The organism is Pseudoclavibacter helvolus (assembly GCF_049707175.1).
Classification (GTDB): Bacteria; Actinomycetota; Actinomycetes; order Actinomycetales; family Microbacteriaceae; genus Pseudoclavibacter; species Pseudoclavibacter helvolus_A.
Map to the genome: position 1 here is coordinate 1 of NZ_JBNAFM010000002.1, position 56,896 is coordinate 56,896.

The window sequence follows — 56,896 nt, forward strand, 5'->3', positions numbered from 1 at the left end:
TGTTAAGCACGCCGCCAGCGTTCGTCCTGAGCCAGGATCAAACTCTCCGTAAATGAATAACAACCAAACACACCCAAGGGCATGCCGGTAAACATCACGCCACCACACAAAATGCGATGACAAGTTTGAAACTGACAAAAAACAAAACAACACCAAACCCCGAAAGGCTCAGTACTGACTTGTATTGTCCAAATATGTTTCCAAAAGGAATCCTTACCCCCTCTGAAAGAAGAGGCACGGGATCAAATTGGCATTTGACATAGTGCACGCTGTTGAGTTCTCAAGAATCGAGCGCTTCCCTCTTCAGACCTCACGGTCATCTCTAAGGAGCCATCGTTTGCACTGCAACCACTGGACAAGACACGCAGCTCGTGAGCATGAAGCCCATCCCCCGCACACCCAACTAGAAGAACTAGCAGGTGACGATCTTGCACCCCAGTGAGGCAGGAGTTCCGAGTGTAGATCATGTTGCTCCAACTTGCAAGAACAAGTGGCAGATGCTGATCTTTCGTTCGGATGCCTGGCCCGTGCGACCCGCTCTCGCGTTTCGCTCCGTCGGCCTGACGAGGGATTACATTACGCAGGCCCCCAGCGAGACACAACTCGTGCAGCATCCCGGGCGTGTCGCCTGCAGGAACTGCCCCGCACTACGCTGCTGTGCGAGGTGGTCACCCGGCGTAGACACGCTGTGCGCCGCCGTCGAATCGCTCAAGCGCGCCGGTCTCGCCGGCCCGAACGGCTCGGCCACCGAGCCAGAGCGCGTACGCCAGATACAGCGCGAGTGCTGCTGCTCCGATGCCGATCTTCACCGGCCATGGCCACTCCTGCCGCGTGACGAACCCCTCGATCAGTCCCGAAAGGAACAGGAAGATGGTCGTGCCGATGGCGACGACGATCAGGGCGCGTCCGTCGTCGGCAAGCGACTGCATCCTCGTCTTCGCTCCCGGCGCCACCCAGGCCCAGAAAATGCGGAGCCCCGCGCCGGCCGCAACGAACACCATCGTCAGCTCCAGGAGCCCGTGCGGGGCGATCCAGAGGAAGAAGACATCGAGATGCCCGTGCGCACCGAGCACCGCCGCGCTCTGCCCGAGCCCGATCGCGTTCTGGATGAGCACGGCCGGCACCCAAAGGCCGGTAATGCCGAAGGCGATGCACTGGGCTGCGATCCACGCGTTGTTCGTGAACACCCGTGCGGCGAAGCTCGATTCCGAAAACTCGGAGTAGTAGCCGATGAAGTCCTCTTCGGCGTAGCGCTCGAGCGCGGCCTCCGACCCGAGGAAGCCAAGGATCTCGGGATTCGCGACGATCCACCAATAGCTGAGCGCCGCGGCTGCGATCGTGAAGAGCGCCGCGCCGAGGGTCCACCACCGCACCCGGTACAACGCGGCGGGCAGCGACAGCGTGAAGAACGTCGCCAGAACCAGCAGAATGTTTCGCCCGGCTCCGGTGAATCGTCCTCGTGCCCGCGACAGCTGCACCGAGAGGTACTCCCCCTCACGGGTGTCACCGTAGGTCGTGCGAAGCGCAGACAGCTCCGTTGACGAATCCTGGTATCGCGAGATGAGCTCATCGATCTCGGCCCCGGTGAGATTCCGGCGCCTCGCCAGCGCACCCAGGCGCTGCCAGTCCGCCGAACGGGCGGTTGTGAGAGCTTCAAGATCCATCTGTTTCAATACTGCCATGGCCACTCAGACGCGACCCAGGGAACGCCTGAACGTCGCGGACGAGATGCTCGTCGTCGGTGAGGGAGTCCACCTCGACGTGCGTCCCGCAGGGTTCGCCCTTCGAGCCGCCTCGGCCGCGCTCGACGCGCTCGTGTATATCGCGGGCTATGTCGGCCTGCTCATCCTCACGATGACCGTGCTCGCGAGCGACGACGTTCCCTTCGCCATCGACGACGCACTCCTGGGTGCGATCGCGACGACGCTGCTCGTCGTCTGCCTCGTCATCGCCCCTTGCGTCGTCGAGACACTCACGCACGGTCGATCGGTCGGCAAGCTCGCGACAGGATTGCGCATCGTCCGCGACGACGGCGGCGCTTCGGGCTTCCGCCAGGCACTCATCCGCTCGCTGCTCGGCTTCATCGAGCTCTACGGATCGGCCGGCGGCATCGCCATCATCACGGGTCTCGTGAACTCCCGAGCCAAGCGCCTGGGCGACATCCTTGCTGGAACGACCTGTCAGCGCGAGCGCGCCCCGAAGCTCCGCCGGCACCTCGGTCCCATGCCGCCACAGCTCCTCGGCTGGGCGGCCATCGCCGATGCCGGCAGACTTCCCGACCGCACCTCGCGCCGCATCCTGGACTACCTCGATCAAGCAGCCCAGCTCACACCCTCGCACCGGGACCGGGCGGCGGGCGAGATCGCCCGCGAAACGCTCCCACACGTGCACCCGATCCCCGACGTTGACGCCGACACCTACCTTCGCGGCCTCGCGGTGCTGCGAAGAGATCGCGAGCTCGCCGCGCTCACCTCGATCGCCCACCGTGAGGCCATGCTGGCGCCCACCCTCACCGGCATGCCGCACGCCTTCCCCGACCGGGGGTGACCTCCGGCAGGGGGTGACCACCCCGGGCAGCGCCTCGGCCACGCCAGCCGCACGCATCGGTCATATTGCCCCGCTGCACATAGTGAAGGCTCCCCGGACGAGGTCCGACGAGCCTTCACGATGTGGCTGGGGGTGCGATTCAGTAGCGGTAGTGGGCTACCTTGTACGGCCCGTCGACCTCCACGCCGATGTAGTCGGCCTGCTCTTGCGTGAGCTCGGTGAGCTGCACTCCAAGCGCGTCGAGGTGCAGACGCGCGACCTGCTCATCAAGGTGCTTCGGCAGCACATGCACGCCGAGCGGATACGCGTCGAGCCGCTGCCAGAGCTCGAGCTGCGCGAGCACCTGGTTGGTGAACGAGCTGCTCATGACGAAGGAGGGATGCCCGGTCGCGTTGCCGAGGTTCAGCAGGCGCCCCTCGGAGAGCACGAGCAGCGAGCGGGAGTTCGGCAGTCGCCACTCGTGCACCTGCGGCTTGATCTCGACGCGCGTCGCGCCGTCGAGCCCCTCGAGCGCGGCCATATCGATCTCGTTGTCGAAATGGCCGACGTTGCCGACGATCGCCATGTGCTTCATGCCGAGCAGATGCTCGAGCGTGAGCACGCTCTTGTTGCCGGTGCACGTGATCCAGATGTCAACCTGATCGAGCACGTCCTCGACCCGCGCGACTTGGAAACCGTCCATCGCGGCCTGCCAGGCGCAGATCGGGTCGACTTCGCTGACGATGACGCGTGCGCCCTGCCCTCGAAGCGCCTCGGCCGCTCCCTTGCCGACGTCCCCGTACCCGACAACAAACGCCGTCTTGCCGCCGATCAGCAGATCCGTCGCCCGGTTCAACCCGTCAGGCAGCGAGTGGCGGATGCCGTAGGTGTTGTCGAACTTCGACTTCGTCACCGAGTCGTTGACGTTGATCGCCGTGAACTGCAGCTCGCCGCGCTCCGCGAGCTCATAGAGTCGGTGCACGCCTGTGGTCGTCTCCTCGGTGACGCCGCGCACCTCCTCGGCTATGCGGGTGAAGTGTCCGGTGTCGATGGCCAGCGACGCACGGATGGTGTCGAGCACGACCCGCATCTCAGTGCTGTCTTCGTCGCTCGCGTCGCGGACGGCGCCGGCCAGCTCGGCCTCGCGGCCGAGGTGCACCAGCATGGTGGCGTCGCCGCCGTCATCCAGGATCAGGTTCGGGCCGACGGCGCCCTCAGCGCTCCAGTCGAAGATGCGCGAGGTGCACCACCAGTACTCCTCGAGCGTCTCGCCCTTCCAGGCGAAGACGGGAACGCCCTTGGGCTCGTCGACCGTGCCCTCCGGCCCGACCGCGACGGCCGCCGCAGCCTCGTCCTGCGTCGAGAAAATGTTGCAGCTCGCCCAGCGCACCTCAGCGCCCAGCGCGGTGAGGGTCTCGATGAGCACCGCCGTCTGCACCGTCATGTGCAGGGAGCCGGCGATGCGGGCACCCGCGAGCGGGTTCTGTCCCGCGTACTGCTGCCTGAGCGCCATGAGTCCCGGCATCTCGATCTCGGCGAGGCGGATCTGGTGCCGCCCAGCGGGGGCCAGCGCCACGTCTGCGACGACGAACGGACGCTCGGTGGAGAGCTCGATACCTGACGTGGGTGCCATGACTGCTGCTTCCTTGCTCGGGGGTGAGGGATGCTGATCTCGCGGCCCGCGCGTCGGCGCGGGCCGCGAGCGGGCTAGTTCGCGCGGATGAGGGCGAGCACCTGGTCGCGGAGCGACTCCAGGCGGCCCTCGTCCTTGGCTTCTGCGTTCAGGCGCAGCAACGGCTCGGTGTTGGAGGCTCGGACGTTGAACCACCAGAACCCGGTCTCGTCCGCGCCGCGCACCGTCAGGCCGTCGAACTCCTCGAACTCGGCGATGCCGCTGAAGGCATCGACGATGCGCGCGAGCGCCGCGGGCACGTCGGCGACCGTCGAGTTGATCTCGCCCGAGGCGAAGTAGGGGTTCTCGAGGGCGCCGATCTCGGAGAGCGGCCTGCCGGATTCACCGACGGCTGCCAGCACGTGCATCGCCGCGAGCATGCCGTTGTCGGCGCTCCAGAAGTCTCGGAAGTAGTAGTGCGCGGAGTGCTCGCCGCCGAAGACGGCGTTGGTCGCGGCCATCTGCGCCTTGATCAGGGAGTGGCCGACCTTGGTCTGCACCGCCTTGGCGCCCTCCTGCTCGATGGCCTCTGGGACATGGCGGGAGACGATGAGGTTGTGGAGGATCGTCGGCTCGGTCTCACCGGCGGCGCGCACGCGAGCGATCTCGCGGCGAGCCACGATCGCCGTGACCGCGCTCGGCGAGACTGGTTCGCCTCGCTCATCGATGAGGAAGCACCGATCGGCATCGCCGTCGAACGCGAGCCCCAGGTCGGCGCCGTGCTCGACGACGGCCGCCTGCAGGTCGACGAGGTTCTTCGGGTCGAGCGGGTTGGCCTCGTGGTTCGGGAACGTGCCATCGAGCTCGAAGTACATGGGCACGATCTCGAGTGGCAGGGCGCCGAGACCAGCGGCATCGCCGAGCACCGCGGGGACCGTGAGCCCGCCCATCCCGTTGCCGGCGTCGACAACGACTTTCAGCGGACGGATGCTCGAGAGGTCGACGAGCTGACGGAGGTAAGCCGCGTAGTCGGCGAGGACATCGATGCGCTGCTCGGCCCCCGGCTGCTCGACGGCGACGATGCCATCGTCGAGGTACGCGGCCGCGCGATCGCGGATCGCGGAGAGACCGGTGTCGAAGCTCAGAGCCTTTGCGCCGGCGAGCGACAGCTTGATGCCGTTGTAGGCGGCGGGGTTGTGGCTCGCGGTGAACATCGCGGCCGCGGCGTCGTAGCGTCCGGACGCGAAGTAGTCCTCGTCGGTCGAGCAGAGCCCGATGTGCGTGACGTTCGCGCCGCGCGCCGTCGCGCCGCGGGCGAACGCCGCGGCGAAGCCGGGCGAGGAGTCGCGCATGTCATGGCCGACGACGACCGCCTGGCCGGCGAGCGCGAACTCGTCGACGAAGCCGGCGCCGAGGGCGGTCACGAGCGTCTCGGTGAGCTCACTGCCGACGAGCCCCCGAACGTCGTAGCTCTTCACGACACCAGAGAGAGAACCCCGCTCGTCCGGAGACGCGGGTGCGATAGCCACAGAAGTCATGAACCCAAAACTACCGGACGCATCATGCTCCACCCCTGCGGTGGCGTCGAGCGCTCAGCGTGGCGCGCGCACAGGTCGTAGCTGTGCGGCTCGGCCGCGATGGCAAGCGGGCCGATCACGGCGAGCTTGTCTTCGTAGTCGAACGTCAGCGTGTACTCCGCCTTGCGGGTGCACGCGACTCGTGAGCATGGTCGGTTGGGCATCGGCGCAAGTCTACGCCGGGCGTAAACTCGCAGGCATGCCACGTCGCCGCCGGGAGAAGAAGTCCGAGAACGCCCGGAGGCAGGCGCGCCCTGAGCGAGGCCTGGCCCGCGGCCGGCACGGCAGGGGCATCCGCTCGAGCGTCGCGGGGCCGTACCTGCCGATGCTCACCGGCCGGGTCGTCAGGTTCGAGAACCATGTCGCCGATGCCATGAACTACCTGCGCGCCGCGAACCCGGAGCGGCTCGCGAACGTGCAGGTCGACATCGCGAATGTGCCCAAGACGCTGCAGCACTCCGACGGCATGGATCGCTGGCACGTCGAGGCGCCGAATCGGATCATCCTCTATCGGGTCGCCATCGACCGCCTCGCCCGCCTGCACTGCGAGGACCCGGTGCACTACCGGATGCTCGTCGAACGGTGCGTGCTGCAGGCGGTCGCCGAGCTGCTGGGCTCGGACCCGTGGGACATCGCACCGGAGCGCTTCGGCGACGAATAATGTCGCCCGCGCGGGCGCGCTGCCTCAGCGATAGACCGTGATCACCTCGGCGAGCGGGTTGCCCGCGTAGCTCGGAACGGCGGCGAGCTGTCCGTCGCCGGCGTAGGCGAGCTGGACGGAGACGCGGTCGAGTCCCTCGAGCCGGTACCCTCGCGACGCCTCGACGTCGACGGTGGCCGTGCCGTGCGCCGGGATCGAGATATCGGTCTCGGTTCCGTCTTCCGCGACGAGCGTCGCGGTTTTCGCGACGCCGTCGGCGTCGGCGAGCTGCAGCTTCGGCGACGGGCCGCTCGGCACGGCGACGACCTGGCTTCCGCTCAACGGCGGCACGGGCAGGTACCACGCCAGGTCGGAGGTCGTCGCGGTCGCCGTCGTTTGCACAGCGGCGACGACGGGGCTGCTTGCCTCGATCTCGAACGTGTACTGGCCGATCGGGTAGCCGGTGAGCGGAACCTCGGTGGTCTTGCCACCCTCGATCGTCAGCGAGATCGGCTCGAGCGGCGTGCCCGCCGCGTCGCGCACGTCGATCGTGAGTTCGGTTTCCTCGCCGCCCGGCGCGAAGACACGGAGCATGGCACCTCGGTCGAGCACGAGGGTGCCGTCCGCCTCGGAGGCCGTGCTCGTCGACGGCACGCCGACGATCGACAGCGAGGTGCTCGGAGCGTCCTGGGCCCCGATGATCTCGATCCCACTCGGCGTCGCACCCGACGTGCGCGTCTGATGCAGCGTCGAGATGACGCTGCCGGAGACGGCCTCGACCTGGACCACGAGGTCTGCTCGTCCTGGGGCGACGCCCTCGAGGCTCACCACCTCGCGACTGCTCGCGGGGACCGTGATCTCGCGGAGCGTCGGTGCCTGCACCGTGCCGTCCGCGGTCGACACGGTGACCCGCACGTCGGCGGACCGCTCGGCCGGGTTGACGATGACGAGCTGCGTGCTGCTCCCCTCGGCCGTGCTCCCGCCGACGAGCCACTGCTCGGCGGAGGGCATGCGGCACGCCGTTGCCGCGAACCCCGCCGCGGAGGGCTGCGTGAGCTCGAGGGTCTGCGTCGCGGCGAACGCGGTTGGCTCGCCGTTCGCGTCGAGGCCCGGGACGGTGAAACGGACGGGGGCGAGCGCCTGCTGGTCGTCCGCCGCCGGGGTCGACTGAACGACCGGCGCGATATCGAGGTCGTCCTGATCTCCGGCGAGGCGGATGCTCGTGGTGCCGAGCGTCGCCGGCAGCGTCGGGTCGTCGGTGGCGAGGCCCAGCAGCGTGAGCGGTCCGGGGCAGACCCGGTCCTGCGCGCTGGCGACCGGGCTTACGAGCACGGAGTTCGGGGCGGCGGACAGCCCGCCCTCCGGCGCGAGCTGTGCGGCGGCGACGACGCCGCCGACGGCCAAGATCGCGGCTCCGACGCTCAGCCCGCGCCAGAGCGGACGCCTGCCGGGGCGCTTCCCCGGGGTTCCCCTGGCTGCATCGTCCGCCGCGCGAGCCTCGGCGATCACCTTCGACTCATCGAGCTTCATGGTCGCCTCCTCGAGTTCCGGTGCCCAGCACATCGTCGTCGTCTTCGGCGAAGTCATCGACGGTGAGCGAGGTCACGTCCCGTCGCAGCCTCCGCGCATCGCCCACCGCGTTGCTACCGTCGAGGTCGTACCACGGTGGCGCGGTCGTCGTCTCGCGGCGTCGCAGATCGGCTGCCCTGGCGCCGAGTCCCCCGGTCGGGAGCGCGGTCAGTAGCGTCAGCGCGAGCAGCACGCCCTGCACGATCAGCATCGAGCGGCCAAGCGCCGTGCCCGTGTTCGCCGTGTCGAGCGGACCGGCGACGTTCGGGTCGGTGGGTTCGAGCGTCGGCCCAACGACCTGCCAGAGCGAGCCGAACTCGGTCGCCCCTGCCGGTCGCAGCCCTGGGTTGGCGTCGAGCGACGAGACGAGGCGCCCCTGCATTGTCGCGGCGTCGCTCGCCCCCTCCGGCACGAGCAGATACGAGATGCCCAGCGCGTGGAGCTCCTCGGTGGGGCGGAACAGCGAGTCCGAGGCGAAGTTCACCGCGAGCTCGGCGAGTCGCTGGTCGCCGGCAGAGAAGCCCACGCTGGTCGTGCGCAGCGTCGACTGCGAATCGAGGCTGTCGCCGGTGCCGCGTTCGAGCCGCACCTCGACCGCGCCAGAAGCGAGCGGCACGATGACGAGAGTGCCGACCTCGTCGGATGCCCGGCCCTGGGCGTCGACGATGGCTGGCAGGGAGCGACCGTCGCCCGCCCCGATGAGCGAGTCGCCGCGGAGCACGGCCGTCGCCGGAAGCGCAGCGATGAGGATGACGCCAGCCAGCGCGATGCCGGCGAGCACGTGCGCCGACCGCCGTCGGAGCGCCCCAAGCATGGCGACCGCTGCGATCAGGACACCGAGCCACATGAGCGACTGCGCGCTCCCCGGCCACAGGGTGATGCTCTCGACGCCGACGTGGGCGAAGCCGAACCGGATCGCGGCCGCGGCCGTCGCGAAGCCGAGCACCACGAGCTGCAGCCCAAAAAGGGCCGCGCGCCAGGTGCGACTGCCTGGAGCAAGCAACGCCAGCAGGAAGAGGGGTGCGAGGAGGACGGCGGCGACGATGGGCGAGGCGGGGAAGGAGTCGAGCAGGCCGCCTGCCCAGCTCGGATCGTGGACGAGCGAGCTGGGGAATCCCAGGAGCAACTGCCACGCCTCCGGCGCGGTGCTGGCCAGCGGGACGCCGGGGTCGGCGAACAGCGCGAGCGGCCGGCCCCGGTTCCACTGCGCGACCGCCAACGGCGCGAACAGAACCAGCGTCGGCACGGCCGTCAGGAGACGCTGCAGGACACCGCGGCCCCCGGTGACGGTCCAGATCAGCCACACGACCGCGAGGGGCACGGCGAGGAGCGGAGCGGATGCGATCGCGACGGCGGCGAGGAGTCCCGTGGCCGCCGCACGGGACCAGTTCCTGGATGCGCTCAAAGCCGAGAAGATCAGCCATGGCAGGACCAGGTGCGCGATGACCGCGGCGACCCGACCCTCGGCGAGCGCGACGAGCAGCGGCGGCGCGAGCATCCACCCGAAGGCGGCGAAGGCGCGCAATCCCGGTCGGGTGGTGAGTCGGGCCACGAGCATCCACGCGCCCATCGCGGCGAGCGGCAGCGCGAACAGCCAGAGCAGCACGATGCTGAGGCTCGGATACCAGAAGGTGACAGTGCCGAGCACGGCGAGCACGTAGGTGAAGGGGTCGGCGACGCCGAACGCCCCGTCGCCGACGTCGCGGACCCCGTAACCCGTGCGTCCCCAGAGCGTGCCGACGGAGTCGGCGAGCGGCAGCAGCCCGCCACCCGAGAGCGTCGACTGTCCGAGCAATGGAAGGGAGAGGGCGACACCGAGGAGCGTCGAGACCAGCAGCACCCACAGCCCACCTGATCCCACGAGGGAGTACCGCTCGCGCTCCTCGTGCGTCAGCGCCCTGAGCTGCTCACGCTGCAGCCCCAGCGTCTTCTGGTTCTCCTCGGCGCTCACGAGCAGGGGCTCGATGACCGTCCACGGTTCCGTTCGCGTCTTTGCGAACTGCGCCCTCGACCGGGCTGCGCCCGTCGCGCCGAACGTCACCCGCCCTGCGGAGCGCAGCTCCGCGATGACTCGCCGCGGACGCTTCCTCACGAGGTGCCAGATGCCCTTGAGGAGCGCGATGGGGATGAGGAGCACGCGCAGGATCGCAAACGCCGCGACCGGGGTCTTCGTCAGGCTGCGGTGCACCCGTGCCGTGTCGCGCGCAGCCTCGACCGCGGAAGCGCTCATGCCCGGGTTCATCGCCGCGGTGCCAGGAGCCCCAGGGTCGCACGCGACCCGGGCGGACGGCGTCAGCAGCACACGGCCCCCAGCGAGCCACACGCGCGTGCAGAAGTCGAGCGCGTCATCCACCGCCGGTAGCCCCGGGTCGAAGCCGTCCAGCGCCAGCCACGGCTCTCGGCGCACCAGCATGCCGCCGGCGGCCACGCCGAGCACGTCGGACTCCTCGTCGAACTGCCCCTGGTCGAGCTCGTCTTCGCGCAGGCGAAGGCTCTCGCCGTTCTGGAGCATCGACTGGCCGAATTCCACCAGCGTCGCTGCGTCGTCGCTGCGCACCAGCTTCGGCCCGGTCACCTCGAGCGATGGGTTGCGCTCGGCCGTCGCGAGCAGCTGCTCGAGCGCGTCGTGCTCCGGGGCGTTGTCTGCCGAGAGCAGCCAGAGCCAGTCGCCCTCCGACTGGAGCTCCTGCTCCTCCAGGACGGCCACCGCTTCTGCGACCGCGGCACCGAACGTGGTGTCCGTCTCGAGCGTCAGCAGGATGTCGGGCTCGGCCTCCCGCATGACCTCCAGCGTCGAGTCCTTCGACGCGAGGTTCACCATCACGACCCGGTCAGGGATGCGCGTGGAGCCTTCGAGCGCGGCGATCGTGCGCTCGAGCGAGCGCGACGCATCTCGCGCGACAAGGATTGCGGTGACTCCGGGACGCATTGAACGAATGGTATTCGGCCCACCCGAGCGTTGCCACATTGCGGGCGGCAAGCCGCGAACGCGAGGAACCGCATCTGCCTTCCTCCGCCGCACATGCGAAAGGCCCCGCCCGACCGAAGTCGATGCGGGGCCTTTCTGCGTGCCGTGCTCCGGCGCTCGAACCCGAAATCGGTGCTCCAGCCTCGGGCGGTGAGACGACGTTTATGCCTGCTTGCGCAGCTTGCGCCGCTCGCGCTCGCTCAGCCCGCCCCAGATTCCGAAGCGCTCGTCGTTGGAGAGCGCGTACTCGAGGCAGTCGCTCCGAACCTCGCACGAGTCGCAGATGCGCTTCGCGTCGCGAGTCGACCCGCCCTTCTCTGGGAAGAAGGCCTCTGGATCGACCTGCGCGCAGAGCGCGTCAGCCTGCCACGCGAGCGGGTTGTCGTCGCCGACATTCCTGCGAACTCCTGGGACGCCGAGGTTGACCGGGTCGACATACCAGTCTTCCGGAACCGAGGGGTTCCTCCCTGGAATTGCCATATCACGTTCTCCCCACGTTGCTTGCGGGCACCTGCCCGCGCGTCGGAATCATTACATCGTTGTAATTCACCCCGCGTCAAGTCGGAAGCCCTCAACACTAAGCCCGGTCTTGAGACTTTTCGCAGAAGCCGCGCGCGATTCGCCTCGGCGTGTCGTCGAGAAACCCTCGCGGGGCCGGGGTTCGACCCCCGCGGCCCCGCACGCTGGAGATTCCCAGCTAGTCGGCGTGTCGCATCGGCACCGTGTCGCGCCGGTCGAGCCCTGGGCCGGCGGCGAACAGGTCGACCGAGCCGAGCACCCGAACCGGGAGCTCATCAGCGGTCACGAAGAAGGACTGCCCAGCGCTGATCGTGCTCGCCGACTTCGCACCCTCGAGGCGGGCTTCGCCGTCGAGGCACAGCAGGATCGTCGGGCCGTCGAGGTGGATGGTGCGTGCCGTCTCCTCGTGTCCTGGAACGACGCGCACGAGGCGGAAGTCGGGAATCTCGGGACGGTACTCCTCGACGCCGTCCTGGATGCGCGTGGCCGCGATGTAGGGCGGCGGCACCGGCGCGAAGTCGAGGCGCGCGAGCAGCTCCGGGATGTCGATGTGCTTGGGGGTGAGCCCGCCTCGCAGGACGTTGTCGGACGCGGCCATGATCTCGATGCCGAGGCCTCGCACGTAGGCGTGCATGTTGCCGGCCGGCAGGAAGATCGCCTCGCCGCGCCTGATCGTGATGTGGTTGAGCAGCAGTGCGAGCGCGACGCCCGGATCTCCCGGGTACATGCGAGCGAGCGTCGCGATGATGCTCCGCTCCCGCGCGAAGCGCTCCCCCTGGGCGCCAGCTTCGTCCCCCGCGAGCGCGACGCGTGACACTGCGGCCACCAGCTGCTCGACGACCTCGCCACCCTCGAGGAGCGCCGTCACCAGCTCGCGCAAGCTGTCACTGGTCGACAGGGACGCGACGCGGGCAGCGAAGTCGGCGAGCGCAGCGCGCTCGGTCGCAGCGAGCGCGGGGTCCCCCGCCGCGCGTGCCTCGAAGTCGGCGACCAGCTCCGCGACCTCCGCGAAGTCCCGGAAGCCGGCGAGCGCATCCATCGTGTCGCTGAGCGCGAGCAGCATCTCCGGCTTGTGGAGCGGGTCCTTGTAGTTGCGCTCCGGCGCGTCGAGGGGCACGCCGGCAGCGTTCTCCCGCTCGAAGCCGCGTCGCGCATCCGCCAGAGTGGGATGCACCTGCAGCGAGAGCGGGGCTGCGGCGGAGAGCACCTTCAAGAGGTAGGGCAGTCCCGGGCCGTCGCCCTCACGGAGGCCCATCGCGTAGCGACCGAGCGCCGCCACCGGTTCCTGCGCGATCCACGCGTCGAGCGTCGCGGCACCGCCGACGGACTCGGGGTCGACGATGCGGCTCGGCGCGCCGGGGTGGGTGCCGAGCCAGAGCTCGGCCTGCGGCACACCGTCCCAATCGGCATCGTCGAGGGTGCAGGCGCCGGAGGTGCCGAGCAGCTGCGAGATCGAGCCGGGGGCACCCCAGGCGTAGTCACGGGGCGCATTCTTCAGTGGCAGAAACATCACGCGAAGGCTACCGAATCTCAGTGCACCTGTGGGTGCGTCCGCCGGAACTGCAGGGCTGGCACAACCGCCCGGTGCACCCCGACACTCGAATTGACGGATTCCGCCAAGACGCTGGCGCCCGCCGCGCGGGCTTCATAGGCTCGCGGAGCGCTCGCGTCGTCGCAGCACGCACTGCAGCCAGCTGGCACGACCACGGAGCGCGACTCACCAGCGCCACTCGAGACAGGACGGTCATGGACGACACCGAGCTTCAGCTTCTGCCAGGCGACTTCACGGGACTCGAGGCCGAGCTCTCCCCGGAAGAGAAGGGCCTGATCGCCAACCTCCGTGGCTACCTCGAGCGCGATGTGCGTCCGGTGATCGACGCCCACTGGGAGGCGGCGACCTTCCCGCGCGAGATCGTCGGCGGGCTCGCCGCAGCCAGAGTCGTCGGCCTCGCCTTCGAAGAGACCAGGCCATTCCCGAATTCTGCGGTCTTCCGAGGGTGGACAGCCCTCGAGCTCGCCCGCGTCGACGCGAGCGTGGCCACCTACGTCGGCGTGCAGAACGGACTCGCCCTCGGCGCGGTCGGACTGTGCGGTTCGGCCGCACAGCGCGAGCGGTGGTTGCCGGCGCTCGCCTCCGGCGAGATCGTAGGCGCCTTCGGTCTGACGGAGCCCGGATCCGGCAGCGACTCGGCGCGAGGGCTCACGACCACCGCGGAGCGAGTGGGCGACGAGTGGGTGCTGAACGGGGCGAAGCGATGGATTGGGAACGCCACGTTCGCGGACATCGTCGTCATCTGGGCGAAGGACGTGGCGGACGGCCAGGTGAAAGGCTTTGTCGTCGACACCTCGCTGCCGGGCTTCACCGCCACGAAGATCGAGCGCAAGGTCTCGCTCCGCATCGTGCAGAACGCCGACATCACGCTCGACGCCGTCCGTGTGCCCGCCGACGCCAAGCTCGAGCACGCGAACTCCTTCAAGGACACCGCGCGCGTGCTGCGGAAGACCCGAGCCGAGGTCGCCTGGCTGGCCACGGGCATCGCGGTCGGCGCCTACGAGGCGGCCCTCGCCTACGCACAGGAACGCATCCAGTTCGGAGCCCCCATCGCGGCGCGGCAACTCATCCAGGAGCGCCTCGTCGATGCGCTCGGACTCATCACCTCGAGCATCGCGCTCTGCGTTCGCGTCTCCCAGCTCGACGATGCTGACGCCCAGAAGGACGAGCATTCGGCCCTCGCGAAGGCCGTCACAACGAGCAACATGCGACAGGTGGTCGCGCTCGCCCGTGAGGTGTGCGGAGGCAACGGCATCGTCGCCGACTACGGCGTCGGCCGGTTCTTCGCCGACGCCGAGGCCATCTACTCGTACGAGGGCACCAGGGAGATGAACACGCTCATCGTGGGCCGCTCCATCACGGGTCACGCGGCCTTCGTGTGAGCGCCGCGTTCGACGGGCCAGACCGCCCGCTCGAGGGAGCGAGGACCCGGGGCGTCTCCCGGTGAGCGACAATGGGCCGGTGAGCTCCACCCGATACCCAGTAGACACCGCCGCGACGGAACGCGCCCCCTGGCGCCGATTCGCGGCTCGGGTACCGGGTAGCCCCGGCCTCACTGCCTTCGCGACCTTCACGTTCTTCACGGCCTTCGCCGGAGACTTCTGGCGGAACCTGCTGACCTGGTACGGCTTCGGCGTCATCGCTGCGCTCATCGTCGGTGCCTCCATCTGGCTCCTGGCCAGCAAGAAGCCGCTGCCGAAGATCATGCACCTGCCCTCCGCGCTCCTCGCCTTTGTCGCCTGGTGCGCGCTCTCGATCGTCTGGTCGGCGTACCGACCCGAGTCGCTGCTCGGCTTCGGCATCCAGCTCGTCACCGCCATCGTCGCGCTCGCGCTCGCGGTCTCGCTCACCAAGCCGCAGTTCCTGCGGGCCTTCAGCGCGGCCATGCGCTGGATCCTCGGGCTCTCGCTCGCGTTCGAAGTCCTCGTCGCCATCTTCTTCCCCGCCGGGGTACTGCCCCTCGCCATGCTCATCCCCGGCGAGCTCGAACGAATCAGCGGCATTCCTGGGGCGACCGCAGAGACCGTCCCGGCGGCCTTCCTCTGGAGCCAGGGGCACATCTTCGCCGGCAGCGCGATCCAGGGCATCCTCGGCAACCGCAACCTGCTCGCGATGGTCGCGCTGCTCTGCGTCATCGCCGTCGCAGTGCAGTGGTACGCCAAGCAGCTCAAGCGCTGGCCAGCCGCCACCTGGATCGTGCTCGGCCTCGTCACCATCCTGCTCTGCAAGTCGGCGACGGTCTTCGTCGGCTGCGCGATCGTGCTCCTCGCCGTCGCGCTCGTCTTCATCGCGAGGCCCCTCAGCAACGCGCAGCGCTGGGGCATGTACGGCGCGGTCTTCGCCGTCATGCTCGTTGTGGGCTGGATCGTGCTGCAGTTCAACACGCAGCTCTTCGGCCTCATCAACCGCTCGAGCGACATGTCGGGACGCGGCGACATCTGGGCGGAAGTCGGCCGCCTCGGCAGCGAGCACTGGCTCGCCGGCATGGGCTGGATCAGCTACTGGGCGCCATGGGTCGAGCCGTTTAAGGGGCTCCTCGTCGTCGACGGCGTCCACTTCCTGCAGGCGCACAACGCCTACCTCGACGTGTGGATGCAGACCGGGCTGATCGGCGCCTTCTTCTTCGTCGGCATCGTGCTGTCGACCCTCATCCGCACCTGGTGGCTCGCCGTCGACCGGCCGCAGACCGACGCGAGCGGACCGCGGGACTTCCCCCCGACCGCCATGCTGGCGTTCCTGCTCATGGTCGCGCTCACCGTGCAGTCACTCACCGAGTCGCGGCTGCTCGTCGAAGGCAACTGGCTCCTCCTCTGCTACCTCGCGATCTACTCGAAGCTGCGCATCCAGGACCTCCCGGCGCTGCCGAGACGCACCATCTCGACCAAGACCGGCCCGCTGCCGATTATCGAGCGGAACAAGCTCGAAGGGCTCTGAAGCCTCACGTACCCGCGACGCGGAGCAGGTCGGCGCACGACAAGGTGAACGTCTTGCCTGGAGCGACCGCGAACACACGCTCGCCCGCGGGCTCGGCTGAGCACTCGGCGACCGCGACCCGGTACTGAGCATCCCAAGGTTCGGCCGCGAGTCGATCGTTCGGCACTGCACCCCACTGCACCGCGACGGCCGCGCCGACAACGACGAGGACCGCGCCCGCCACGACGCGAGCCGCGCGCGGCGCACGTGCACCCCAGCGCTCGACGATCGCCGACGCTGCGAATGGGAAGCACGCGAGCGCGAAGATCGCTGCCGCGGCGCCATAGCGAACGTCGACCTGCGCCAGCAGCCAGTCGGCGCCCTCGAGCCTCGCGTACTGGAAGATCGTGAGCGGATTCACGAGCAGGGCCCCGCCGAAGGCCGCCGCCGACACCAGCAGCAGCGCTGCGAGCGAGGACCGGTGATGGCGAGTCCCGACAGCCAGAACCAGACCGACCGCGAGCGCGAAGGGCACGACGGCGGCGAGCAGCAGGCCGATGCCGTCGCGAGCGAGGAGCTCCGAGTTAGCAGCCGTGTCACCGCTCCAGACCGGGAGAATCGCGGTCGCACCCCAGCCGACGACCACATCGGGGATGGAGATCGGGCCGTGCGGCGCGTTGAAGACCGGCCTCGGCGCGAGCAACCAGGTGAGCACCTGCGGAACGGCCCCGAGAAGCGCACCGAACAGCAGCAGCCACACTCCCCGGCTCCGATCCCAGCACAGCCGGAGCAGAAGCACCGGCAGCGCGACGATCGCCTGCACTTCGGTCAGGAAGCAGACGAGGACCACCCCGGCCCACAGCAGGTCTTCGCGCGCGGAACGCTCACCCCTCGCCAGGAAGATCCAGACGACGAGCCACAGGCAATAGGTGTGCAGGTTGGCGAGATCGCCGAGCACCTCCCTGCTGATGAGCGGGACCAAGACGGGCACCAGCGACACCGCGACTCGTGCAGGTAGCCAGGTGATGATCCCCCGAGCAAGGCGGAACGTGCCCGCGCACACCGCAGCGACCGCGACGAGACTGAGGAGCGAGACCGCGACCCCGAAGTTGTCGAGCGGCACCGACTCCGCAGCGACGATCGTGAACACCCGCGGGAGGAAGTGCTGGTAGCCCGCATACGGGTGAAAGAGCGTCGCCGCGCTCCCCAGCTCGATGTGCTCGCGGAGGAACGTGTCGCCGTCCTCAGCCCATAGCACCCCATGGCCCCCCGCCGGAACCCTGAGCCACGCAAGACCGAGCGCCACGATGAAGAGTCCGGCGATCCACCCCGATTCCCTCGCTCTGGAGAGTCGCCAGGGTTCCGACTCGGAACCGACCTCGCGACTTCGCATTCGTCGATGCTAGTCGCCGGCGCGAACGCACCGCGGCGAGGGACACGAGCGCAAGTGCTCCCGGCGATATGCTCGGGGCCATGCCAAGCAGCGCACCCGAACCACGAAGCTCCGCCGAACTCGCCACCGAGGTCGAAGAGCTCCGCGAACGCCTCGATGAGCTCGCCCGCGAACGCGCTGACGAGAAGGCAGAGAACGCCAAGCTCAAGGCACGGATCCTCGCGTTGCAGAACTCCCTCGATGACGCGCACTACCACCTCAACATCCGACCGACGACGCTCCAGCGGGTGCGGAACCTCATCCGCCGTCTGCCCTCGATCGTGCGTACCCTGCCGACCCGCCTGCTCGCCGTGCCGCGACGCATCCTGGGTGGCATCAAGTGAAGCTGAGCGACCTCAAGGCCCCGAGGCGCCTCGGGATCTTCTTCTTCTTTGACGAGCAGGGCGTGGTCGACGACTACGTCACCACGCTGCTCGACGGCATGCAGGCGCACCTCGACCACGTCATCGTCGTGGTCAACGGAGCGCTCGACGACGCCGGGCGAGCGCTCTTCACCGCACGCCCCGACACCGACCTCATCGTGCGCCCCAACGAGGGATTCGACTCCTGGGCGTACAAGACCGCCATCGACTCGATCGGCTGGGAGGGGCTCGCCGAGTACGACGAGTTCGTCATGTTCAACTTCACGATCGTCGGCCCGGTGGCAGACCTGGCGCTCATGTTCGACACGATGGATGCCAAGGACCTCGACTTCTGGGGCGTCACGGTGCACCACGCCGCCCCGTTCGACCCCTTCGGCGTGCTCGAGACCCCGACCCTGCCGGTACACATCCAGTCGCATTTCATCGCGGTCCGCCGCTCCATGTTCCAGTCGGAGCCCTTCCAGGACTACTGGGACGACCTGCCGCCGATCCCCGACTACTCGCACGCCGTCGCCAAACACGAGGCGAAGTTCACCTGGTTCTTCGACCGCCTGGGCTTCGCGTGGGAGGCCTACGTCGACACGAGCGACCTCGAGCCGTACACGCTCTACCCGCTCAACACCTACCCCGTCGAGCTCATCGAAGAACGCAACTGCCCGTTCTTCAAGCGCAAGACACTCTTCGCCGGCATCCCGTCGACGATGGAGGAGATCACCGGGTTCAATGCGACCCGCCTCTACTCGTTCCTGGAATCGTCCGGACGCTTCGACATGGACCAGCTCCGCCGCCACATGCAGCGCAGCATGGACCAGTACGCGCAGTTCACGACCTTGCACGATTGGGTGATGCTCGAGCCGGTCGCCGAGACGAGCGCCGACTTCGCCGTGGTCGTGCCCACCGGCGCAGGTTTCGAGGAGCGACTCGCGCGTGCGCGGCACATCGCTGGCGCCAGCTCCATCGTCGTTCCCGGCACGCGCACGCGGCTCCACGACGCGGAGGCACTGATCCGCGACGCCGGCGCGAAGGCCGTCGAGGTCGCCGCCCACTGGTCGGAAGCCGCCAGCACGATCACGCAGGACGTCACGCTCCTGCTCGGACCCGACGCCTTCCACCAGAGCGGTCGCCTCGCCGACCTGATCGACGCCCGTGACTTCGGGGCCGAGACCTTCGGGCTCCCCGACCCTTCCGCCGCCGTCACGCAGTTCACGCGCTCACCCGAGCTCGGGCTGCTCGTGGCCGCCCCGCTCCTCCACGGCGAGCACTTCGGCGAGCTCGGGCGTGAATGGGAGCACACGACCCCAGCCTTCGAAGCCATAGCCGCCATGCTCGGCATCGCAGTGCCCTACTCGCGCCGGACAGCCCCGTTGCAGGGCTCAGGCGGCACAGTCGTCGTGCGAACGGATGCGGTGCGCGCCCTGGGTGCGGCCGTGGCAGCGGCCCCGTACGGGAGCCTCGTGCAACTCAGCACCCGCGACTGGCAGAAGCTCGTCGCCCTCGCAGTGCAGACCGCCGGCTACGTGCCGCGAGTCGCCGTGACCCCGAAGCTCGCGACCTACCTCCTGTCGATGACCTTCGACCTGCTGCGCCGCATCAACCGCGCCGTCGGGCCGAGCGGCGGCTCCCGCGCATCCACCCTCATCACGCGCATCGAGTCGCTCCGCTGATCGTGATCGGCTGAGGCGACGTGCGCCTCAGCCGGGCGGGCGCGGTTACGGCGTCGGGGTCGCGCGCTCCAGGACGTCGGCGCAGGCGAGGTCGAAGTACCTGATCCCAGGTGCGCTCTCGAACGTGTACGCCGACTCCGGGTTAGCCTCACACGCCACCACGGCTGCGGCGACCTGTTCGCTCCAAGGCTTCGCCATTGTCTTCGCGGAGGCGACCTCCGGACCCTGGATCGCGATGTACGCCAAGACGACGGTCGAGACCGTCAGCACCACGATTCGGGAGATCACCGGGAAGCGCGGGCTGAACCGGGTAACCAGCGAAGACGCGGCGAACGGCAGCGTGACGAGCACAAAGAGCGCTGCGGCCGCGCCGTAGCGGAGGTCGATCGGCACCAGGAACCACTCCGGCCCGACGAAGCGGGCGTACTGGAACGACTCGTGGGGGTTCACGAGCAGCGAGCCCCCGAAGGAGGCCGCCGAGATGAAGAGCAGGCTGCACAGCGCGAACCGCTGATAGCCCTTGTCCAGGATGAGTGCCACGAGCGCCGCGACGGCGAAGGGGAGAACGGCGAGCGCGAGCACCTTCCATCCGTGTTCGGCCAAGAGGATTGAGTTCGTCTCCCGGTGCCCGTTCCAGATGGGCAGCACCGCGTTGACGAGCCACCCGACGACAACGTCCGGGATCGAGATGTCGACGCCCTCCTTGATGGGACGCGGCGTGGTGAGCCAGGAGTACATCTGCGTGCCCACGCCGATGAGCGTGCCCGCAGCGATGGCGATCGTCGGGATGCTCCGGTCCCAGAGGAGTCGGATGACGACGATGGGCACAATGAGCAGCGCCTGCACCTCGGTGAGGCACGCGACCAGCGCGACGAGGCCCCAGAGCACCCCCTCGACCTTGCTCGCGGGCTTCGACAGCGCAACCCAGGCAGCGAGCCAGAGGCAGTACGTGTGCAGGTCAGCGAAGTTGCCGATGATCTCCAGGCTGAGCAGCGGCACCGCCACCGGGATAAGCGACATGAAGAACCTGGCGGGGATCCAGCGGATGATGCCCCGCGTCAGTCGATAGGTGGCGGCCGCCGTCAGCCCGGCGAAGACGACGCAGACCGTGAAGACAGCTCGGTTGTACAACTCAAGCGGCACCAGCTCGACGACGCCGGCGCTGAACAGCCGCGGAAGGAAATGCTGGTAGCCGGCGTAGGGGTGGAACAGCGTGCCGAGCGTGCCTCGCTCGATCTGCTCCTTGAGGAAGATGACCCCATCCTCAGCCCAGACCACGTCGTGGTCCGGAAGAGGGATGCGCAGCCACGTCCACGTGGTGACGACGAGGAACGCCACGCTGACCCAGACCCAGTCGCGCCGCATCCAGTCCGGAAGCCGTCGAGCTGTGGGAGTCGGCCTGACCGCACTGGGTGTCGTCCTCGTCATGCGTCTCCTCTTTTGCCAGCGGCCGCGCGTCCTGCGCCGCCTCGTCCACCGCAGCAAACATCATGGCACGGAACGTGTGCTGCCCCGCTGGCCTCGGAGACCGGATTCCGTGCTCCGTTAGAGTGAGGGCCTTGTCGAAAGGAACGTCATGACAGAACGCCAACGGGTGCTGGTGACCGGCGCTGGGGGCTACATCGGGCGCCACGTCGTCAACGCCCTGCTCGCCGAGAACGCCGACGTCGTCGCCGTCGTCCGCCCCGGTGGTGCCGCCAAGGTCAACCCGGGCGCGACGATCGTCGAGCTCGACCTGCTCCGCAACGGCGCCGACTACTCGAGCATCCTCGAACCGGCCCCGACCGCCGTCATCCACCTCGCCTGGGAAGCGGGCTTCGCCCACAACTCCCCCGTGCACATGACAAAGCTCTCCGAGCACTTCACGTTCCTGAACGCAGCCGTGGAGGCCGGCGTCAAGCGCCTCGCAGTGCTCGGCACCATGCACGAGGTCGGCCGACACGAGGGCGCGATCACGGCAGAGACACCCACGAACCCGCTCTCCCTGTACGGCATCGCCAAGGACGCGCTTCGCAAGTCGTCGTTCCTCACCTTCGACGACAAGGTGACGCTGCAGTGGCTTCGCGCGTACTACATCTACGGCGACGACCGAAACAACCAGTCGATCTTCACGAAGCTCCTCGAAGCTGCGGATGCGGGCAAGGCCGAGTTCCCCTTCACGTCGGGCAAGGCGAAGTTCGACTTCATTCACGTCGAAGAGCTCGGCAGGCAGATCGCTGCGGTGGCGCTCCAGGACGAGCTGCGCGGCGTCATCAACGTCGGCTCCGGCGTCCCGGTTTCCCTCGGAGAGCACGTCGAGCGCTTCATCACCGAGAACGACCTCGAGATCGCGCTGCAGTACGGGGCCTTCCCTGACCGTCCGTACGACTCAAAAGAGGTCTACGGCGATGCGACTGCGATCCAGTCGCTGATGGCGGACCGCGCCAGGGACTGACCCGAACGCCGGCACCACGCGAGAGGGGCACGCTGTCGAACGACGGCGTGCCCCTCTCGCGATGTCGCGAAGCTCAGCGCTTCAGCACCGCTTTAGCCGCACTGCGGGCTTTGCGCTCAAGGCGGACAGACGGCATCCGCTCGACCGACTGGAGCTGCTGTCGAGCTGCCTGCAGCTCAGCGCCAAGGCGGGCGGCCTGTGCACGCGCATCCGCCGCGCTGTGCTCCGCGGCCGCGGTACGGTCCTCGCGTAGCTGCAGCTCGAAGAGCTTCGTCTGCGCCTCGGCCTCGCGCTGACCGAGTTCGTTGTAGCCGGTTCGGAGCCCAGCCAGGTCGAGTTCCCGCTGGTAGAGCGTCGTGTTCCGCTCGTCGACCTCCTCACGGAGCAGGCGAACCTCCTCGTGGGCGACGTCGTCGTACTTCTGGAAGAGCGCGGCCCGCTCGCGGAGGCGCAGCAGCTGCTCGTCGCTGTAGACCTCATCATCATCGTCGTCGAGCACCGCAGACAACCGGTCGGGAACGACGGCTTTGTCGCCGATCGTGCGCAGGGCATCCACGATCGAGGTGTCCTCGACATAGCCGCCTGACGCCAGCTCGGAAGTCGTCGGCATGCGCAGCGCGAAGAAGTCCTCAAGGACGCCAGCCTTGTAGCGTCGCCAGTCGCGCATCCCGTGATGGTTCGCGCTCGGGCGCAGCCCTGGGTTCGCTTCGAAGCCGAGGGCCATGGCCACCGTCTTGCGCTCGAACTGCGACCAGGAGCGCCACGGAACATGAAGCACCTCAAGTTCGAAGCCCTCAGGCACGTCGCCCTGCTGCTCGAGGGAGACGAAGTGGTTGCCGTGCGCGACCTCGACCTCGTCCGAGCCCACGTGGATCGCATTGGGGGTGGGATGCGCGAAGACGCCTGCGCGGTTCAGCGCTTCAACAGAGCGCTCGTCGCGGAAAATGAGGCGGGCGAGGCCACTGCCCTCGCGGCCGAACGACCCGACCATGTTCACGACCGGGACACGGAAGGTCGTGATCGCCGTGTCGTACTGCTCGAGCGCCTGACGCACGGTCAGGGCGCGCTCGCGCGCGAACACGAACTCGTCGGCGTCGCCGTTGATGACCCAGTCGGCACCATGCTCGGCGTACGCGGACCGCGCCATGCGCGTCACGACCTGCGCCTGCTGCTTCTTGTGCTCCGGATCGTGCAGGAGCGTCATGACTCCCTTGGCCTCGTAGTCCTCGAGGATCTCGCGGGTCCCGTCGACCGACGCGTTGTCGGTCACGATGAGGTGGTCGATGCCCTGAGCGAGCGAGTGCTCCACGACGGCCGCGATGATGTCGGCCTCGTCGCGAACCATCATGGTCATGACGATTTTCATGGGCCAAGGCTACCCCGCTGTAGCATGGGGCATCGGCGGGCGCCCACCGGCGCCTGACCCCGACCGACTCCATCCAGGGTCGCCGTGAGCAGAGCAAAGGACGCCAACCGCATGCGTCGAGTGGTATTTTTCCTCGTCTACGACAAGCAGGGACACGTCGGCGGCTACGTCGAGCATTGCCTCCGCGAGCTTCGCGCCCACGCCGAGCACATCTTCGTCGTCTCCAACTCTCCGCTCACGACAGACTCCCGTCGCCGCCTCGAAGCCGTCGCCGACACCGTGTGGGAGCGCGAGAACATCGGCTACGACGTCTGGGCGTACCGGGATGCGCTCCGCGAGTTCGGCGCCGACCGCCTCCTCGACTACGACGAGCTCATCCTCGCCAACTACACCTTCTATGGCCCCATCGGCTCGTTCGCGCCGCTGCTCGAGGAAGCCGACGCGAAGGCAGTCGACTTCTGGGGCATCACCGACCATGCGGCGGTCGTTCCCAACCCCATCACCATGACCGGGGTCATGCACCGCCACATCCAATCGCACTGGATCGGCGTCCGCCGCAACATGTTCACCTCGGACGCGTGGCGTTCCTACTGGGACGACATGCCGCGCATCGACTCCTACGACGACTCGGTCATGCTCCACGAGGCGCGCTTCACGCACCACTTCGAGTCGGCCGGCTTCTCGTCATGGGTCGCGTACTCCTCCGCGCACTACGGCGATCAGCATCCCATCTTCAACCTCGCCGACGTGCTCATTGCCGACGGCTGCCCGATCGTCAAGCGCCGGTTCTTCTTCCACGACCCCATCTACCTGGACGAACTCGCCATCATCGGACGGCGCGTGCTCGAGCAGCTCGAGGAGAAGCAGTACCCCGTCGACCTGCTGTGGCAGGACATCGGCACGACAGCGAAGCCGCGCATCCTGAACACCAACGCGGCGCTCCTCGAGATCATGCCTGACATCGACCTCGGCGGCGCTGATCCGAGCGAGCTCCGCGTCGTCGTGATCGCGCACGTCTTCTACGAGGAGATGATCGACGAGATCGTCGACCTCGCCAACACGATCCCCGGCGGCTACGACCTCGTCGTGACCACCGCGAACGCCGACAAGCAGCGGGCCATCCAAGAGCGGCTCGTCGAGCTCGGACGCCACGGCGACGACGTGCGCGTCGTCGCCTCGAACCGCGGCCGCGACATCTCGGCGTTCCTGCTCAGCTGCAAGGACGTGCTCGAGTCAGGGCGCTACGACATCGTCGTGAAGCTCCACTCGAAGAAGAGCCCGCAGAACGGCTTCAACTCGGGGCGACACTTCAAGGAGCACCTGTTCCAGAACCTCCTCAACTCCCCCGGGTACACGACGAACCTGCTGCGCCTGTTCGTCGACCACTCCACGCTCGGCATGGTCTTCCCACCAATGATCCACATGGGCTTCCCGACGCTCGGCCGCGCCTGGTTCGCGAACCTCGAGCCAGCGAAGGCGCTCGCCGCGAAGCTCGGGATGCGCGTCGAGTTCGACGAGACCAGCCCGCTCGCGCCGCTCGGATCGATGTTCATCGCGCGTCCCGAGGCGCTGCGCCCCCTGGTGCAGGCGGGCTTCGCCTGGGAGGACTTCCCGGACGAAGGGCAGTACGCCGACGGCGGCCTGCCCCACGTGCTCGAACGACTCCTGGGTTACTCCGCGATCAGCGAAGGATTCCACGTGCGGACCGTGCTCACGACGCACAACGCGGCGATCTCGCACACGCTCCTCGAGTACAAGGTGCAGGAGATCACCGCCGGCCTGCCAGGGCTGTTCCGCGAGCAGGTCGAACTGGTACGCCGCTACATCGCCTCGCAGGCCGAGTCGCCGCTCGGGCGCGCGAAGGGACTCGTGCTCAGTCGCACACCCGGGCTCGCGAACGCGCTGCGCCCCGTCTACAGCCGGTCGCGGGCCGCGTACCGCAACTTCCGGGCGGGCCGCTGAGCCGCTCCACCCCTCGGGCGCGCCCCTCGGTGACCGCCGCGCGAGGCTCCAAGGCGGCGCGAAGGCCTGGTGTTAGTCTTGGGCGGCCCCTGCGTGGGGCCAGCGTCACAAGGTGTGCGGAGGACAATGTCTAAGCCTGTCTCTGTGCGGTCCCAGTCCCGGGGTCTCACGTTCAATCTCCTGGTCAATCTCACACTCCGTGAGATCAGGTCGGAGTACAAGCGCACAGCGCTCGGGCGCATCTGGTCGCTCATCAACCCGCTCGCGCAGATCGCGACGTTCTCGCTGGTCTTCGGGCTGCTCTTCCAGATCTCCGCGCCTCCCGGCGAGAACTCCGGAGTCCATTTCTTCCCGCTGTGGATCGGCATCGGCGTTGTGAGCTGGGGCTTCATCTCCAACTCCGTCAACGGCGGCATGGGCTCACTCCTCTCGAGCGCCGACCTGCTGCGCAAGGTCTACTTCCCCCGCTGGGTACTGCCGCTCTCGCGCATCCTCGCGAACGCGTGGACCTACGTCATCGAGATCTCGGTGATCACCGTCATCATGTGCTTCATCGGCGGACCCATGGTGCTCGCGTACCTGCCGCTCATGATCCCGCTGATCGCGCTCATCATCATGTTCGTGCTCGGGCTCGCGCTCATCCTGTCGGTCGTCGTGGTCTACTTCCGCGACATCGAGCACCTCTGGGGCATCCTCACGCAGCTCTGGCTCTACGCCTCCGGCGTCATGTTCCCGCTGCAGCTCGTCCAGCAGGCCCAGGACGACCTCACAGAGCAGGGTTCACTGCTCTTCGGAGAGCCGTGGCCACTCGTCTTCCTCTTCCAGCTCAACCCGACGCAGCGCATGCTCGAGTCGATCAGGAACATCGTCTACGACTACCAGGTGCCGCCACTCGAGAACTGGCTCTACATCGGCGGATGGGCGGTGGCGGTGCTCATCATCGGAATCCTCGTCTTCAACAGGTTCTCGAAGAACATCGTGGAGGAGCTCTAAATGGCAGGCACGGCAGTCGACGTCACCGGCGTCTCGAAGACGTTCCGCATCTACCACGACCGCAACCAGTCGCTGAAGGCCACCGTACTCAAGGGCGGGCGCGCGAAGTACGAGGAGTTCAAGGCCCTCGACGACGTGACGTTCGAGGTCCCCGAGGGCGGCACGTTCGGCCTGCTCGGGCGCAACGGCTCCGGAAAGTCGACACTGCTGAAGTGCATCGCCGGCATTCTGACCCCCAACGCCGGCACCATCACGACCCGCGGTCGTATCGCCGCAATGCTCGAGGTCGGCTCCGGCTTCCACCCCGAGCTCACGGGCCGGGAGAACGTCTACCTCAACGGGTCGATCCTCGGTATGTCGAAGCAGCAGATCGACAGCCGCTTCGACTCCATCGTCGACTTCTCCGGTATCGAGAAGTTCATCGACCAGCCCGTCAAGAACTACTCGAGCGGCATGTACGTGCGCCTCGGTTTCGCGGTGTCCATCCACACGGAGCCCGACGTGCTGCTGGTCGACGAGGTGTTGGCCGTCGGTGACATGGACTTCCAGGCCAAGTGCCGCGAGAAGTTCGCCGACTTCAAGGCGAGCGGGCGCACCGTCGTTGTCGTCTCGCACGGCCTCGAGGGCATGCGTGAGTTCTGCGACCGGGCCGCGTGGCTCGAGTACGGAGTGCTGCAGGAGGTTGGCCCCGCGACGGCCATCGTCGACAAGTACCGCGACTCGGGCAACGTCACGGAGATCATCGAGGGCGGCGGCCAGCGCCACGGCAGCGGTGAGCTCTACATCGACACGATCGAGCTCGTCAGCGAGGGCGGTGCCGTCGACAACGAGATCCGGACCGGCGAGTCGCCGACGATCCGCCTGAACTTCGAGGCACGTCGCCCCGTCGACCGCCCCAACTTCAAGATCGCGATCGAGACCCTCGAAGGTGTCCGCATCTGGAGCACGTCCTGCAAGCAGCTCGGGTGGCAGCCCGACTCGGTGCAGGTGGGCCAGGGCAGCATGGACTTCCACCTCGACCGCCTGGCACTCGCTCCGGGCGAGTACGTCGTCAACGCCGAGGTGTGGCGGGACGAGTCGTCGACGCCCGTCGACAGCCTCACCGGGTCGTTCCGCTTCGGCGTGCACGCCGGCACCCCGTTTGCGCTCGAGGGCGTGCTCGCGATGGATGCTCGCATCGTCGCGAAGCTTCCCGGCCAGTAGACGAGCAGCATCCACGCCGAGGGCCCCCGCGCGAGCGGGCGCCCTCGGCGTGTGCGGTTCATGGGCCGGATCCTCGCGGTTGGCACGCCGAGCCCTCGCGGGTGCAACGACGAGCCCTCGCGGCCGACGCAGGCACCGCATCCGTTGCGCCTGATCGTCCTTCAAACGCCAGAGACCCCCGCCAGAGGGAGCGATGCTCGCCCTGGCGGGGGTCTCTGTGGTCGGTCAGCCGCGGTTAGCCAGCGACCGGATCCCCGATACGGAAGGTGGAGAACAGCTCACGTGAGAGCCGGAAGGTGGTCGGCTCTGGCGTCGTCGTCGGCTCGGCCTCGGGCTGCTCCGTGACCTCGGGCTCCGCGTCCTCCGTCTGAGCAGGCGTCTCCGTCGGCTCCGTCGGCGTTGCCGTCTCGCTCGACTCCGCGGTCTCGTCGGCAGCCTCAGTGGCATCGGGGCGAGCCGTCGAGAGCGGCGCTTCCTCGGGCGTCTCCGTCGCCTCCGGGGCGGCTGTCTCCGTCGGTGCGCTCGTCGCCGTTTCGGTCACGACTGGCGTCGCGAGCGAGGGGTCGACCGGGTGCAGCACGCCGTCCTTCACGACGTAGAGCGTTCCGTCCGGGCCGAAGACCCGATCGGTGATGGGCTCCGCAGTGGCCGAGACGGTCAGACCGGCACCGACCTCAGGCGAGATGAGCGCGAAGTCCAGACCGAAGGTGGCCGCGTACTCGGGCGTCTCGAAGGGCACAAGCTCTCCGTCGACGCCGATGTACGAGACGCCTCCCACGATGACCGCCGAGGTGTACAGCGGCGCGGTGTTCTCGCCGAACTCCGTGAAGTTGGCGTCTGGGACGCTGCGCGGGTTGTCGATGTCGAGGCCGAGCTGCGCTGCAACCTCCGGAGAACCGACCTGGAGCAGCTCGTCCCCGTTCACGATCCACGTCCCTGTTCCCGCTCGGTTGGTGATGACCTCACCCGCGGTGACCGGGACAGCAGGCTCCGGCGCTGCCGTCGGCGTCGGCTCCGGGGTACCCGGGGCGCCGGATGACGTCGGCGTGGGCTCCAGCGCCGGGTTGGTGGGCTCAGGCGTTGCGCTGGCCGTCGGCGTCGCCGTGGGCTCGACGGTCGCGGTGGGCTCCGCCGTTGCCGTGGGCTCGGTCGTGGCCGTGGGCGTCGGAGAGGCCGTCGCGGTCGGCGACGCCGTCGGAGTCGCGGTGGGCTCCTCGCCCCAGCCAGCCGGGACCTCGGTGAGCTGCGCGCCGGTCTTGATCTGGTCGGCGAAGGCGGTGGGAACCGAGATCACATTGTCGACGGCACCAAGATCGACGACCAGCTTGGGCGAGGTGATGTGCTGCTTCTCACCATCCCGCACGAGGTACATCTTGCCGCTGTCGTCCTTGATGAACTGCGTCATCTCCTTGCCAGCGTTCGGCACGACGCCGCAGAGCTGCGCCGAGATCTCCGGGAACTCGATGCCGTACGCCGCCTCGAGCTCGGGCGTCAGCTTGTGTGCCTCTCCCTCGGTCGCCACGTACGCGTCGTCACCACAGCGGAACTGGTTGGTCTCAATCGCCGTGTCCCTGATCGGGATGCGGTCGAAGGAGGCCTGCGTGATGACGTAGGGGCTGGAGCCGAATCCGTAAGCCTCAGCGAGGTCGCTACTGGCCACCTTCGTGAGGTGCGCACCGTCGAGCACGTACAGCGTGTCGCTGTTCGGGCTCTTGATGAGCGCGCCGTTCGTGATGCCATTCCCGGTGTCGATGCCATCGAGCGTGCCCTTCGGCACCGTGTAGATGGTGCTCGAGATGCCGCGCTTCGTGGCTTCTGCCTCAGCGTCGCTCTTGGACGAGAACTCGACGCGCTCGCCACCGACCACGAGGTTGATCGTGTCCGAGCCGTTCTCCTGCACGAAGTGGGCGCCGGTGACGGAGCCGTTCTTACCGAGGACATCGACGATGCCGGCCGGGAGCGAGACGAACTTCGACGCACCGTAGGTCGACGCCGGGACCCGCAGCAGGCCGCCGTCGGTGTGCACGTAGGTCGCTGCTCCGTCGGTCACGAGCGGCTCCGCCGAGAGGGCGTCGCCCTGCGAGAGCTTGTCGTAGGCGGGCCCGAACTTTCCGGTCGCCTTGAAGGCGCTGAACTCGGCGAACGCGGCCGGGACCGCGTGGGCGGTCAGGGCGTCGTCGAGCACGACCTTGCCGGAGCCGTCGAGCTTCTGGACGATCGCACCCGCGGTGAGCAGCGGCTCACCGTCACTGAGGAAGTCGATCTTGTCGTCCTTCAGCTCCGTGAAGCCGATGTAGAAGCCAGGCTGCGTTCCGAGCTCAGCGAGATCTGCCACCTCGCGCTTCGTCGAATCTTCGATGAGGAATATCTGGCCGCTCGTGTTCTTCACGAACTTCTCGAGCGCCCCGCCGTCCTTGAACTTCTCGAGCTGCTCCTGGGTGATCTTCGCGAGGTCTGCGCCCTGCTGGTAGCCGAAGTCGGCGGCCACCGCCCAGTTGCGAACCTTCCGGAAGACACCGTCGTCGATGTAGTAGGGCTTGTTGTCCGGTCCGACAAGGATCTCGCCGACCGCCGCGCCGGTCGCGTACGCGTCCAGGGTGGAGGCCGGAACCGTGGACACCGCGCCAAGCGCGTACGCGAAGTCGGCGACCTTGGAGGCCGTGACCGGGTAGCGGACGTCCTCTGAGAGGAAGTAGACCTGCGAGGACCCCTCGGCCTGCACGAGCCACGGCACGCTGACGGCGCCCTTGGGGTCGCCGAACCAGTCGGTGTACATGCTCCAGAAGTTGCGGTTGCCGTACGCGGAGCATCCGTCGCCCTCGCCGTACATGTTGTTCAGCGCAGCCTGGTTGGGCTGGTACGGCGTGTAGTTGTAGAGACCCGCCGTGGCGTAGTTCGAGATGTACACCGCGGAGGAGCCGCACGAGAAGTTCGGGTTGTACAGCACGTTGTTCGTGGCGAACGGGATGTGGTTGAAGCTGTACGGGTTCGCCTTGTAGTTCTGGAACTGCCGCGCCGCGTTGTAGACCTGGTAGAAGAAGCCGCCGTAGCTCTGGTCGCAGGGTGCGGTGTCGGGGCAGCCGAATCCGGTCGCCGCCGCGAGCCGACCGAGGCTCGGGTTGGACATCGAGACGAGGCTCTGCTCCTTCTCGAGGAGGACAAGCATGGCCTTTTGGCTGAAGTTGCAGGCCTGGCCCACCTTGGCGATGATGTCAGCCGCGGACTCGCCGCCGCCCGCGCCCGAATAGGCGGAGCAGTACTGCGTCGCAGGCATCGAGGGGGTCGCCTGGGTGTAGTTGCGCAACGCCGTCGGCGAGGACGAGCCGTTACGAGAGACGAGGAACTGCTGCACCTCGGCAGCGGACATCGCCGTGCCGTTGTAGAAGTTCTCATCGCTGACGAGATTGCCCGGGTCGAACGCGCTCGCATCGGCTGCGGAGGCGGCTTCAATGCCGCCGGAGCTGGGGTTCGAGGCGATGAGCTGCAGGCCGAGCAGCCCTGAGGCTGCTACCGCGGCGGTAGCGAAAATGGCAAGGGTACGGCGAAACATGAGTTCCCAACGCGTCGGTCGACTGGGGGCCACCAGGCATCCACGGAGTACACCGAGAAGGCTCAGCAGTTTCCAAGTATGCATACATGCGCCACGGAACTCCACACTCGCCCCAGCTTTCACATCAGTCACATAAACAACACGCGTGACCAGGAAGCGTCTGCGAGGCCCGGAACGACAACGATCGCGGGCCACTGAGGGCCCGCGATCGTGGCGACACGCCCGAGCAAAGAAATCCGGGGAATTGCCGACTTGTGCCGTATATGGCCCTACTTCAGCGTCGACGCTCGCTGGTCGTCGATCCAGTCACAGAGCAGGCGGACTCCCTCAGCCACCATGACCTTGGGCTCCCAGGCCAGCGCATCCCTCGACGCATCGACCTCGCAGGACGCATGCCGCACATCCCCGTTCCGGAACTTGCCATTGATCTGCGGCGCCGGGGCGCCGTGGTGCGCGGCGATGAGCTCAGCGAGACGAAGGATCGACGTGCCCTCACCCGACCCGATGTCGTAGGGGTGCGGCGTCGAGCCGGAGTCGAGGACACCGCGGACGAGCGCGTCCGCCACGTCGTCGATGTAGACGAAGTCCCTGATGATCTGACCGTCCTCGTACACCGGGATGACACGGCCAGCCTTCGCCTCCTGCGAGAAGAACGACACGATACCGGTGTACGGGTTGATGAGGGACTGACCGGGACCGTAGACGTTCTGGAGACGGAAGATCACGTCGGTCACCCCGAGGGACAGGCACCACGAACGCAGGATGTGCTCCTGCGCCAGCTTCGTGGCCCCGTAGACGCTGGTCGGCGACGGCGTCACCTCGGACGAGACGAACGGCAGCGCGGAGAGTCCCGGGAAATCCCATTCGCCGCGCTCGAGCATCGCCGCGGAGCGCTGTCCCGGGTAGCTCACCTGACCCTCGGCGTCGACCCAGGCACCTTCTCCGTAGACCGCGCGGCTCGACGTCAGCACGATCTTCCGGGGCAGCTGCTCCGCACGGACGAGCGCGTCGAGCATCTCCGTCGTGCCAACCACGTTGACGCTCGCGTGACGAGTCGCCTCGAGCAGCGACTGCCCGGTTCCCGTCTCAGCCGCGAGGTGCACGATCACGTCCGGGGCGACGTCTGCCAGGAGCGCGTCCCACTCCGAGGCCGAGGTGACGTCGCCCCGCACGAACTCGACACGGTCATCGAGATCAGCTGGCCGCTCCGGCGACGGGTGAATCTGCGGGTGCAGGTTGTCGTAGGCGACAACACGATCGAAGTGGTCAGGCAGGCGGTGCGAGAGGGCGGTTCCGATGAACCCGGCTCCCCCGGTGATCAGACAGGTCGTCATGGCGTTGCTCCTTTGGGATCGGCCCGAAGCTGGCGAAGCGCTGCCTCAGGCGAGAGTCATTTGGCCGGAAGCGCCGGTATCCAGTTGAGGTACCGCTCGGTCATCTCGAAGATCACGAGGTCCGGTTGGTAGGCGGCCGCCTCGGCGAGAACGTCGGGAATCTGCTCGGTCGCACTTCCGAGGTTGCTCGTGACCTGCTTGGTCTCGGCGAACCCGGTCTGCCACGTCGGCCCCGCGCTGTTGCCCTGGCTGTCGCGCACGATCAGCGCGCGCAGCTCGGACTGGGCCCCCTGGGTCGTCGTGGTTGCCGGCAGCTGGAGCATGTCCAGCCCCTTGCTCGCATCCGCATCCAGCACGCTGCCGTCGTTGAGCGTCGCCTGCATCTTCGGCGGCGCCTGGTCGAGCACCGGCGTTCCCCAACCGGTCTCGGTTGTCGGGAAGCCGTAGGCCTCGAACTCGCTGATGACTGGCATGTCGCCGATGCTCGAGTACTCGAGTGGCGCCAGCGCCTGGTACTTCTCGTCGACCGCGCCGAGGCACGCCGCCAGGCGCTGCCAGCCGATCGCCGCTCCGTACGGCGACCAGTGGCTGTTGCCGGGCGCGTAGACGGCACCGTCCGCGGACGCGGCACGGAGATCCTGGCGCGCGTCGACGATCGGGAGATCGGGATGCGCGTTGATCAGGTAGTCGAGCGCCGTGGGACCGCGAAGCTCCTGCGCCCACTCGGGCAGCTGCTGCGGGTAGATCGACCAGTCGGCTGGCACGACCTGGATGACGAAGTCGATGCCCTGCGCGCTGAGCCCCTCGTCGATCGTCCGGAAGTATTCGGCCCACTCCTCGCTCTCGTCGTCGCTGAGGAAACCGCGCCCGAGCGCCTGCGAGAAGTTGTTGGCCTGCGTGTCCCCCCAGAAGACCCAGCCGTCCTCACCGGGGACGAACAGCTGGGCGTCCGGATCCGTCCCGATGTGCTCGCTCCAGATCTCCTCGCTCGCCGCGCGCTCGTCGCCAGTCCAGGGTGACCCGGTGACTGGGTCAACGAGTCCGGGCTGGCACGCCGCCGCGGGAAGACGCGCAGTCTCGGACTCGGGAGCCTCCTCAGGTGGAATGAACTCCTCCATGGCGCTGGCGTGCCTGGTCTGATAGCCGACGATCGTCGCGATGATGGCAGCGATCAGCAGGATGATCAGCGGGATCAACCGCACGCGGTGCCAGCGCTGCGCCCAGGTACGGCGTCCGCTCTTCGACGCGGGCTCTTCGAACCCGCTGTCGGGCCGGAGGCCGCTCGGTCCAACCGCGGTCATCGGCTCGTCTCCACTCGCCCGGCGCGGAGACGCGCCGCGAAGTTGGACGACGAGTACGCCGGGTTGACGATCCGTCGCTTCACCGCGTCGACATACGGCGTGCCGCGCTCGAGCAGCCAGGCGAGCCATCGTGGCGTCCAGTTCTTGAGACTCATGGCCGGGCTCTCGATGAGGTGCCATGAGAGGTACGCGCAGATGTGGGCAGCGATCGCGATGACCAGGTGGTACACGAACCACCCGGCGTTCTGCAGGCCGAAGTAGGCGCCGAACTGCATGAGCGGCCACCCGAAGATGTAGATCCCGTACGAGAGGTCGCCGTACTTCTCCCAGTTATTGAGGCGCGGGGTGCGGATGGCGAACCACATCAGGAAGTACATGAGGCCGTACTGCCCCCACATGTTCCAGCCCCCGAAGGCGTAGGCGAAGCCAGCGATGCCGAGCGCGAGGACTGCGAGGCGATCGTCGATCGGGATCTTGTCACCGAACAGGGCGAACAGCATGCCGAACGCGAACGGGGCGAAGAACATCGGATAGAAGGGGTTCGTGAGGAACGGGCTCAGCGACGTCATCTCGACCCAGCCGCTCCAGGTGAGGAAGTTCACGCCGATGATGCCGAAGGCGATGATGCCCCCGACGATGCGGTTCGAGAAGACGCCGAAGAGGCCGAGGAGGCCGACCATGATGTACGCGCGGAACTCGTAGAAGAGGGTCCACGCGGAGCCGTTCCAGTCGAATCCGCCGATCGTGGCGAACGGCAGCGAGCTGCCCATCCCCGCGATATTGCGCTGGCCGAGCTCGAGCCACATGTTGCTCAGGAAGTACGTGAAGGGCGACTCGGTGTCGGCGTCCCAATAACCGGCGATCGAGCCGGTCTCCTGCACCCAGGCGATGGGGGCGAGGATGAAGGCCGTCGTCAGCAGCGCGAGCCAGAAGGCCGGGAAGATGCGGAGCGCCCGTCGCCAGAAGAAGCGGAAGATGGTCGACTTGCCGCGACGGCTCTGGGTGATCAGGTACCCGGAGAAGAAGAAGAACCCGGCGACGGCGACCCCGCCGATGGACTGCTCGCTGGAGATCTGCGTGCCGAGGTCGTGCCCGCCGTAGAATCCGGCGAGCGGTCCTGCGTGCGCGAAGATGACCGCGAAGGCGAGCAGCCATCGGAGGAACCCGATGCTGTTGGCCCGGGGATCGAAGGCCTTGTCGAGCGTCAGCGGCATAGCTTCCTAGGTCGTGGAGTCAATCGCCCGCAAGCAGGCGGCGCTCCATCCTACACAGGCGCCAGAATCACCTTTTTGGGCGGTCACACCCGATTTCCTGACCCCGAATCAGCTGACGGTGACCGTCATCGGCTCGCTGAAGCCGTTGCCGCCGGGCCCCTCGTACTGCATGACGGCTTCCCAGTCGCCCGCCTTGATGGCGGGGTCGCGCAGGTTGACGATGCAACTGGAGGCACCGGTGTCTGCCGAGGTCGGGCCGGTGACCGCTGACGTCGCGATGAAGGTCTCCGGGCCGTTCCGCAGCACGAGTGTGCAGGTTCCGCCAGGCTCGGTGGTCGCGATCAGTGCAGCCGCGGAGATGATGGACTGGTCGGGAACCCAGTAGGCCCGGCTCAGCGAGACCTGCACGGCCGAGCCTTCCGGAGCCTCGCTCGGCTCGGCGGTCGCGGTCTCGGTGACCGTGACCGTCGGCACGGGCGTCGCGGTGACGATCAGTGTTTCCGGCACGGCGACCTCGGTCGCCTGCGGCAGCGTCGTCACCGGCACGGTGTTGTCCGGCGGCGCCTGCTGCCCGAGTGGGTTCATGAGCACGAACACGATCGCCGCGATTGCGACGGCGGCGGCGATGAGGAGGCCGATGACCAGGCCACGCCCCGTACCGCGACGCTCCGCCTGGCTCTCCAGCTCTTCCAGCTCGTCGGGGTCGTACTGCCCGCCGAGCGGCGTCTCGCCGTTGCTCATGTGCCACCTCCAGTCGCAGACACGGTACCCGGCGCAGCTCCGCGCCGACCGGTGCCGCGCCGCGAACCCCGGTCAGCGCGGGGGTCAGCGGATGCGAGCCAGTAGCCCCCGCACGTCGGCGGCGAACCGACGGAGCGGCTCCTCAAGTCCAGGCGCGTGCCGGAAGACCCACGCGGCGACGCGCACGGCTGCGCTCCCGCCTGGCCGATGCGCACGGGCCGCGCGGTGCGGAGCACGCACGTCTGCGCCGGACCCCGCGACGAGGTCCTCGTACTTGGCGGCGAGGAGGGCGTAGTCGCTCGCGAGCCCGTCGGCAGTCTCAGTCTCCGCGACCGCGAACCCCGCGTCGAACACGAACCGGCTCGCGAGCAGATCCAGCAGCCCGGAGAGCTCGCCGCCCGGATGACGTGCCTCGAGCTGCTCGCCGCCCGCGACAGCGAGCGCCGTCGCGAGCGGACGCAACGCATCCACCCGATACGCCGCGAACCCGGAGTAGGGCGCGACCGGCCCGTGCTCGTCGAGCGGCGCACCCACCCCGAGCGACGCGGCGAGAGCCGTGGCCCGTCCGCGGGCGCCCCGCCAGCCGTCCGCAAGCAGCCCGGTGCCGATCGGCGGCGCGACGGGCACGAGCATCCCCAGCGCTGGGTGGTCGGCGAACTCCCACACCAGCGGCTCGGCCCGCTCAAAGATCACGCGTCTGCCGCGCTGACGCGCGAGCCTGGCCGTGCTCGCCGGCATCGTCGTCAACGCGTCGGCGCCTGCCGACTCCACGAGCACAAGATCGGCCTCAAGGATTCGTGCGTCGCCGGCGGCCAGCCGTCGCCAGAAGTCGCCGCGGACGATGCGCACGTGGAGTCCGGAGATGGTGGCCGACTCGTCGCCGCTCGCGTCGTCCCGAACCCACTCGTGCGTGACGGCGGTGGATGCGCGGCGCAGCACACGCGGCCCGGCCCCGACCCCCGCGGCCAGCACGCGGCTGGGCGCGAACCTTGCGGTGCCGTCGACCAGCACGTCGACCGGAAACGCTCGACGCTCAAGCTCGAGCGCCACATCTCTCGCCGACACCCCTCGGTGGTCGAGCTCGACAGGGTCGTGGAAGAAGACCCGCCGCTTCACCAGGGGCGCACCGGCCCCCAGCAACAGCAGCGGCGCCTCGAGGCTCGCATTGGCCACCACGGCGTCACCGACCCTGAAGATACCCGCGGGGAACTGCGCCCCGACCGAGAAGCCGCGCTCGGCGAAGAACGGCGAGAAGCGCGCCTCGTGATGCCGAACGGAATCGTCGTAGGACCTGATGGGCGGCATCGACGCCCAGTACTCGCTCCAGGCGTCGCTGGTGATCACGCGCCTCCTGACCGCGATCCAGTGCGACTGCAGGTGCGGCGCCAGCGTGCCCCGGCGCGTGTACGGGTCTGGGGTGAGCTCGCCGTGCTCAGTGACACCCCAGACGTCGTGAGACGACGCCTCCGCCCACGCGAAGGTCGCCGCGAAATCGCCGACCGGCCCGAAGAACGTGTAGTTGGCGAGCACGACCTCGTCAAACGACGCAAGCCGCTCGGCACCGACCAACTCGAGCGCCGCCCGATAGCCGCCGACGTCGAAGCCCTCGTTCGGGCGCTCGAAGACCGAGTCCGCCACCGATTCGAGCGACGCGCGCGAGCTCTCACTCACCGCGCCGTTCACGACGACGAGCAACTCACTCGCATGCGGGCGAAACCCCTGCAAGGCTCGCAGCACGCCGGAATCAGCGCGACCGGCCCGGTCGAAGAGCAGGTAGATGACAAGTCGATTCATAGTCGCGGGCAGCCGATGCGGCCGACTCCTCCCCTGAGCGCGTGCAGACTCGTGCCAAGCTAGCACCACGCGCACCAGACCCAGGAGAGCAGATGCCAGCTTCGCGACTCGTCGCCGAACGCCGACCAGAGGATGCCCGCGAGCCGCGGCTCGGAGACGCCGCCGTCACCGCGGTCGTCTGCACCCACAACGGCGAGAAGTTCCTCGAGCAGCAGCTGCGAAGCATCCTCTCGCAGAGCCACCCCGTCGCCGAGGTCATCGTCTCCGACGACGCCTCGACCGACGGCACGGTCGAGCTCGCCCGCCGGGTGCTCGAGGCGTCAGACCGAGCGTTCCGCATCTACACCCGCGACGAACCCCTCCGTGTGAGCCGCAACTTCGAGTTTGCGCTCGGCGAAGCCCGCACTGAGTACCTCGCCACCAGCGACCAGGACGACGTCTGGCACCCCAAAAAAATCGAGCGCCTTCTCGCGGCCCTCGTCGGCGACGACGACGCGCTGCTCGCCCACTCCGACGCACTCCTCGTCGACGAAGACGGTGAGCCCATCGGCGGCACGCTCCTCGAGTCCCTCGAGATCACCGACGCAGAATGGCGCGACTACGAGAACGGGCGACAGCTCGAGGCCCTCACCGCTCGCAACTTCGTGACCGGCGCGACCATGCTGCTGCGCGCATCCCTCGTCTTCAGGGCAGGCAACGCCCCCGAGCCCTGGATCCACGACGAGTGGCTCGCCACGACCGCCGCGCTCGTCGGAGGCCTCCGCGTCGTCCGAGCACCCCTCATCGACTACCGGCAGCACAACGACAACCAGATCGGACAGACCGCGCCGACCCTGCGCGTCAAAGTTGCCCAAGCCACCAAGGACGGCTCGGCGGACCAGCTGCGCCGCTACCGCCGCGCCGTCGCGCTCCTCAAGCGCATCTCGGAGCTTGGGGGCAGCGCCGAGCAGGAAGCGCACATCCGCCGCAAGGTCGCCCACGAACGCCAGCGGCTCCAACTCCCGACCTCGCGCATCCGACGTGTCCCCCGCATCCTCAGGTGGACGCTGCGCGGCCGCTACCGCACCTACTCGCGCGGCAGCTACGACATCGCGCGCGACCTCTTCCAATCGCTCAAAGAGCGCGACGAGCACTGAGCTGCGTCACAGCACAGACGACGAAGGCCGTGACTCGATCGAGTCACGGCCTTCGTCGTCTGTGCTGGGGCTCGCTACGCGAGGAGTCCCTGCATGTAGCGTCCGTAGCCACTCTTCTGGAGCGGCTTCGCGAGCTCAGCGAACTGGGCGTCGTCGATCCACCCGGCACGCCACGCGATCTCCTCGATGCAGCCGATCTTGAAGCCCTGGCGGTCCTCGATGACCCGCACGTACTCGCTCGCCTGCATCATCGACTCGAACGTGCCCGTGTCCAGCCACGCCGTGCCACGGTCGAGGACCTGCACCTGCAGCTTGCCCGCCGCGAGGTAGGCCGAGTTGATGCTCGAGATCTCGAGCTCCCCGCGCGCGGAGGGCTCCACGTTCTTCGCGATCTCGACCACGTCGTTGTCATAGAAGTACAGACCAGGCACCGCGTAGTTCGACTTCGGCACCTCCGGCTTCTCCTCGATCGACACGGCCTTGTTGTTCTCGTCGAACTCCACGACGCCATACGCGACCGGGTTCGACACGTGGTACGCGAAGATCAGGCCGCCATCGAGCACGTTGTTGCCACGCAGCGACGAGCCAAGGCCAGAGCCGTGGAAGATGTTGTCGCCGAGCACCAGCGCGACCGAGTCGTCCCCGATGAACTCCTCGCCGATGATGAACGCCTGCGCGAGCCCATCCGGCGACGGCTGCACGGCGTACTCGATGCGCATCCCGAACTGCGAGCCGTCACCCAGCAGCGCCTTGAACTGGTCGTTGTACTCGGGCGTCGTGATGATCAGCACTTCACGGATGTCGGCCATCATGAGCGTCGACAGCGGGTAGTAGATCATCGGCTTGTCGTAGATGGGCATGAGCTGCTTCGAGATGCCCTTGGTGATCGGCCACAGACGCGTACCCGAGCCGCCAGCGAGGATGATGCCCTTCATGGCTACGCACCCGCCTTCGCGTTGAGCTCCGCGTAGTAGGCACGAGCCTCTTCCCAGCTGGGGAGGAGACCGGATGCGGCCGCCTCGGCCAGCGAGGGAGCATCCGTGTCCTTCGGCGAAAGCAGCAGCTCGCCCGCCTCCTCAGGGAAGCGGAGGTCGACGTCCTTGTCGAGCGGGTTGATGCCGTGCTCACGCTCTGCGTGGTAGGTGTCGGTGACGAGGTAGCTGACCGTCGCGTCGTCGGTCAGCGCCACGAACGCGTGGCCGAGGCCCTCCGACAGGTAGATGGCCTTGCGGTCGACGTCGTCGAGGCGAACCGAGTCCCACTCGCCGAACTTCGGCGAGCCGGTGCGGATGTCGATCACGAAGTCGAGGACGGCCCCACGCGTGCAGGTGACGTACTTGGACTGGCTCGGCGGAATGTCCGCGAAGTGAATGCCACGGACGACGCCGCGCGTCGACACCGAGGTGTTCGCCTGCTTGAGGTCGATCGAGTGCCCGACAGCTTCAGCGAGCTTGTCGAAGCGGTACCACTCCAGGAACACGCCACGGTCGTCGCCGAACTGCTTCGGCGTGATCTCGTAACTGTCTGGGATGCTGAGTTCGCGAATCTCCATGCCGAGGAGTCTAGTGCGGGGCGCGAGCGAATGCTCCCGACTCCACTCGGCCATACTTGAGGGCTGGCGGAGCCCCTCCGCGAGGGTCTCCGCAGAAGTGGGCCGCGCAGAAGGCGGCACCTACAAGAGATAAGGAACGACGGATGCACACCAACGCCGAGCCACCGGCCATGCCGCGCGTCGCCGTCCTCCTCGCGACCCACATGGGCAGGACCTACCTCGACGAGCAGCTCGACTCGATCCTCGACCAGACCGGGGCAGAGCTGCACGTGTACGTGTCGGACGACGGCTCCACCGACGGCACGCTCGAGCTGCTTGCGACGCGCGCAGACGCCGACCCGCGCATCACGATCCTTCCGCCGGAGACGTTCGGCGCCCCCGCTCCCAACTTCTTCCGGCTCCTCACGACGATCCCCATCGACGAGCACGACTATGTCGGCTTCGCCGACCAGGACGACGTCTGGATGCCGGGCAAGCTCGAGCGGCACATCCGCCTGCTCAGCGAGGGGCGCGCGGACGGCATCTCCTCGAACGTGACCGCGTTCTCCGACGACGGCACGCGCATCCTGATCAAGAAGGACTACCCGCAACGGCTCGCGGACCACCTCTTCGAGACGCCCGGCCCCGGCTCGACATTCCTGCTCACGCAGCGGTTCGCTCGCCTCGTCGCAGAGCAGCTCGACAACCGGGACTCCCCCGCCCGCGAGGCCTTCGCCCACGACTGGCTCATCTACGCGCTCGCCCGCGCGGCCGGACTCCGCTGGATCATCGACGGCGAGTCAACCGTCGACTACCGACAGCACGTCTCCAACGCCGTGGGTGCCAACACGGGACTCGCGCAGGCATGGAAACGGCTCAGGCTCACCTCGAACCGCTGGCACAGAGGCCAGGTCCAGCTCACCGTCGAGGCGTGCATCCACGTGGCCTCCCCGGAAGAGCTGCCGAGGCTCCAGTGGCTGCACGAGATCCTCGCGGAGTTCACTTATCGAGACGCGCTGCGACTCGTGCGACGCTGGCGACAGCTGCGGCGACGGCCTCGCGACCGTGCTGCCCTCGCCACGCTGATCACCGCGGGACTGTGGTAGCTCGTCGGAGGGCCGCGCTAGAGTAGCTCCGACTGCGTGCGGGTTGACACCGCACCGCTCGAACCACACAACCATCGGCAAATTTCCATCGGCACTGCCCGGCCGACGATTGAACAGGACAGGTATGAAACTTCTCGTGACCGGCGGGGCCGGCTTCATCGGCTCGAACTTCGTGCGCCGCGCGCTGCAGGACCAGTACGAGGGTCTGGAGGGTGTCGAGGTCGTTGTCCTGGACAAGCTGACTTACTCGGGCAACCTCGAGAACCTCGCCCCGGTGTCGGACTCGGAGCGGTTCACGTTCGTCGAGGGCGACATCACGGATGACGTGGTGCTCGACGAGTGGATCCCGAAGGTGGATGCGGTGGTTCACTTCGCGGCGGAGTCGCACGTGGATCGTTCCGTGCGCGACGCGTCGGTGTTCATCGAGACGAACGTCGTTGGCACGCAGAAGCTGCTGGACGCGGCGCTGCGTCACGAGCTGCCTCGGTTTGTGCACGTCTCGACGGACGAGGTGTACGGGTCGATCGAGGAGGGCAGCTGGAGCGAGACGTTCCCGCTCGAGCCGAACTCGCCGTACTCGGCATCGAAGGCATCGTCGGACCTGATCGCGCGTTCGTACCACCGCACGCACGGGTTGAACGTGTCGATCACGCGCTGCTCGAACAACTACGGCCCGTACCACTTCCCGGAGAAGGTCATCCCGCTGTTCGTCACGAACCTCATCGATGACAAGCACGTTCCGCTGTACGGCGAGGGCAACAACATCCGCGACTGGCTGCACGTGGACGACCACTGCCGTGGCATCGCGATGGTGCTCGTGGGTGGCAAGCCGGGCGAGATCTACAACATTGGTGGTGGCACGGAGCTGACGAACAAGGAGCTCACGCAGCTGCTGCTCGACGCGACGGGCAAGGACTGGTCGTACGTGGACCGCGTGCAGGACCGCCTCGGGCACGACCTGCGCTACTCGGTGGACATCTCGAAGATCCAGCGCGAGCTGGGGTACGAGCCGAAGGTGCCGTTCGAGCAGGGCCTGGCTGACGTGGTGCAGTGGTACCGCGACAACCGCTCCTGGTGGGAGCCGCTGAAGGAGCGCGCTGCCCTGTGACCGATTCGACGTCTGTCCCCGCCGCGGCGGCCGCTCCCGCGGTCGCCGCGCGGTTCCTGATCACGGGTGCGTCCGGGATGCTCGGCCGTGACCTGCAGCGTGCCCTTACGGGTCGCGCGGTCACGGCGCTGGATCGCGCCGCGCTCGACATCACCGACCCTGCAGCGGTGGATGCCGCTGTGGCGGGGCATGACGTCGTCATCAACGCCGCCGCGTACACGAACGTGGACGGCGCGGAGAGCGACGAGGCGACCGCGTTCGCGGTGAACGCGACCGGTCCGGGCGTGCTCGCCGCGGCGGCCGCGAAGCATGGCGCGAAGCTCGTGCACGTCTCCACGGACTACGTGTTCCGGGGGGATGCGTCTTCCCCGTACGCGGAAGACGCGGGCCACGACCCGATCTCGGCGTACGGGCGCACGAAAGCGGCCGGCGAGACGGCGGTGCGGGATGCGCTGCCCGACGCGTCGTACATCGTGCGCACCGCGTGGCTGTACGGCGCCGATGGCCCGAACTTCGCGAAGACCATGGCGCGCCTCGCGGCGAGCAAGCCGGAAGTGTCGGTCGTTTCCGACCAGCTCGGGCAGCCCACGTTCTCGGCAGACCTCGCGAAGCAAATCGTCGCGCTCATCGACGCCGACGCGCCAGCGGGCACGTACCACGGCACGAACTCCGGGATCGCGTCCTGGTACGACTTCGCGCGCGAGATTTTCCGCCTCGCGGGCCACGACCCCGCGAAGGTGCGCGAGACCGACAGCACCGCATTCGTACGCCCAGCCCCACGCCCCGCGTACTCCGTCCTCGGCCACGACGCCTGGACGCGCGCGAACGTTCCACCCATGCGGCCCTGGCTCGACGCACTCGAAGACGCCGCCGCCCAAGGAGTCCTCAGCAGCTGATGGTTACCCTTCGTGTCCTCCTCGATCGCGCCGCCGACGAGCGCCCAAGCGGAACGCGGCGCTACAGCGAGGAGCTGGGTCGCCAGCTCATCGCGCGTGCGCCCCGCGGCTGCGACGTGGAGGCGATCATCCCCAAGCGTTCACGCGAGGAGGTCGCACTCCTCGAGGAACGCGTCCCGGGGCTGAGCTCCATCGTGCAGGCGCCGCTCCGGCCGGAGCGGCTCGAATCCTCCTGGTCCCGGGGGCTGCTCACGAACGCCGTCGGCGGTGGGTTCATCCACAGCCTCACCCCGCTCGCGCCGATGCGCGACATCTCGCTGAGCCAGGGCATCGACCAGACCGTCGTCACCTGGCACGACATGACGGCGTTCACGCACCCGGAGCTCGTCAGCGCGCACACGACGAAGCAGCACAAAGCGCTCCTGCGTCGCGCGTTCCGCTACGCGAGCGGCATCGTCGTACCCACCAACGCCGTCGCAGACCAGGTCATCGAGCACTACGACTTTGGCGACCGCGTCCGCGTCATGAGCCCCGCCGCGGCAGCGAGCATCCGCCTCCCAGCTTCCGAGGAAGCCGGAGACGAGCTCGCCGAAGCGCTCGGACTCCCCGACGACTACATCATCACGCTCGCGTCGCTCCACAAGCGCCACGGGCTCGCCCAGCTGCTTACCGCGCTCGGCGACGGCGCCCTCGACGGCGTCACCCTCGTTGTCGTCGGCCCGACCGAACGAGGCGACGTCACGCTCGACGCGCTGATCGCGGACTCCGGCGTCGACAGCTCGCGTGTTCACTCCGTCGGCGTGATCAGTGACGAGCAGCTCGCGGTCGCCCTGCAGCGCGCCAGCGCGCTCGTCGTCCCGAGCCTCAGCGCTGGCTTCGGCCTTCCCATCATCGAAGCGTTCAAATTCGGCACGCCCGTCATCACCTCCGACGATCCCGCACTCGTCGAGGTTGGCCTCGACGCCACCCTGGTCGTGGAACGCGGCAGCGGCATCGCCGACGCCGGCTACCCCGAACGACTCGCGGGCGCCATCGCCGGCGTACTCGGCGACAGCGACCTCGAGCGCCGACTCCGGCTCGCCGGCAAAGACCGCGGCGGCATGTTCTCCTGGGAGATCTCGGCCGACCAGGTCTGGAACTTCCACGCCGACCTCTAGGCGCACTGCCACGGCGCTCGCCGAACACGACTGGGAGAGATGGTGGACGAGCTACTGCGCTGGAGCACCGCCCTGCTCACCCTGTGCGGGTTCGGACTTGCCATGGGACTCAACCCGGCCCTCTACGCGGCGACCGGCGACCTCCTCGCCCGCAACGTCAACGTGGCCAGGCGACTCGGCTGGATGCTCCTCGGGCTCGGAGTCGGCGCGACCGCCCTCCTCCTGATCTTCCGCAGCTTCGACCCCACGACGCTGGTGTCCTCCCTGCAGGGGAGCCTCGACACCGCGCTCCTCAACCGCACGATCGACCTCGTCGTGGGCATCATCTTTCTCGTCTCCGCGGTGTCCGTGCTCATCTGGCGTGCCCGCGTCCACAACTTCCCGAAAACCGGCAAGGCGCCCTCGAAGCCCCGCGCATCCAACGCCGGCTACTTCCTGCTCGGCCTGGGAGCCTGCATCGGCTTCACGACCCTGCCGATTATGTACCTCACGGGCCGGCTCCTCCACAGCCTGACCGCCGACGACCTCCTGCGGGTCGCGGCCTACGCCGTGTTCCTCGTCGCTCTCGCGGCGCCGTTCCTCGTACTCGCGTGGGTGTGGACGAAGATCCCGTCCGTCACGGCACGCATCGTCGGGTTCTACTCCAAAGCCGCCGTCTGGGACTACCGGCGAACCCTCGCGGTCCTCCTCGCCGTCGCGGGCATCCTGTTCCTCTGGCTCGCACTCTTCGCCCCACGCGGCCTCTGACACGCCGCCGCCGCCGTCTCGGGATGGGTTGCTCATCTCGAGATGGGTTGCAAGCCATCCCGAGATGAGCAACCCATCCGGAGAGTCTGGTTCGCGAGCGCGCCGCACGCCGAGCCTGTGGATAAACAAGACGAAGACGAACGGGGCTCTCTAGCCTGAGCCGCATGAACTCCGAGCGCTCAACACCCGCAGGGCCACCGGCACGCGCGATGACCACTCGTGATGCTCTTCGCTCAGGCGCGACGCCGCAGGAGCTCTACGGAGGCGCGTTTACGCAGCCTCACCGCGGAGTGCAGATCGTTGGCAGCATCACGGCACCGGTTGACATCGCAAGGGCGTTTCTCCCCCGGATGCGCGCCTGGCACGCGTTCGGCGACGTCACCGCCGCTCTCTTCTGGGGCCTCCCCCTGCCGCGGAGATTCGATCAGGATGCAACTGTGCACGTCGTCGTTCCGACCGGCCGCAACAAACCCACAGGCGTCGGAGTCCGAGGCAGAAGCATCCACCCAGACATCTGGCAGATGACTGCCCCTTTCGGAGAGCCCCTTACACCTCCAGACCTCACCTGGGGCCTCTTGGCCCGGGTCCTCTCGGTTCGGGAGCTTGTCGTTGTAGGCGATGCTCTGGTGACGACTTCAGGTAGCTACCGCGGAATCATTCGCCCGGATTCCCCTGTGCCGCCCGTCGATGTCTTCGAGACTGTGCCCGAGCTCGCGTCCGCAGCTTCGCTTGCCGACGTCCTGGCGCGCTGGGGTCGAAACGTCGGCGCAACGCGCATGCGCGCGGCCATTCCTCAGATCAGGCAGGGGGTGGAATCTCCAATGGAAACCCTGACCCGTCTCGTCATCGTCGATGCTGGCTTTCCGGAACCTCTGGTGGGGTACCGAGTACACGCGGGACAGGTGTTCATCGGCCGAGTCGACCTTGCGTACCCGGAACTCAAGATCGCCGTGGAATACGACGGTGAGTATCACTGGGACCCGGAACAAGCCAAGAAGGACGTCGCCAGGATCAACCGTCTTCAGGAGGCAGGCTGGCTCGTGATTCGCATCACCATCGACGATCTCTTCAAGCGTCGAGCCACCTTCTTCGCGCAGCTAGGAGCCGCACGGAATCGTCCAAGGTGAGCCGCAGATGCCAGTTTCGGGATGGGTTGCTCATCTCGGGATGACTTGCAGTCCATCCGGAGATGAGCAACCCATCCCGAGACGCTGGGGTGGGACGCGCGGGTGGGGGGCGGATGCGGGTGGGGGCGCGCGGGTGGGGGCGTGCGGGTGGGGGCGGGTGCGGGCGGATGCGCGGCGCGCGCTACTCGGTTGGCGCGGTCTCCTCGGGGGCTGGCGTCGCCTCGGGGGGATCTGCTGCGATGGCGTCTTGCACGGCTGCGTGGATGGCGGGGATGTCGGGATTGCCCTGGTCGAAGTTGGGCGGCACGATGTCGAGGCGCACGCTGTTGCCGCTGCGGGATTTGAGGAGCAGGTCGCCGACGTAGCCGATCATGCCCTCGGGGATGTCGGTCTGGACGACCTTCTCGAGTGCGTCAGTGACGGGGCCGATCTTGCTGAGGAGGTTGCTTGGGGTCATGGTCGCGACCATGGCTTCCTGCAGCTGCCGTTGGCGTTCCATGCGGGCGAAGTCGGTCGTCTCGTAGCGGGACCGCGCGTACCAGAGGGCGGTGGAGCCATCCATGTGCTGCTGCCCGACCTCGATGAACTCGGTGGCGGGCGCCCATCCGGGTGAGCCGTCGTCGTTGATGCCGATGCCGACGCGTTCGGTGACGTTGATGTCGACGCCGCCGAGTGCGTCGATGAGCTCGGTAAACCCGGCCATGTCGACGAGCACGTAGTACTGGATGCTCAGCCCGGTGATGCCCTCGACCGCGTCCCGCATGGCTTCGATGCCGGGTTCGGAGCCTCGTTCCGCCGCGTCGGCGTAGCTGCCGTCTTCGGCGATCGTCGCTTCCGTGTAGACGGAGTTCAGGTAGCAGACGTCGACCGCGCAGCCTTCGTAGAGGTTCGGGTAGAGGTCGCGCATCGGCCCTTCGGAGAAGGGGAAGCTTTCCATGGCGCGGGGAAGGCCGATGGTGGTGAGCTTGCCGCTGAACGCGTTGAAGCTCATGACGCTGATGGAGTCGGGGCGGAGTCCTTCGCGGTCGTCGCCGCGGTCGCCGCCGAGCATCATGATGTTGATCTGTCCGTCGGCGGGCAGCTGGATGCCGTTGGAGGCTCCTCCGAAGAGCCCTTCGATGGCGGATTTGCCTTGGTTCGCGACCTGGGAGGAGACGGCGGCGAAGACGAGCGGCACCGCGACGAGCACGACGCCGATGATGCCGATGAGGGGGCGCGCCACTTGCTCGAGCTTGACGAGGCGCACGAGGCGCAGCGCGTCGAGGCCGCTGATGACCCACATGGCGACGTAGAAGAGCAGGATGAGGTGCACGATCGTGATGCCGATCGTGGTGGAGAAGATGAACAGCAGCGGCCCGCGGAGCACGAGGGCGAGCAGGACGGTGACGAGGATCGCGGCGATGCCGCCAAGCCAGATCGTCAGCATGAAGCGCCCGAATTTGCGGTTTCCGGCGAGCACCTGCGCGGTGCCCGGCAGGAAGAAGTTCGCAATCAGGAGCCACCAGGCGCGTCTGGTCATGAGCTGCGGCGAGCTGGCGTCCGGATATCGGAGCGGGAGGGTGAGTGTCATGGGGTCCTGCGGTCGAGGAGCGTGTGGTGCGGCGACGGCCCGGCGAGCGGGGTGTCGGGTCAGAGTGACTGCTTGAGGGCGTCGTTCTTGGCCTCGACGGTGTCGCGCAGTCCGTCACTGTAGTCGGCGAGGCTGGCTGCGAGCGCTTCGTCGGCTGTGGCGAGGATGCGCGCGGCGAGGATTCCGGCGTTCTTGGCGCCGCCGATGGAGACGGTGGCGACCGGGATCCCGGCTGGCATCTGCACGATGGAGAGCAGGGAGTCCATGCCGTCGAGGTACTTGAGGGGAACGGGCACGCCGACGACGGGGAGCGTGGTGAGGGAGGCGACCATGCCGGGGAGGTGTGCGGCGCCTCCTGCGCCGGCGATGATGACGCGGATGCCGCGGTCGCGCGCTTCGCGGCTGTAGCTGACGAGCTTCTCCGGGGTGCGGTGGGCCGAGACGACCTCGACTTCGACGGGCACTCCGAACGCTGCGAGCACGTCTCGGGCTTCGTGCATGACGCGCCAGTCGCTGTCGCTGCCCATGATGATGCCGACGAGCGGCTCCGGCTGAGGGGTGGCGGCTGCGGGCGCGGGCGATGCTGTGGGGTGGTCGCTCATGCGTGCAAGCGTAGACGCGCGTGCGCGGGCCGGTGCTGAGGCTGGCCGGTGACGCGGCGCCTCAGCACTGTCGACGCGGGTTGTCAGGCGTCGCGGTCGTCGTCGAACGCTGCCGCGGCGGCGCGGGCTCGGTAGACGACGTCGTCGAGCTCTGGCCCTGCGACGGTCACGTGGCCGACCTTGCGGCCTGGTCGCGCGGACTTGCCGTAGCTGTGGATTTTCGCGTCGGGATGCTCGTGCATGGCTCGCTCGTACCGCTCGCCGTAGCTGCCCTGTTGTGGGCCGCCGAGCACGTTCACCATGACGGCGTGCGGAGCGGTCATGCCGGTGTCTCCGAGTGGGAGGTCGAGCACGGCGCGAAGGTGCTGCTCGAACTGGCTTGTGGTGGACCCATCGATGGTCCAGTGGCCGGAGTTGTGGGGGCGCATGGCGAGCTCGTTGACGAGGATGCGTTGGTCGGTGGTCTCGAAGAGCTCGACGGCGAGCACCCCGGTCACGTCGAGGCCGAGCGCGACGGATTGGGCGATGGTCGCGGCGACGTAGCCGAGTCGGTCGTCTGCGCCTTCGGCACCGGGGGCGGGCGCGAGGACCTCTGCGCAGACCCCGTCGCGCTGCACGGTCTCGACGATGGGCCAGAGCGCGATGTCTCCGGATGGGCGGCGGGCGACGAGCTGCGCGAGCTCGCGTCGGAACTCGACGCGTTCCTCGACGAGCAGCGACTCGCCTGCCGCGAACCAGTCGGCGCCGTCTGCGCCGGACCGGACGATACGGACGCCCTTGCCGTCGTAGCCGCCGCGCGGGGTCTTGAGGACGGCGACGCCGCCGTTGTCGTCGATGAAGGCCTGGAGCTCTGCCTCGTCGCGCACCTCGGCCCACTCGGGGATGGGAATGCCGAGTTCCGCGAGGCGGCGACGCATGAGGAGCTTGTCCTGGGCGTACTGCAGGGCGTGGGGGCCGGGGCGCACGGCGACGCCGGCGTCGACGAGTCCGCGGAGCACGTCTTGCGGAACGTGCTCGTGGTCGAAGGTGATGACATCCACGCCGCGCGCGAACTCGAGGACCTCGTCGAGCACGTGCATGTCGCCGATGGCGGTGACGGCGCGCTCGGCGCTCTCGCCGCGACCGGCCGCGAACACGCGCAGGTCGATGTCGAGCTCGATGGCTGGTGGGAGCATCATTCGCGCGAGCTGTCCGGCTCCGATGACACCGACGACCTGACCCATGGTTCGCTCCGTTCGAGAGTGCTGCCGGCAGAGTGCTGCCGTGGGAGAGTCTGTGGGCCCGCATGGAATTGGAAGACATGGGGAGTTCTCCCCGCCTGCGGCGCTGTGGCAGTCTCGTGCCTTTTGCTCTGACGTGTCTATACTCCGACGAGGGTCACAACTCCCCAACAGTTTATCCTGCTTGCGCGGCATTACCCCCGCAAGTGCGCCACGATGGAGGTCGAGCGCTTGACCAATCGCTCCCAGAAGCACGCAGAGCCGCATCACTCTGAGCCCGAGGATTTCGTCGGCTTCGTCGCGGCCGAGACTGCCGAGTTCGACATCCCGGCGCAGCGCACGTCGCGCACACTGTGGGGACGCGTCGCCAACGTGTTCAGACGCATCGCCGCGTCGAAGGGCATGATGGCTCAGCTGATCAACTTCGGCCTGGTCGGCGGGGTCGGCTTCGTCGTCGACACTGGCCTGTTCAACATTCTCATGCTGACCGTCCTGAACCCGAGCGAGGTCGCACACGGCGCGCTCTGGGCCAAGGTCATCTCGACGTGCGCGGCGATCGTGACGAACTGGATCGGCAACCGCATCTGGACGTTCCGCCAGCACAAGCGCCAGGACAACTTCCGGGAGGCGATCGAGTTCTTCGGCGTCAGCCTGGTCGGCCTCGGCATCGGCTTGCTTCCGATCTGGTTCACGAACGCGGTCCTCGACAACCACTCGCTGGTCGCCTACAACATCGCGAACCTCGTGGGCATCGGCCTCGGCGCGATCTTCCGCTTCCTCCTGTACCGCTTCTGGGTCTTCTCCCCGAAGCGCGTGGCGGAGATGCAGGAGAAGAGCGCCTAAGGTCCGCTGAGCTCGCGGATGCAGGCGGCGACCGTGTTGGCGCTTGGCACGTCGACGAGTCGCAGGCGGTGACCGGAGATCGACGTGATGACGATCGTTCCCGAGCGGAACATCGCCTGCCAGAGGTTCCGGCGCACGGTGACGTCGACGATCGAGTTCATGGAGATCTCGCGGGTCTCGCTGGCCAGCGTGCCCTGCGAGAGCACGACGCGGTGCGTGGTGATGCGGTTGCGCGCCTGCAGCCAGACGACGATCGGCACGATGCCGAGCAGCACGATCGCGGCGAGCGAGATGAGCAGCCACGCGTGGCGTGCCCCGATCGTCGACTCCTGGAGGGCGCCGAGGTTGTAGCCTGCTGTGCCGAATCCGACGACGAGCACCAGCGATGGGAGGAGTAGGCGTCGGCCGTGCTTCCGGACGCGCATGACCGTCCGTTCTGGGAGCCGCATGCCGAGGGGCTCGTAGTGCCGCTGTTGGGAGCTGTCGTTCCAGGCGCCCGGCTGCTGCGCGTACGCGGCCTCCTGGTACCCCTGATGCGGCTGCGCGTATCTGCCGTGGTTCTGGTTCGGGTCTGCGTAGGTCTGGGGGCCGCCGTGCCCGTACTGGCCGGGGAAGGCCTGTTGGGGTGCAGGCTGGCCCTGCTGCGGGAAGACTGGTGGCTGCGGGGCATGCTGCTGGCCGGTCTGCTGCGCAGTGGCAGGCGTACCGAAGATCTGGTCCCAGGACTGCTCGCTCGGGTGCGGTGGGCGGCCGCGCATCAGGCCCCGTTCTCTGGGCGGACGCGTTCGACGTCGCCGGCCGCGACCGCCTTGGTCTCGCCGTTGTCGCCGCGGATGACGAGGTGCCCCTCCGGGGTGAGCTCGGTCGCGAACCCCTGGACGACCTCACCCGAGGGAAGTGTGGCGGTGACTCGGGTGCGGAGGGTCGAGCAGACGTCGTTCAGCTCCGCGTGCGCGCCGCTGGCGACGGCGTCTCCCCCAGTTGCCCGGAGGGCGTCGAGCCTCGCCACGAACTCGGCGAGGTAGGCGGGCAGCAGCTCGGCGGGGTGCGGGGGCAGCATGCCGCTCACGGCGAGCGAGGTCGCCTGCGGCGTAGGGAGCTCGTCGGCCAGCAGGGTGATGTTGACGCCGGTGCCGAGGATGCAGGAGAGCTCGCCGTCGCGGTTGCCGAGGACTCGTCCGAGAATGCCCGCGACCTTCTTGCCGTCGATTTGCACGTCGTTCGGCCACTTGACCTCGACTCGGGCGGCATGCTCGTCTGGCCTGAATCCGGGTGCCGGGGGTACGAGCTCGAGGATGGCGCTGCGCAGCGCGAGGCCGGCGATGAGCGGCAGCCAGCCGAGGATGCGCGGTGCGCGCTCGTCGTCGGGCAGCCGGACGAGGGTTGAGGCGGCGAGGCACTTGCCGCGGGGCGAGATCCACTCCCGCCCGTGGCGCCCGACGCCGGCCGTCTGCGCGTAGGTGACGAGCGTGCTCAGCTCCGGGTTCTGGCTGGCTTCGCCACCGGTGCGTTCCCAGATGTCGGCGAGCACGTCGTTGGTGGAGGTCGCTTCCGGCACGGAGATGAGGCGCAGCTCGGTTCCCGCGGCGCGCCCTCCGAGGAGGAGCTGGGTGATCGCGGGAGTGCTCACTGCGCACCTGCGATCGCCGAGCCGATGAAGGAGAGGTAGACGAAGGTCATGACGACGGAGGCGAGCACGGCGACGAACAGCGTCACGAGCGCCACGATGGAGAGCACCTTCGAGCGGCGCTTCTGCCAGAGGGCCACGATGGAGAGCACGAAGGCGACCGCGGCGACGGAGAGCGCGAGCGCGATGTTGAGCACCGGGACCGGGATGAAGGCCAGCACGAGCGAGAGGGCGGCGACGCCGAGCGCCCACGCACCCCAGAGGCTCCGCCTCGACTCGGCCGGGGCATCGGGGGCCTCGCCTCGGGCGCTCGAGTCGTACGGGGCCACGGGCGCGCTCGACGGCAGCATGCACTGCTGTGCCTGCGCATCCGGGGCAAGCGGTACAACCTCGGCGCCCGGCCGAGGCGACGCCCCGTGCGGTGCACCAGTCCCCTGAGTCATGCCGCCAACCTCTCGATGTCGTGCGGCGCGCGTCCCTCATGCACACCGCTAGGCGTTCAGGCTATCCCGAACGACCGAAGATACGCCGTGGCTGGAGGACCCGGGCGGCGGAACTCTCGCAGCGTCGATTTCAGCGGCAGAGTAAAGTGGCGCGGGTGAACTCCGCACCACTTGACTCCGCAGCGTCCGGTCCGACCCCCACGAGCACGGCCGACAAGATCGCCGACCTCAGGGCCCGCCACGCGGAAGCGGTGACGCAGGCGGAGGAGGTCTCCGCGAAGAAGCAGCACGCGAAGGGCAAGAAGACTGCGCGCGAGCGCATCCTCGAGCTGCTGGACCCGGGCTCCTTCGTCGAGCTCGACGAGTACGTGCGGCACCGGACCACCGCCTTCGGCATGGATGCGCGGCGCCCGTACGGCGACGCGGTCATCACGGGCACCGGCACGATCCACGGTCGCGGCGTCGCCGTCTACTCGCAGGACTTCACGACCTTCGGCGGCTCGCTCGGCGAGGTCGCCGGCGAGAAGATCATCAAAATCATGGACCACGCCATGAAGGTGGGGGTGCCGATCATCGGCATGCTCGACTCGGGCGGCGCCCGCATCCAGGAGGGCGTTGTCGCGCTCGGCAAGTACGGCGAGATCTTCCGCCGCAACACCCAGGCCTCCGGCGTCATCCCTCAGATCTCGATCGTCATGGGCCCCGCAGCCGGCGGTGCGGTCTACTCCCCCGCGCTCACCGACTTCGTGATCATGGTCGACAAGACGAGCCACATGTTTGTGACCGGGCCCGACGTCATCAAGACCGTCACGGGTGAGGAAGTTGGCTTCGAGGAGCTCGGCGGCGCGCTCGCGCACAACCGCACCTCGGGTGTTTCCCACTACTTGGCCGCAGACGAGGATGACGCGCTCGACTACGCACGCCAGCTCCTCTCCTTCCTCCCGGACAACAACCAGGCGGAGCTGCCGAGCTACGACATCGAGACCGAGCTGGAGATCACCGATCTCGACAAGAAGCTCAACACCGTCATCCCCGACTCGCCGAACCAGCCCTACGACGTGAAGCAGGTCATCGAGCTCATCGTCGATGACGGTGACTTCCTCGAGGTGCAGCCGCTGTTCGCGCCGAACATCATCATCGGCTTCGCTCGCGTCGATGGAACCTCGGTCGGCATCGTCGCGAATCAGCCGAGCGCGATGGCCGGAACCCTGAACATCGAGGCCGGCGAGAAGGCCTCCCGCTTCGTGAGGTTCTGCGACGCCTTCTCGATCCCGATCCTCACGCTCGTCGATGTGCCCGGCTATCTCCCCGGCACCGACCAGGAATGGTCTGGGGTCATCCGGCGCGGCGCGAAGCTGCTCTACGCATACGCGGAGGCGACGGTGCCCCTGGTCACCGTCATCCTGCGCAAGGCCTACGGCGGCGCATACATCGTCATGGGCTCGAAGCAGCTCGGCGCCGACCTGAACTTCGCGTGGCCCACGGCGGAGATCGCCGTCATGGGCGGGCAGGGCGCCGTCAACATCCTGTACCGCGGCGAAATCAAGCGCGCGGAAGAGGCAGGCGAAGACGTCGCCGCGGTGCGCGCCCGCCTCGCGAACGAGTACACGTACAACGTCGCGTCGCCGTTCCTCGCCGCCGAACGCGGCGAGCTCGACTCGGTGATCGAGCCTGCCTCCACGCGTGTCATCGTGGCGAAGGCTCTGCGGACGCTTCGCACGAAGCGCGCCTCGCTGCCCCCCAAGAAGCACGGGAACATCCCACTGTGAGCCAGGAGCACATCCCCTCGCACGTCGGCCTCGAGCACATCGTGCGCACGGTCAGTGGCAACCCGAGCGAGGACGAGCTCGCGGCGGCAACGCTGGTGCTCGCCTCGATGATCGAGTCGGCGCAGGAACTGGACCGGCCGCGTGACATCGTGCGCCGCCGCACCGCCTGGCAGCTCTCGCAGCGTCCCATGCGCGGGGGCGGCTCCGCGAGCGACCCCTTCGGCGGCTCCTACCGGAGCTGACGCCTTCGTATGCGCAGAGAGCGGTCAGGCGGCGGCTTCGTGTTCGCCATCGTCACGCTACTCGCGGTCCTGGTGGTGTTCGCGACGCCGGCTGGCGTGCCCACCCAGGATGCGCCTGACGCGGTTGGCGCCGACCCGTGGAGCGCCGAAGGCCTCCGCGACTGGTTCGAGTCGAACGTGCTCGGCGCCGAGGGCAGCTTCGAGCCGATCGTCGTCCCAAGCGAGCAGGCCGCCAGTGATTCGCTCGACTACCCGCCACTGGTCGTCGCGCCCATCGGCCCCTGGCCGGACGGGGATGCAGGCATCGACGCCTTCATCGCCGAGACCGGCGTGCCAGCGACCTGGTCCGCGGACGGCCAAAGCGCCTGCCCTGAGGGCGCGCAGGCCTGCACGAAGCAATCCTGGTGCGAGGGCAGCGGATGCCCAACCGAGCAGCCGACGGCGAGCATCCACCTGAGGGCCGACGACCCGACCCTGTTCCCGTCGATCACCGAGGTCGGCGCGTCTGTGCTCATCCACGAGCTCGGCCACGCGCAGCAGGCCTACGTTTTCCCGAGCCCGCAAGAGATGCAACGTGTGCTCGAAGAGCAGGGCTTCGGGCAGTTCACCGGCCATGACGGCGACGTCGTGCCGGCAGTGGAGGGACACGCGGAGTGCTACACGCAGGCGCTCATCCGAAGTTCCGCGTACTTCGCCGACTGCCCGATCGAGTACAAGGAGCGTGCCGTCTCCCTACTGCTTGAGCAGCGACCGTAGCGGGCGCCGACTTCTCGCTACAGTGAACGAGAACCATCCAGACTCAAGGGGACATCATGGCGAAGACCACGGTCAGAACGGCACTCACGATCGGAGCGCTCGCGCTGCTCGGGCTCGGCCTCAGCGGTTGCTCGGCGGCGCAGGATGTCGCCGACTCGGTCGAGAGCGAGCTCAGCGAGAGCGACGTGCGCGACGGGGAGACGCAGGAGGTGACCGAGTCGGGCGACCTCGATGTCTTCAAGCTCGCCGTCGGCGACTGCTTCAACGATGCAGGCAGCACCATGGTCAGCGAGATCCCTGTGGTCCCGTGCGCGGATCCGCACGACTACGAGGTCTACCACGAGGTCGAGCTGCCCGATGGCGACTTCCCGGGTGACGAGGCCATCGAGACGCAGGCCATGACCGACTGCACCGCCCAGTTCGCGACGTTCGTCGGGCTCGCCTACGAGGAGAGCGCGCTGGACTTCAACTACCTGACGCCGACCCAAGAGAGCTGGGAGGGCGCAGACGACCGCCTGATCCAGTGCAACATCACCGACCCTGCCGCGCAGACGTCGGGCACGCTCGCCGGCGCCGCTCGCTGACCGGGCGGCGCTGACCGGGCACCTCAGCGACGCACGAACCTCGCGATCGTCTCGAAGTGGTGCGTGTTCGGGAAGAGGTCGTAGGCGCGCATCCACTCGAGCGCATACCCGTGCGCCAGGAGGAGCCCGGTGTCTCTCGCGAGCGCGACCGGGTCGCACGCGACGTAGACGAGCTGCGCCGGGGTGAAGCTCGCGAGGCGGTCGATGACCTCCTTGCCTGCTCCGGCCCGGGGAGGGTCGAGGATGACGGTCCCACGGGAGACGCCGCCGCGGTCGAGGTGCGTTGCGTCGCGCTCGAGACGCGCGAGGTACTGGTCGACGCGCGCGGTGACCGCGCTCGCGCCGCGCCACTCCGCGAGGTTCGCCGTCGCGTGGCTCGTCGCCGCCGCGTTCGACTCGACGGTCTCGATGAAGGCGCCGGGCCCAGCCTCCTGCGCGAAGGCGGCCGCGAGCAGCCCCACCCCGCCGTAGAGGTCGAGGTTCACGGCCTCCGCGTCGACCAGCGCCGGATCGAGCGCGTCGGCGACGGCGTTCGAGAGCGTCTCTGCGGCGAGGCGATGCACCTGCCAGAACCCGTCCTCGTCGACGCGATACTCGCGACCGTTGACCACCTCGGTCACCACCCCGGGCTTGCGGCCCTGAACGCCGTCGATGATGGTGCGCATGCGCGTGTCGAGCTCCGCGGGCGCGACGAGCTCGATGCGGCCGGAACCCGGGAGTCGTTCGCCCAGCGGCGCCAGCTCCTCGATGTCGGCGTGTGCGAGCGGCAGGGTCTCGGTCTCGATGACTCGGTGCGAGCGTGCAGCATAGGGCCCAACGCGGCCGTCATCGTCGACGTGCAAGGTCACGCGGGTGCGCCAGCGCGTTCCGCCGTTCTCGTCGTCCCCGAGCAGCGGCTCGACGGCACCTCGCCACTCGTGACCGGCAAACCGAGCCATCGACTCGGCCAGGACCTGCGCCTTCAGCTCCCGCTGTCTGCCGAGCCGGATGTGCCCGAGTTCGGCCCCTCCAGCCCGCTCCTCCGGTGCTCGCTCGATGGCGGCCTCGCTCCACACGTGCGGCTGGCGGTCCGCCGACGGGCGCAGCACCTCCGTTGCGACAGCTCGGGCGAACGACTTCCGCACTTCAGTGACTCGCACCCGGACAACCTCGCCTGGCACGGCGTCGGCGACGAAGATCACCCTG

The 56,896-nt window shown here is 68.0% G+C and carries 48 protein-coding genes (1 of these 48 cut by a window edge); 22 read left to right on the plus strand and 26 right to left on the minus strand.

Translation table 11 applies throughout. The annotated features are described in order from the left end of the window. Positions 1-668: 668 nt before the first annotated feature. Positions 669-1,664, minus strand: a complete 996-nt coding sequence (locus ACPYN9_RS01710; protein WP_424463362.1) for a stage II sporulation protein M — start codon at positions 1,662-1,664, stop codon at positions 669-671. A gap of 16 nt (positions 1,665-1,680) precedes the next feature. On the opposite strand from ACPYN9_RS01710, the gene ACPYN9_RS01715 reads away from it, so the two are divergent. Beyond that, a complete protein-coding gene (locus ACPYN9_RS01715; protein WP_424463364.1) occupies positions 1,681-2,547 on the plus strand; it encodes an RDD family protein in 867 nt (288 codons plus the stop codon). Positions 2,548-2,686: 139 nt separating this feature from the next. Here ACPYN9_RS01715 and ahcY read toward each other — a convergent pair whose 3' ends face one another. From ahcY to ACPYN9_RS01730, 3 genes are all read right to left on the minus strand, one after another. Then, complete coding sequence (ahcY, locus tag ACPYN9_RS01720; protein WP_424463366.1) at positions 2,687-4,159, minus strand: adenosylhomocysteinase; 1,473 nt, start codon at positions 4,157-4,159, stop codon at positions 2,687-2,689. A gap of 74 nt (positions 4,160-4,233) precedes the next feature. After that, a complete protein-coding gene (locus ACPYN9_RS01725) occupies positions 4,234-5,676 on the minus strand; it encodes a phosphomannomutase/phosphoglucomutase (protein ID WP_424463367.1) in 1,443 nt (480 codons plus the stop codon). Beyond that, positions 5,673-5,879 carry a DUF3499 family protein gene (locus ACPYN9_RS01730; RefSeq protein WP_424463369.1) on the minus strand — a complete coding sequence of 69 codons (207 nt, stop codon included), beginning with the start codon at positions 5,877-5,879 and terminating at the stop codon, positions 5,673-5,675. Before ACPYN9_RS01730 ends, ACPYN9_RS01725 begins: the two co-directional genes overlap by 4 nt. A gap of 35 nt (positions 5,880-5,914) precedes the next feature. On the opposite strand from ACPYN9_RS01730, the gene ACPYN9_RS01735 reads away from it, so the two are divergent. Next, positions 5,915-6,376, plus strand: coding sequence for a hypothetical protein (locus ACPYN9_RS01735; protein WP_179557960.1), 462 nt, complete (start codon positions 5,915-5,917; stop codon positions 6,374-6,376). A gap of 24 nt (positions 6,377-6,400) precedes the next feature. On the opposite strand, the gene ACPYN9_RS01740 is transcribed toward ACPYN9_RS01735, so the two are convergent. From ACPYN9_RS01740 to manA, 4 genes are all read right to left on the minus strand, one after another. After that, positions 6,401-7,885 (minus strand): DUF5719 family protein, encoded by a 1,485-nt coding sequence (locus tag ACPYN9_RS01740; protein WP_424463371.1) that lies wholly within the window; start codon positions 7,883-7,885, stop codon positions 6,401-6,403. Beyond that, positions 7,872-10,853 carry a glycosyltransferase gene (locus tag ACPYN9_RS01745; protein WP_424463373.1) on the minus strand — a complete coding sequence of 994 codons (2,982 nt, stop codon included), beginning with the start codon at positions 10,851-10,853 and terminating at the stop codon, positions 7,872-7,874. The genes ACPYN9_RS01740 and ACPYN9_RS01745 overlap by 14 nt, the downstream gene beginning before the upstream one ends. Before the next feature lie 201 nt (positions 10,854-11,054). Then, a complete protein-coding gene (locus tag ACPYN9_RS01750; protein ID WP_424463375.1) occupies positions 11,055-11,372 on the minus strand; it encodes a WhiB family transcriptional regulator in 318 nt (105 codons plus the stop codon). Between the two features lie 217 nt (positions 11,373-11,589). Continuing rightward, positions 11,590-12,921: a mannose-6-phosphate isomerase, class I gene (gene manA / locus ACPYN9_RS01755; protein ID WP_424463377.1), complete on the minus strand. Its 1,332-nt coding sequence runs from the start codon at positions 12,919-12,921 to the stop codon at positions 11,590-11,592. A 236-nt stretch (positions 12,922-13,157) separates the two neighbouring features. On the opposite strand from manA, the gene ACPYN9_RS01760 reads away from it, so the two are divergent. After that, positions 13,158-14,345: an acyl-CoA dehydrogenase family protein gene (locus tag ACPYN9_RS01760; protein WP_424463379.1), complete on the plus strand. Its 1,188-nt coding sequence runs from the start codon at positions 13,158-13,160 to the stop codon at positions 14,343-14,345. A gap of 79 nt (positions 14,346-14,424) precedes the next feature. After that, positions 14,425-15,897 (plus strand): O-antigen ligase family protein, encoded by a 1,473-nt coding sequence (locus ACPYN9_RS01765; protein WP_424463380.1) that lies wholly within the window; start codon positions 14,425-14,427, stop codon positions 15,895-15,897. A gap of 4 nt (positions 15,898-15,901) precedes the next feature. Here ACPYN9_RS01765 and ACPYN9_RS01770 read toward each other — a convergent pair whose 3' ends face one another. Further along, entirely contained in the window at positions 15,902-17,269 is a 1,368-nt protein-coding gene (locus ACPYN9_RS01770) for a hypothetical protein (protein WP_424463382.1), read from the minus strand. Between the two features lie 80 nt (positions 17,270-17,349). Between ACPYN9_RS01770 and ACPYN9_RS01775 the strand changes: the two genes are divergently transcribed. Continuing rightward, a complete protein-coding gene (locus tag ACPYN9_RS01775; protein ID WP_424463384.1) occupies positions 17,350-17,652 on the plus strand; it encodes a hypothetical protein in 303 nt (100 codons plus the stop codon). Next, on the plus strand, positions 17,649-19,355 hold the full coding sequence (locus ACPYN9_RS01780; protein WP_424463386.1) for a rhamnan synthesis F family protein: 1,707 nt from the start codon (positions 17,649-17,651) through the stop codon (positions 19,353-19,355). Before ACPYN9_RS01775 ends, ACPYN9_RS01780 begins: the two co-directional genes overlap by 4 nt. A gap of 45 nt (positions 19,356-19,400) precedes the next feature. Here the strand turns inward: ACPYN9_RS01780 and ACPYN9_RS01785 are convergent, their stop codons facing one another. Beyond that, the gene (locus tag ACPYN9_RS01785; RefSeq protein ID WP_424463388.1) at positions 19,401-20,783 is read right to left on the minus strand and encodes a hypothetical protein; all 1,383 of its coding nucleotides are present in this window, start codon (positions 20,781-20,783) and stop codon (positions 19,401-19,403) included. Positions 20,784-20,931: 148 nt separating this feature from the next. Here ACPYN9_RS01785 and ACPYN9_RS01790 point away from each other — a divergent pair, with 148 nt between their 5' ends. Continuing rightward, positions 20,932-21,789, plus strand: a complete 858-nt coding sequence (locus tag ACPYN9_RS01790; protein WP_424463390.1) for an NAD-dependent epimerase/dehydratase family protein — start codon at positions 20,932-20,934, stop codon at positions 21,787-21,789. Between the two features lie 73 nt (positions 21,790-21,862). On the opposite strand, the gene ACPYN9_RS01795 is transcribed toward ACPYN9_RS01790, so the two are convergent. Then, positions 21,863-23,155 (minus strand): glycosyltransferase family 2 protein, encoded by a 1,293-nt coding sequence (locus ACPYN9_RS01795; protein ID WP_424463391.1) that lies wholly within the window; start codon positions 23,153-23,155, stop codon positions 21,863-21,865. An 84-nt stretch (positions 23,156-23,239) separates the two neighbouring features. Between ACPYN9_RS01795 and ACPYN9_RS01800 the strand changes: the two genes are divergently transcribed. From ACPYN9_RS01800 to ACPYN9_RS01810, 3 genes are all read left to right on the plus strand, one after another. Next, positions 23,240-25,117: a rhamnan synthesis F family protein gene (locus tag ACPYN9_RS01800; protein WP_424463393.1), complete on the plus strand. Its 1,878-nt coding sequence runs from the start codon at positions 23,240-23,242 to the stop codon at positions 25,115-25,117. Positions 25,118-25,261: 144 nt separating this feature from the next. After that, a complete protein-coding gene (locus tag ACPYN9_RS01805) occupies positions 25,262-26,110 on the plus strand; it encodes an ABC transporter permease (RefSeq protein ID WP_424463395.1) in 849 nt (282 codons plus the stop codon). Further along, positions 26,111-27,313: an ABC transporter ATP-binding protein gene (locus ACPYN9_RS01810; RefSeq protein WP_424463397.1), complete on the plus strand. Its 1,203-nt coding sequence runs from the start codon at positions 26,111-26,113 to the stop codon at positions 27,311-27,313. A gap of 235 nt (positions 27,314-27,548) precedes the next feature. On the opposite strand, the gene ACPYN9_RS01815 is transcribed toward ACPYN9_RS01810, so the two are convergent. From ACPYN9_RS01815 to ACPYN9_RS01840, 6 genes are all read right to left on the minus strand, one after another. Then, positions 27,549-30,863 (minus strand): hypothetical protein, encoded by a 3,315-nt coding sequence (locus ACPYN9_RS01815; RefSeq protein ID WP_424463399.1) that lies wholly within the window; start codon positions 30,861-30,863, stop codon positions 27,549-27,551. A 269-nt stretch (positions 30,864-31,132) separates the two neighbouring features. Continuing rightward, positions 31,133-32,197 (minus strand): NAD-dependent epimerase/dehydratase family protein, encoded by a 1,065-nt coding sequence (locus ACPYN9_RS01820; protein WP_424463401.1) that lies wholly within the window; start codon positions 32,195-32,197, stop codon positions 31,133-31,135. Positions 32,198-32,253: 56 nt separating this feature from the next. Next, positions 32,254-33,498 carry an alginate O-acetyltransferase AlgX-related protein gene (locus ACPYN9_RS01825; RefSeq protein WP_424463403.1) on the minus strand — a complete coding sequence of 415 codons (1,245 nt, stop codon included), beginning with the start codon at positions 33,496-33,498 and terminating at the stop codon, positions 32,254-32,256. After that, positions 33,495-34,712, minus strand: a complete 1,218-nt coding sequence (locus ACPYN9_RS01830) for an acyltransferase family protein (RefSeq protein ID WP_424463405.1) — start codon at positions 34,710-34,712, stop codon at positions 33,495-33,497. The genes ACPYN9_RS01825 and ACPYN9_RS01830 overlap by 4 nt, the downstream gene beginning before the upstream one ends. Positions 34,713-34,820: 108 nt before the next feature. After that, positions 34,821-35,453 carry a hypothetical protein gene (locus tag ACPYN9_RS01835; RefSeq protein WP_424463406.1) on the minus strand — a complete coding sequence of 211 codons (633 nt, stop codon included), beginning with the start codon at positions 35,451-35,453 and terminating at the stop codon, positions 34,821-34,823. Positions 35,454-35,537: 84 nt separating this feature from the next. After that, positions 35,538-37,247, minus strand: coding sequence for a rhamnan synthesis F family protein (locus tag ACPYN9_RS01840; RefSeq protein WP_424463408.1), 1,710 nt, complete (start codon positions 37,245-37,247; stop codon positions 35,538-35,540). A gap of 92 nt (positions 37,248-37,339) precedes the next feature. Between ACPYN9_RS01840 and ACPYN9_RS01845 the strand changes: the two genes are divergently transcribed. Continuing rightward, the gene (locus ACPYN9_RS01845) at positions 37,340-38,383 is read left to right on the plus strand and encodes a glycosyltransferase family 2 protein (protein ID WP_424463409.1); all 1,044 of its coding nucleotides are present in this window, start codon (positions 37,340-37,342) and stop codon (positions 38,381-38,383) included. A 74-nt stretch (positions 38,384-38,457) separates the two neighbouring features. Here the strand turns inward: ACPYN9_RS01845 and rfbA are convergent, their stop codons facing one another. Further along, a complete protein-coding gene (gene rfbA / locus ACPYN9_RS01850) occupies positions 38,458-39,318 on the minus strand; it encodes a glucose-1-phosphate thymidylyltransferase RfbA (protein WP_424463411.1) in 861 nt (286 codons plus the stop codon). Positions 39,319-39,320: 2 nt separating this feature from the next. Further along, complete coding sequence (locus ACPYN9_RS01855; RefSeq protein ID WP_424463413.1) at positions 39,321-39,935, minus strand: dTDP-4-dehydrorhamnose 3,5-epimerase family protein; 615 nt, start codon at positions 39,933-39,935, stop codon at positions 39,321-39,323. Between the two features lie 143 nt (positions 39,936-40,078). Here ACPYN9_RS01855 and ACPYN9_RS01860 point away from each other — a divergent pair, with 143 nt between their 5' ends. The 6 genes from ACPYN9_RS01860 (at position 40,079) to ACPYN9_RS01885 (ending at position 46,055) form a co-directional block, all read left to right on the plus strand. Continuing rightward, entirely contained in the window at positions 40,079-41,020 is a 942-nt protein-coding gene (locus ACPYN9_RS01860; RefSeq protein ID WP_424463414.1) for a glycosyltransferase, read from the plus strand. A 124-nt stretch (positions 41,021-41,144) separates the two neighbouring features. After that, on the plus strand, positions 41,145-42,128 hold the full coding sequence (gene rfbB / locus ACPYN9_RS01865; RefSeq protein WP_424463416.1) for a dTDP-glucose 4,6-dehydratase: 984 nt from the start codon (positions 41,145-41,147) through the stop codon (positions 42,126-42,128). Then, positions 42,125-43,024 (plus strand): dTDP-4-dehydrorhamnose reductase, encoded by a 900-nt coding sequence (rfbD, locus tag ACPYN9_RS01870; RefSeq protein ID WP_424463417.1) that lies wholly within the window; start codon positions 42,125-42,127, stop codon positions 43,022-43,024. Before rfbB ends, rfbD begins: the two co-directional genes overlap by 4 nt. Next, the gene (locus tag ACPYN9_RS01875) at positions 43,024-44,181 is read left to right on the plus strand and encodes a glycosyltransferase family 4 protein (protein ID WP_424463419.1); all 1,158 of its coding nucleotides are present in this window, start codon (positions 43,024-43,026) and stop codon (positions 44,179-44,181) included. Before rfbD ends, ACPYN9_RS01875 begins: the two co-directional genes overlap by 1 nt. A 39-nt stretch (positions 44,182-44,220) precedes the next feature. Further along, complete coding sequence (locus tag ACPYN9_RS01880) at positions 44,221-44,928, plus strand: hypothetical protein (protein ID WP_424463421.1); 708 nt, start codon at positions 44,221-44,223, stop codon at positions 44,926-44,928. Positions 44,929-45,602: 674 nt separating this feature from the next. Further along, a complete protein-coding gene (locus ACPYN9_RS01885; RefSeq protein WP_424463422.1) occupies positions 45,603-46,055 on the plus strand; it encodes an endonuclease domain-containing protein in 453 nt (150 codons plus the stop codon). Positions 46,056-46,236: 181 nt separating this feature from the next. Here ACPYN9_RS01885 and ACPYN9_RS01890 read toward each other — a convergent pair whose 3' ends face one another. The 3 genes from ACPYN9_RS01890 to ACPYN9_RS01900 form a co-directional block, all read right to left on the minus strand. Next, complete coding sequence (locus ACPYN9_RS01890; RefSeq protein WP_424463424.1) at positions 46,237-47,625, minus strand: LCP family protein; 1,389 nt, start codon at positions 47,623-47,625, stop codon at positions 46,237-46,239. Positions 47,626-47,684: 59 nt separating this feature from the next. Then, complete coding sequence (purE, locus tag ACPYN9_RS01895; protein WP_424463426.1) at positions 47,685-48,227, minus strand: 5-(carboxyamino)imidazole ribonucleotide mutase; 543 nt, start codon at positions 48,225-48,227, stop codon at positions 47,685-47,687. Positions 48,228-48,310: 83 nt separating this feature from the next. After that, on the minus strand, positions 48,311-49,519 hold the full coding sequence (locus tag ACPYN9_RS01900) for a 5-(carboxyamino)imidazole ribonucleotide synthase (RefSeq protein ID WP_424463732.1): 1,209 nt from the start codon (positions 49,517-49,519) through the stop codon (positions 48,311-48,313). A gap of 159 nt (positions 49,520-49,678) precedes the next feature. Here ACPYN9_RS01900 and ACPYN9_RS01905 point away from each other — a divergent pair, with 159 nt between their 5' ends. Continuing rightward, the gene (locus ACPYN9_RS01905) at positions 49,679-50,290 is read left to right on the plus strand and encodes a GtrA family protein (RefSeq protein ID WP_424463428.1); all 612 of its coding nucleotides are present in this window, start codon (positions 49,679-49,681) and stop codon (positions 50,288-50,290) included. On the opposite strand, the gene ACPYN9_RS01910 is transcribed toward ACPYN9_RS01905, so the two are convergent. Genes ACPYN9_RS01910 through ACPYN9_RS01920 form a run of 3 tightly spaced genes read right to left on the minus strand, consistent with a single transcriptional unit; the run spans position 50,287 to position 52,360 of the window. Next, positions 50,287-51,048 carry a PH domain-containing protein gene (locus ACPYN9_RS01910; protein WP_424463429.1) on the minus strand — a complete coding sequence of 254 codons (762 nt, stop codon included), beginning with the start codon at positions 51,046-51,048 and terminating at the stop codon, positions 50,287-50,289. The two genes, ACPYN9_RS01905 and ACPYN9_RS01910, sit on opposite strands and share 4 nt — an antisense overlap. Continuing rightward, positions 51,048-51,920: a biotin--[acetyl-CoA-carboxylase] ligase gene (locus ACPYN9_RS01915; RefSeq protein WP_424463430.1), complete on the minus strand. Its 873-nt coding sequence runs from the start codon at positions 51,918-51,920 to the stop codon at positions 51,048-51,050. Before ACPYN9_RS01915 ends, ACPYN9_RS01910 begins: the two co-directional genes overlap by 1 nt. Next, positions 51,917-52,360 carry a hypothetical protein gene (locus tag ACPYN9_RS01920; RefSeq protein WP_424463432.1) on the minus strand — a complete coding sequence of 148 codons (444 nt, stop codon included), beginning with the start codon at positions 52,358-52,360 and terminating at the stop codon, positions 51,917-51,919. The genes ACPYN9_RS01915 and ACPYN9_RS01920 overlap by 4 nt, the downstream gene beginning before the upstream one ends. Positions 52,361-52,515: 155 nt before the next feature. On the opposite strand from ACPYN9_RS01920, the gene ACPYN9_RS01925 reads away from it, so the two are divergent. From ACPYN9_RS01925 to ACPYN9_RS01940, 4 genes are read left to right on the plus strand one after another with little or no spacing between them, the layout of a single operon-like run. Beyond that, positions 52,516-54,129 carry an acyl-CoA carboxylase subunit beta gene (locus tag ACPYN9_RS01925; RefSeq protein ID WP_424463433.1) on the plus strand — a complete coding sequence of 538 codons (1,614 nt, stop codon included), beginning with the start codon at positions 52,516-52,518 and terminating at the stop codon, positions 54,127-54,129. Beyond that, entirely contained in the window at positions 54,126-54,371 is a 246-nt protein-coding gene (locus tag ACPYN9_RS01930) for an acyl-CoA carboxylase subunit epsilon (protein ID WP_424463434.1), read from the plus strand. Before ACPYN9_RS01925 ends, ACPYN9_RS01930 begins: the two co-directional genes overlap by 4 nt. A gap of 39 nt (positions 54,372-54,410) precedes the next feature. Next, entirely contained in the window at positions 54,411-55,127 is a 717-nt protein-coding gene (locus ACPYN9_RS01935) for a hypothetical protein (RefSeq protein WP_424463436.1), read from the plus strand. 56 nt (positions 55,128-55,183) lie between these two features. Then, positions 55,184-55,711, plus strand: coding sequence for a septum formation family protein (locus ACPYN9_RS01940; protein ID WP_424463438.1), 528 nt, complete (start codon positions 55,184-55,186; stop codon positions 55,709-55,711). Positions 55,712-55,734: 23 nt separating this feature from the next. Here the strand turns inward: ACPYN9_RS01940 and ACPYN9_RS01945 are convergent, their stop codons facing one another. Further along, positions 55,735-56,896: the 3' portion of a class I SAM-dependent RNA methyltransferase gene (locus ACPYN9_RS01945; RefSeq protein ID WP_424463439.1), read on the minus strand. The gene runs 116 nt beyond the window's last position; only the last 1,162 of its 1,278 coding nucleotides appear in the window; the start codon falls outside the window, past its right edge; it ends in the stop codon at positions 55,735-55,737.

Excerpts from the sequence above, each read along its gene's own strand:
- ACPYN9_RS01890 (WP_424463424.1), bottom strand. The coding sequence starts at position 47,625 with ATGACACTCACCCTCCCGCTCCGATATCCGGACGCCAGCTCGCCGCAG.
- ACPYN9_RS01730 (WP_424463369.1), bottom strand. The coding sequence starts at position 5,879 with ATGCCCAACCGACCATGCTCACGAGTCGCGTGCACCCGCAAGGCGGAG.
- ACPYN9_RS01770 (WP_424463382.1), bottom strand. The coding sequence starts at position 17,269 with ATGCGAAGTCGCGAGGTCGGTTCCGAGTCGGAACCCTGGCGACTCTCC.
- ACPYN9_RS01825 (WP_424463403.1), bottom strand. The coding sequence starts at position 33,498 with ATGACCGCGGTTGGACCGAGCGGCCTCCGGCCCGACAGCGGGTTCGAA.
- ACPYN9_RS01820 (WP_424463401.1), bottom strand. The coding sequence starts at position 32,197 with ATGACGACCTGTCTGATCACCGGGGGAGCCGGGTTCATCGGAACCGCC.
- ACPYN9_RS01880 (WP_424463421.1), top strand. The coding sequence starts at position 44,221 with ATGGTGGACGAGCTACTGCGCTGGAGCACCGCCCTGCTCACCCTGTGC.
- ACPYN9_RS01840 (WP_424463408.1), bottom strand. The coding sequence starts at position 37,247 with ATGAATCGACTTGTCATCTACCTGCTCTTCGACCGGGCCGGTCGCGCT.
- ACPYN9_RS01795 (WP_424463391.1), bottom strand. The coding sequence starts at position 23,155 with ATGAAAATCGTCATGACCATGATGGTTCGCGACGAGGCCGACATCATC.
- ACPYN9_RS01725 (WP_424463367.1), bottom strand. The coding sequence starts at position 5,676 with ATGACTTCTGTGGCTATCGCACCCGCGTCTCCGGACGAGCGGGGTTCT.
- ACPYN9_RS01910 (WP_424463429.1), bottom strand. The coding sequence starts at position 51,048 with ATGCGCGGCCGCCCACCGCACCCGAGCGAGCAGTCCTGGGACCAGATC.
- ACPYN9_RS01740 (WP_424463371.1), bottom strand. The coding sequence starts at position 7,885 with ATGAAGCTCGATGAGTCGAAGGTGATCGCCGAGGCTCGCGCGGCGGAC.
- ACPYN9_RS01830 (WP_424463405.1), bottom strand. The coding sequence starts at position 34,712 with ATGCCGCTGACGCTCGACAAGGCCTTCGATCCCCGGGCCAACAGCATC.
- ACPYN9_RS01760 (WP_424463379.1), top strand. The coding sequence starts at position 13,158 with ATGGACGACACCGAGCTTCAGCTTCTGCCAGGCGACTTCACGGGACTC.
- ACPYN9_RS01920 (WP_424463432.1), bottom strand. The coding sequence starts at position 52,360 with ATGACTCAGGGGACTGGTGCACCGCACGGGGCGTCGCCTCGGCCGGGC.
- ACPYN9_RS01835 (WP_424463406.1), bottom strand. The coding sequence starts at position 35,453 with ATGAGCAACGGCGAGACGCCGCTCGGCGGGCAGTACGACCCCGACGAG.
- ACPYN9_RS01860 (WP_424463414.1), top strand. The coding sequence starts at position 40,079 with ATGCACACCAACGCCGAGCCACCGGCCATGCCGCGCGTCGCCGTCCTC.
- ACPYN9_RS01785 (WP_424463388.1), bottom strand. The coding sequence starts at position 20,783 with ATGACGAGGACGACACCCAGTGCGGTCAGGCCGACTCCCACAGCTCGA.
- ACPYN9_RS01735 (WP_179557960.1), top strand. The coding sequence starts at position 5,915 with ATGCCACGTCGCCGCCGGGAGAAGAAGTCCGAGAACGCCCGGAGGCAG.
- ACPYN9_RS01750 (WP_424463375.1), bottom strand. The coding sequence starts at position 11,372 with ATGGCAATTCCAGGGAGGAACCCCTCGGTTCCGGAAGACTGGTATGTC.
- ACPYN9_RS01810 (WP_424463397.1), top strand. The coding sequence starts at position 26,111 with ATGGCAGGCACGGCAGTCGACGTCACCGGCGTCTCGAAGACGTTCCGC.
- ACPYN9_RS01815 (WP_424463399.1), bottom strand. The coding sequence starts at position 30,863 with ATGTTTCGCCGTACCCTTGCCATTTTCGCTACCGCCGCGGTAGCAGCC.
- ACPYN9_RS01775 (WP_424463384.1), top strand. The coding sequence starts at position 17,350 with ATGCCAAGCAGCGCACCCGAACCACGAAGCTCCGCCGAACTCGCCACC.
- ACPYN9_RS01940 (WP_424463438.1), top strand. The coding sequence starts at position 55,184 with ATGGCGAAGACCACGGTCAGAACGGCACTCACGATCGGAGCGCTCGCG.
- manA (WP_424463377.1), bottom strand. The coding sequence starts at position 12,921 with ATGTTTCTGCCACTGAAGAATGCGCCCCGTGACTACGCCTGGGGTGCC.
- rfbB (WP_424463416.1), top strand. The coding sequence starts at position 41,145 with ATGAAACTTCTCGTGACCGGCGGGGCCGGCTTCATCGGCTCGAACTTC.
- ahcY (WP_424463366.1), bottom strand. The coding sequence starts at position 4,159 with ATGGCACCCACGTCAGGTATCGAGCTCTCCACCGAGCGTCCGTTCGTC.
- ACPYN9_RS01745 (WP_424463373.1), bottom strand. The coding sequence starts at position 10,853 with ATGCGTCCCGGAGTCACCGCAATCCTTGTCGCGCGAGATGCGTCGCGC.
- rfbA (WP_424463411.1), bottom strand. The coding sequence starts at position 39,318 with ATGAAGGGCATCATCCTCGCTGGCGGCTCGGGTACGCGTCTGTGGCCG.
- ACPYN9_RS01790 (WP_424463390.1), top strand. The coding sequence starts at position 20,932 with ATGACAGAACGCCAACGGGTGCTGGTGACCGGCGCTGGGGGCTACATC.
- purE (WP_424463426.1), bottom strand. The coding sequence starts at position 48,227 with ATGAGCGACCACCCCACAGCATCGCCCGCGCCCGCAGCCGCCACCCCT.
- ACPYN9_RS01875 (WP_424463419.1), top strand. The coding sequence starts at position 43,024 with ATGGTTACCCTTCGTGTCCTCCTCGATCGCGCCGCCGACGAGCGCCCA.
- ACPYN9_RS01855 (WP_424463413.1), bottom strand. The coding sequence starts at position 39,935 with ATGGAGATTCGCGAACTCAGCATCCCAGACAGTTACGAGATCACGCCG.
- ACPYN9_RS01845 (WP_424463409.1), top strand. The coding sequence starts at position 37,340 with ATGCCAGCTTCGCGACTCGTCGCCGAACGCCGACCAGAGGATGCCCGC.
- ACPYN9_RS01710 (WP_424463362.1), bottom strand. The coding sequence starts at position 1,664 with ATGGATCTTGAAGCTCTCACAACCGCCCGTTCGGCGGACTGGCAGCGC.
- ACPYN9_RS01715 (WP_424463364.1), top strand. The coding sequence starts at position 1,681 with ATGGCCACTCAGACGCGACCCAGGGAACGCCTGAACGTCGCGGACGAG.